Genomic DNA, 57,110 nt, shown 5'->3' on the forward strand with positions numbered 1-57,110 from the left:
CCCCCCCTCACCGCCATATTCAAGATGAGAGCTCGTACGAAAGTACGGGCTTTTTTCTTTTATATTCCCCGGACAGGGGGGGATGAGAATCCCCGACCGGGGTTCGACAACGGGCGACAGCCAGTTGGACAGACTGAGCGCGCAGCGAACAGGCTGCCCGCAGGGCGAGCGAAGCGAGTCAATCCCCCCCCCCCTCACCGCCATATTCAAGATGAGAGCTCGTACGAAAGTACGGGCTTTTTTTCTTTTATATCCTCCGGACAGGGGGGGATGAGAATCCCCGACCGGGGGTCGACAACGGGCGACAGCCAGTTGGACAGACTCCGCGCGCAGCGAACAGGCTGCCCGCAGGGCGAGCGAAGCGAGTCAATCCCCCCCTCACCGCCATATTCAAGATGAGAGCGCGTACGAAAGTACGGGCTTTTTTCTTTTATATTCTCCGCCAGTGCAGCATGAGACCTTGTGTGGTGTAAGATCCTCACCCTCGCTCCAGGGGAGAGGGAAAGATTAATCTTCCACCATCCGGGCATACTCTTCGGTAAGAAAATCCACCAATGCCCTCACTGACGGGAGTAACCCGCGTCTTGAAGGATACACAGCATGAATCACCTCACGTCGTGGCTCCCAGGCATCAAGTACGCGAATGAGGTCCCCTGACGCAAGCTGATCTTTCACCATCAATATCGGCAACTGCACCACGCCGATACCCGCTATAGCCGCTTCACGCAGCGCCAGCATATCGGTAGTGATCAGGCGAGGATGATAATGGATTTCCGCCTTCGCCCCTTCGGGACCGCTCAGTTCCCATTTATGGATGTGTTTACCCTCGTTCGTGCTTAATCCAGGCCAGGCACTGAGTTCAGAGGGCACCAACGGTTTACCCATCCGCTGAATCAACGCAGGTCCAGCGACCAGGCAATGTCCCCGGTCCGCCAGTACCCTTAACACCAGATCGCTGTCATCGAACGGACGCGGGCGCACACGGATCGCGACATCAATCCCCTCCCCCACCAGGTCTACCCGCCGGTTGGTTGCCTCAAGCTGCAGCGCGATCCCTGGATAGCGCGCCATAAATCTCGCCAGCATCGGGCCAACATGGACATGCAACAATGTTATCGGGCAGGTGATCCTGACAATACCGCGCGGCTCAGCCTGTAACGCGGCCACCGCCTCCTCAGCAGCTTCTGCTTCCACCATCATTGCTTTACAGTGCTGATAGAAGGTCTGGCCAACTTCTGTCACCGTAAACTGCCGCGTTGTGCGATGTATTAACCGCACGCCAAGCCGCTCTTCCAGCTGAGCTATCCGGCGGCTTAGCCGGGACTTCGGCAAATCGAGCGCACGCCCCGCTGCAGCAAAACCACCGTAGTCGACCACCTTCACAAACCAGACGAAGTCATTGAGATCCTGCATAAATCCTCATCGTTCTATTTTCAGAACAGTGAATGCCATTTTTACTATCTACCGGGATATTAACGCTGAATATAAGCTAATTACATCAACAACGCTTCAGGAGTTCATCATGAAAAACGTAACAGGCGTGTATACCGCTCCCCGTCAACACTGGGTTGGTGATGGTTTCCCGGTACGTTCAATGTTTTCTTACCAGACGCACGGCGAGCCACTCAGTCCGTTCTTGCTGCTGGACTACGCCGGGCCATACACCTTCCCGGCTGATGGGGCAAAGCGCGGCGTCGGCGAGCATCCGCACCGGGGTTTCGAAACGGTCACCCTCGTCTATTCCGGCGAAGTTGAACATCGCGATTCCACCGGCAGAGGCGGCGTAATAGGCCCCGGGGACGTGCAATGGATGACGGCGGGCGCTGGCATTTTGCACGAGGAGTTCCACTCCAGCGCGTTCGCGCAGAAAGGCGGTGAACTGAAAATGATGCAGCTGTGGGTCAACCTGCCTGCCAAAGACAAAATGGCGACGCCGGGCTACCAGAGCATCACTAAGACGGATATCCCTGTGGTCACGCTGCCGGATAACAGCGGCTCGCTGCGGGTTATCGCAGGTCGCTACGAGGATGTTGCTGGCCCCGCGCACACCTTTTCGCCGCTAAACGTCTGGGACATCGCGCTCAATCAGGGTAGCCATCTCACGCTCAGTCAGCCGGAGGGCTGGAGCACGGCGCTGGTTGTGATGGAAGGCACCATTACGGTGAACGGAACAGCCCAGGCAGGCGAGGCACAGCTGGTTGTATTAAGCCAGCAAGGCGACACACTCCATCTGAAAGCGAGCCTCGATGCCAAAGTCCTGCTGATGGCCGGCGAGCCGCTGAATGAACCCATCGTGGGCTATGGGCCGTTTGTGATGAACAGTAAAACCGAAATCGCGGAAGCCATTCGTGATTTCAACTCCGGCCGCTTCGGCCAGATCTGATGGTAATAAAGGAGAAGAAGATGTCTGCACCTGCAAATTTTAACGGCTCACGCCCGGTTATTGATGTAAACGATGCGGTGATGTTGCTTATCGATCACCAGAGCGGACTTTTCCAGACCGTGGGGGATATGCCAATGCCAGAGTTGCGCGCACGTGCTGCGGCGCTGGCAAAAATCGCTACCCTGGCGAAGATCCCGGTGATCACCACCGCTTCTGTTCCACAGGGACCGAATGGCCCCCTTATCCCGGAGATCCACGCGAATGCGCCACATGCGCAATACGTTCCACGTAAAGGTGAGATCAACGCCTGGGATAACCCGGAGTTTGTGGCTGCGGTGAAAGCCACCGGGCGCAAAACGTTGATCATCGCCGGCACCATCACCAGCGTCTGCATGGCGTTTCCCTCTATTAGCGCAGTCGCGGAGGGTTATAAAGTGTTTGCGGTTATTGATGCCTCCGGCACCTACAGCAAAATGGCTCAGGAGATCACCCTGGCGCGCGTGGTCCAGGCCGGAGTGGTACCAATGGATACCGCGGCGGTTGCCTCTGAGATCCAGCGGACATGGAACCGGGAAGATGCAGCCGAGTGGGCTGAAGTGTATACCCATATCTTCCCTGCCTATCAGCTGCTGATCGAAAGCTATACCAGAGCACAAGAGGTGGTCAAAAACAGCGAAGTGCTCGATTCACAGCGTTAATCACCGGCTCCACGGTCAAAAAGACGTGGAGCTGATTATTGCTTAACCGAACAAGCACTAAAGCAGAAAATCTGCTTGACCGTTTTAGCGCAACTCCCTATAGTAGCGCCCCGTTGCCCCCCAAGCGGTCAGGCAGCAAAACAATATGGTGAGGTGTCCGAGTGGCTGAAGGAGCACGCCTGGAAAGTGTGTATACGGCAACGTATCGGGGGTTCGAATCCCCCCCTCACCGCCATATTCAAGATGAGAGCTCGTACGAAAGTACGGGCTTTTTTCTTTTATATTCCCCGGACAGGGGGGGATGAGAATCCCCGACCGGGGTTCGACAACGGGCGACAGCCAGTTGGACAGACTGAGCGCGCAGCGAACAGGCTGCCCGCAGGGCGAGCGAAGCGAGTCAATCCCCCCCTCACCGCCATATTCAAGATGAGAGCGCGTACGAAAGTACGGGCTTTTTTCTTTTATATTCCCCGGACAGGACGCCCGCACAAAAAACAAAGCCCGGTTTCCCGGGCCTTGAACACAACGGCTAACTCAATAGTACGCTTGCAGCGTGCGCTGGCAGAGCGCTGAACGCACGCAGTCTTCTTTCGTGAAGCGTACCACCCCAATCATCTCATCTTCCTCAAAACGTGACATGGCGTCGCTCAGTCCGGACTTCACGCCCGATGGCAGATCGCACTGGGTAATATCACCATTGACGATGACCGTCACGTTTTCCCCGAGGCGCGTTAAAAACATCTTCATTTGCGCTGCGGTCACGTTCTGAGCCTCGTCAAGAATGACGACCGCATTTTCAAATGTACGTCCGCGCATATAAGCGAACGGCGCGATTTCCACCTTGCCAATCTCTGGTCGCAGACAGTACTGCATAAAGGATGCTCCCAGACGTTTCACCAGCACGTCATAGACGGGCCTGAAGTAAGGGGCAAACTTCTCTGAAATATCTCCGGGCAAGAAGCCAAGATCTTCATCAGCCTGCAGTACCGGACGGGTGACAATAATTCTCTCCACGTCTTTATGGATCAGCGCCTCTGCCGCTTTGGCTGCACTGATCCACGTTTTCCCGCATCCGGCTTCGCCGGTTGCAAAGATGAGCTGTTTACTCTCGATAGCATTCAGGTAGTGCGCCTGAGCCTCATTGCGCGCCACAATTGGAGAATTATCACGGCTGTCTCGGGCCATGCCAATTGCTTCTACGCCACTCATCTGCACAAGCGAGGTGACCGATTCTTCTTCACGCTGTTTATGACTACGTGAATCCCGTCTCAGCACACGTTTTGCTTCGCGACGAGCTTTGATCACTGCTTTTTGTCTTCCCATGGATAGCACCTTGAGTTGTTGGTATTCATCACACGTGCCAGTTTCAGCACGATTATGCGCACGAACATCAGAGGGTTGGCTTCCTTGTAAGCCATTGCTTGCTTTACCGGATGACGCAACAGAACGGCTACGCGCACCATTCTGCACGTCGGTCGAAAGAGATTCTTGAGTCGAGGGGGATAATTTTGTGGTGAGGAAATCGCTGCCGGAGTCTGAGCCTCCGCGCCGGGTGCTGCGGGTGTTGTGTTTACCATGTCCAGTACAGGACGCAACCATTCGCGATCTCCATAGTGATTCAGCATCACTGCCGGGAATTACCGCTGTCTTATCTTAAGTACATCAGGAGTTATCATAAATGCAACATTTATTTTACCTGAACGTAACTTTAAGACTGTCCCTACAGTGGAAATCAGTCTCATACAGGAATATTACAGAAATATAACAGCAGGACAGGCATATGAAAAAATAATGTCCCCGCGAATTATCGCAGGGACAATTATCAGGCTTCAATCAACCCTTGAGCGAGATAGGCGTTGCGATCGCGTGCGCCAGGCAGGGCAAAGAAATAACCGCCGCCGATGGGTTTAATGTACTCTTCCAGCGCTTCCCCGTTTAAGCGTTTCTGTACGGTCAGGAAGCCCTTCTCCAGGTCGTGCTGATAGCAGACAAACAGCAGCCCCATATCGAGTTGGCCGGCGTTGGTTACGCCAAGTGAATAGCTATATCCCCGACGCATCATCAGGCTGGATTGTGTCTCTTTGGTACGCGGATTGGCCAGGCGGATATGGCTGTCCAGCGCGATGACATCGCCATTCGGATCGCTGGCGTAGTCAGGCACATCATGCTCGTTCTTCATCCCGAGCGGAGCGCCACTCTGTTTATCGCGGCCAAAAATCGTCTGCTGCTCTTTGAGCGGCGTACGGTCCCAGAACTCCACGTGGAACTGAATAATCCGCACCGCCTGATAACTTCCCCCCACAGCCCATGCCGGCTCGCCCTGATCGGCCGTCACCCAGACCACCTCTTTCATGAGCGGGTCATTACGGCTGTCCGGGTTGGCCGTGCCGTCTTTAAAGCCCAGCAGGTTTACGGGCGTCTCTTTCCCTTTGCTGCGGGCGGCATGGTCAGAGATAAACCCTTCCCGCTTCCAGCGAACGCTCAGCAGGTCCGGCGTGTGCTTGATGATGTCGCGCAGCGCGTGGATCACCGTATCCTGGGTATTGGCGCAAATTTGCAGGAGCAGATCGCCGTGGCAGAGAGCAGCATCCAGAGAATCATTCGGGAAACGCGTCATTTTCTGCAGCGCTTTTGGCTTCTGTTTTGCCAGCCCGTAACGCGCATCAAACAGCGACTCACCGAGCGAAACGGTTATCGTCAGGTTATCCGGAGCGATAAATGCCCCGAGGATACCGGAGTCCATCGGCGGCAGACGCGGGTTAGGCGTGTCCGGCGCCGGACCACCGGCGGTGAGAAACGCGATGCGCGTCGTCAGCAGGCGGAACAAACGCTCAAGATCGGCTTTATCGCTTGCCAGCGAATCAAAAGCCACCAGCATCATGGAGGCCTGCTGTGGCGTCAGAATGCCCGACTGATGCTCACCATAAAAAGGCTGAGTCTCCATGCGTGCATTGGGTGACAGCGTGCCGGGAGCACTTTGCGGTTTCGCCGCATGCGCCACCGGGCACCCTCCGGCCAGAGCAAGGGCGCCCCCCAGCGCCCCTACCCCTTTTAACAATCGACGACGTGAAGGTTCCACCACGTCGTGTTCATTCTGCTTGTTCATCGTGCTTAATCCAGACCCAGTACGCCACGCAGCAGGGAGAGATCTTCCGCCAGTGTAGTAATCGGGCCTTTCAGCGCGTTACGGTCGGCATCGGTCAGTTTATCGTAGGTTTCAAACCCGTCTTTGGTACGGTACTTCGCCAGAATGGTGTCGACTTTTTTGAAGTTGGCATCCACTTTCGCCAGCAGTTCGCTGTTATCTTTCTGCAGCTGAGGACGCAGCAGATCGACAATTTTCTGCGCGCCATCGACGTTGGCCTGGAAGTCCCACAGGTCGGTGTGGCTGTAACGGTCTTCTTCACCGCTGATTTTACTTGCCGCCACTTCTTCAATCAGACCCGCGGCACCGCCCACCACTTTTGATGGCGGGAAGGCCAGCTCACTGATGCGTTTTTGCAGCTCAAGCACGTCACTGTTCAGCTGATTGGCATATTTATCCATCCCTTTGAGAGTGTTATCGCCAAACAGGGCTTTCTCCAGACGGTGGAAGCCGGTAAATTTCGGGTCGGCTGCTTTTTGCTCAAAATCATCTTCACGGGCATCAATGCTGCCATCCAGGTCAGAGAACAATTCGGCAATCGGCTCAATCCGCTCGTAATGCTGGCGGGTTGGCGCATACAGGGATTTCGCTTTCGTGATATCGCCCGCTTTCACCGCATCGGTGAAGGCTTTGGTACCGGTAGCCAGGTCCGCCGTCTCTTTGATGACATACGCTTTATAAGCAGTAATCGCATCACCCAGGCTCAACAGGGCCGTGCCTTTTCCGGCGTCGGCCGTGGCGTCACCCTTCACGATAAGCTTGCCTTTAGGGTTCGTCAGCAGCCCGCAGGTCATCTCATATTCACCCGGCTGCAGGTTGGCGGTCATCTTCTGACTAAAGCCCGGCGCGATATTTTCACGCTCTTCCACCACCATGACGCCTTTCAGGATTTCCCACTCCAGCGCCTTCTGGCTGTGGTTCTGAATAATAAACTGGGTTTTGCCGCTGTTGACCGTGATGGTCATTGGCTCGCACTGCTTATCATTGACCGAAACCTTGACCTGCGGAACATCCGCGCCCCAGGCGGAAAATGCTGAAGCGAACAGCGCGGCAATGCCTGCGCATAACGCACTACGACGGAACTGAATTGCCATGACTCTTCCCTTTAAAAGTATGTTGTAACTAATGCAGACAGATTACGGCGCAACGCGCGACGTCTGAGTGCCGGTGCGCGGCGGCATGGCAAACAACACCAGCGCCGGAACCAAATAGATAAAGTACATTGCCACTTCGCTGACGCTCGGCGTTTCCTGGTAACCAAAAATACCTTCGAGCAAGGTACCGGTCAGGGAGTGCGTTGAGAGCACATTACTGAGGTCGAACGCCACTTCCTGGAAGTGATTCCACAGGCCCGCTTCGTGGAAAGCGCGGATCGCCCCCGCCGCCAGCCCAGCGGCCACCAGCAGAATAAACAGGCTGGTCCATTTAAAGAACGCACCCAGGTTAAGACGAATGCCGCCCCAGTAGAGCAGGAAGCCCAGCACCACCGCAGTGGCCAGACCCAGCATCGCACCCAGCGGTGGCCAGATCCCCACATCCTGCTGAAATGCCGCCAGCAGGAAGAAAACCGACTCCAGCCCTTCCCGCGCCACGGCGAAAAAGACCATCATGATCAGCGCCCAGCCGTGGTTATTGCCCTTTTGCAGGGCGTTATCCACCGCCTGCTCCAGCTGCATCTTCACGTTGCGGGACACTTTACGCATCCAGAACACCATCCAGGTGAGGATTACCACGGCAATGACGGCCACGATCCCTTCAAACAACTCTTGCTCTTTCTGGGGAAACTCACCGGTGGTTTCATTGATAAGAATGCCAAGGCCCAGACAGAGTGCTGCGGCGAGGAATACCCCAATCCACATGACACCGATCCAGCGTCCACGCTGGGTTCGCTTCAGATAACTGGCGATGAGGCTGACGATGAGGGCCGCTTCGAGACCTTCGCGTAACATAATGAGAAATGGAACAAACATGCCGACACCTTAAATGTTTATCGCGGTCAACTGATGCAAAGAAAGGTAAATTCTTGTGATAGTGATTATCATTACGCCAGCAAGAAAAACAAGCGAAATGTGTGTTGTTTTGATGACGAGTTGTAAACACCCAGCCTGGTAATAATTGCTGGCGTTATCGTTAAGTTTATAAGTTATAGCGAAAATGCCCATTTACGGTTAATCAGGGCTGTGGCTAAATATCTGCCTCAAAAACCAACTGAAAATTAACCATGTTTAACATTATCCATTTCCTGCTGGCGCTGGTGATTATTCTTGCGCTTGCCTGGCTGGTGAGTTTCGACCGCCGAAAAATTCGCATTCGCTTTGTTTTACAGCTGATTGTCATTGAAATAGCCCTGGCGTTTTTTTTCCTGCATGCCGAAAGCGGGCTGTTCATTATTAAATATGTCTCGGGATTCTTTGCGTCACTGCTGAAATTCGCGGCCGAAGGCACCAATTTCGTCTTTGGCGGGATGGGTGAAAAAGGACTGGCGTTCATTTTCCTCGGCGTACTCTGCCCGATTATTTTTATCTCCGCACTGATTGGTATTCTTCAGCACTGGCGAATTCTGCCGATTTTTATTCGGGTGATCGGGACACTGCTGTCAAAACTGAATGGCATGGGTAAGCTGGAATCGTTCAACGCGGTGAGCTCGTTGATCCTCGGACAGTCTGAAAACTTTATTGCCTACAAGGGTGTACTGGGCGACCTCTCCTCTCGTCGTCTCTTCACCATGGCGGCCACGGCCATGTCGACGGTATCCCTGTCGATTGTCGGTGCCTATATGACCATGCTCGACGCCAAATTTGTCGTTGCCGCGCTCATCCTGAACATGTTCAGCACCTTTATTATTCTCTCCATTATCAACCCGTCGCGCCCGGAAGCAGAGCCGGACATCAAGCTTGAAAAGCTGCACGAGTCTCAGAGCTTCTTCGAAATGCTTGGCGAGTATATTCTGGCCGGCTTTAAAGTGGCGATGATTATTCTGGCGATGCTGATTGGCTTTATTGCCCTTATTAGCGCCGTTAACGCCCTCTTCTCCAGCGTATTTGGTATGAGCTTCCAGCAGATCCTGGGCTATGTATTTTATCCGCTGGCATGGCTGGTTGGTATTCCGCTGAGCGACGCGTTGAATGCCGGCAGTATTATGGCAACCAAGCTGGTCGCAAATGAATTTGTGGCAATGATTGAGCTGCAAAAAATTGCGCATCAAATGTCACCACGCGGACTGGGCATTTTGTCCGTTTTCCTGGTGTCGTTCGCTAACTTTGCCTCTATCGGCATTGTGGCCGGGGCGATCAAAGGCCTGAACGAGCAACAGGGGAACGTGGTATCGCGTTTTGGCTTACGTCTGGTGTATGGCGCGACGCTGGTCAGTTTGCTGTCCGCCAGCTTTGCAGGACTGATGCTGTAAGCGATAACGGCGGGTTCTCCCGCCGTCTTTCATTAAAACTGCACGCACACCGGCTGATCGACCCGCATCACCGACTCCTGCGCGAAGCGTGATTTATAAATACCGCGCAACGCTTCAATATTCTTCTCGCTCTGCGCATCTTTACCGTGGATCAGCATAAGCGCCTTGCTCGGTTCACGCGCCACTTTCCCGTCGTTACCCAGCCACTGCCCGCGCGCATCAAAGACCGTCAGGCCATCGCGAAAACGCGGCGTCACGTCCTGGTCAACGAACTGCTGCCACTCGCCGGTGGTAATTTGCGCCCCTGCAGGACGGTTTAGCCCGAAATAGAGCGTGGTTTGCTGCATCTGGTTATCCGCTTTGCAGGTCTCCATCGCCGCGTGTTGCGACGGCACACTGCAGCCCGCCAGCATCAATAATGCCGCTGCCATTACCCCTGTTTTGATTGTCATGCTTCGCTATCCTCATTGTTATAAGCACAGCGATATCATCGTAAATTGCGGATTTTGGCAAGAAAAAAGCCGGGTAGCGCTCGCGCTTACCCGGCCTGTCTATCAGCGAAAAAGATTACTCAGCCTGCAGCTTAGACGGCGGTGCAGTGTGATAGTGTGCGTCTGCTTCAGCAAAACGTTTCTGCATTGAGGCAGAAGGCGCTTTACCCAGCAGGCTGAACACCACAATGCCGATACTGCCGAAGATGAAGCCCGGGATAATTTCGTACAGACCGAGCCAGGCGAACTGCTTCCAGACGATCACGGTAAGCGCACCGATAATCATCCCCGCCAGCGCGCCGTTGCGGGTCATGCGCGACCACAGCACCGAGAAGAGCACCACCGGACCAAACGCCGCACCAAAGCCCGCCCACGCGTAGCTTACCAGGCCCAGCACGCGGTTCTCAGGGTTTGCCGCCAGCGCAATGGCAATTAAGGCCACCACCAGCACCATGAAACGCCCCACCCATACCAGCTCTTTCTGGCTCGCATCTTTACGCAGGAACGCCTTGTAGAGGTCTTCGGTGATTGCACTCGAGCAGACCAGCAGCTGGCAGCTCAGGGTGGACATCACGGCCGCCAGGATCGCGGAGAGCAGAATACCGGCAATCCACGGGTTGAACAGAATGCCCGCCAGTTCGATGAACACACGCTCGGCGTTCTGGTTTACTGCCCCTGCCTGCGCCGGGTTATTGTTGAAGTAAGCGATGCCGAAGAAGCCAACCGCACAGGCACCCGCCAGACAGAGGATCATCCACGTCATACTGATGCGACGGGCATGAACAATCGTGTGGTGAGAGTCAGCGGCCATGAAGCGCGCCAGAATGTGCGGCTGACCGAAGTAGCCCAGACCCCAGCCCATCAGAGAAACGATGGCGACAAAGTTCAGCCCTTTCAGCATGTCGACGTTTTCAATGCTCTTCTGCTTAATCACTTCAAGCGAATCAGCAAAGCCGCCGACGGTGAAGATGACAATGACTGGCGTCAGGATCAGAGCGAAGATCATCAGGCTCGCCTGCACGGTGTCAGTCCAGCTTACGGCCAGGAAACCGCCCACGAAAGTATAGAGAATGGTTGCCGCAGCACCGGCCCACAGCGCTGTTTCATAGCTCATGCCGAAGGTGCTTTCGAACAGGCGCGCACCGGCCACAATGCCAGAGGCACAATAGATGGTGAAGAACACGAGGATAACCAGCGCAGAGATAATGCGCAGCACGCGGCTGTTATCTTCAAAGCGTCCGGTGAAGTAATCCGGCAGGGTCAACGCATTGTTGTTGGCTTCGGTATGCACGCGCAAACGGCCTGCAACCAGCTTCCAGTTGATCCATGCCCCGACGGTCAGGCCAATGGCGATCCAGCTTTCAGAAATACCGGAGATGAAAATCGCCCCCGGCAGACCCATCAGCAGCCAGCCGCTCATGTCGGACGCGCCCGCAGAGAGTGCGGTGACCATCGGCCCTAAGCTACGCCCGCCCAGAATGTAGTCGTCAAAGTTCTTTGTTGAACGCCATGCCAAAAACCCTATCAGGATCATGCCAAATATATAAACGAGAAATGTCACCAGCATCGGTGTGCTAATTGCCATTTAAATTCTCCAAAATGTCGAGCGACAACCGTCCGGGTTGCCTTGTTATGTCATCACCGGAACGTAGTGATGTGTGTATGTGTTTCTGTTGGCCGCGCGTATCCTGCCGTAAGCAGTGCTCGCACACAAACGATTTAACACTGCATTTACATCAAATTCATCCCTGGTTTTATACGTCTTTCGTATAGGTTGCACTCGCTCACGCTTTTACGGGTTGCACCTTTTAAAAGTGTTAAGTCCCGCATAAAAACAGGCCTCTCATCCAGAAGCCAGCACTTTTTTCCAGCTAACCATCTCTTAACAATCCATTCATTTCCTGGGTTGCAAACCAGGTCACATTTAACACGGTTGCACAAAGTTGCAACATGGTGGATATTTCACGCTATCGATAGCACACGACGACAGAACAACAGGAGCTTTGGCATGGGTATGACCACCATGGGGGTTAAGCTGGATGACGCAACCCGCGAACGGATTAAGACCGCAGCAACCCGCATTGACCGCACGCCGCACTGGCTAATCAAGCAGGCGATTTTTAACTACCTCGAAAGACTCGAAAGCGATGAGGGGCTGCCAGAGCTGCCCGCGCTGCTGGCGGGTGCGGCCAATGAAAGTGATGAGGTTTCCGCCGCTGCTGACGAAAACCATCAGCCGTTCCTTGAATTCGCCGAGCAGATCCTGCCTCAGTCCGTCAGCCGCGCTGCCATTACCGGTGCTTACCGTCGTGCCGAAACCGACGCCGTACCGATGCTGCTGGAGCAGGCCCGTCTGCCAGAAGCCATTGCCTCTCAGGCGCACAGCCTGGCGTATCAGCTTGCCGACAAACTGCGTAACCAGAAAAATGCCACCGGCCGCGCCGGAATGGTACAGGGGCTGCTGCAGGAGTTTTCCCTCTCCTCTCAGGAGGGCGTAGCGCTGATGTGTCTGGCGGAAGCGCTGTTGCGTATTCCTGACAAAGCCACCCGTGACGCACTGATCCGCGATAAAATCAGCAACGGTAACTGGCAGTCACACATTGGCCGCAGCCCGTCGCTGTTCGTCAACGCGGCGACCTGGGGCCTGCTGTTTACCGGCCGACTGGTCTCGACCCATAACGAAGCCAACCTCTCCCGCTCCCTGAACCGCATCATCGGCAAGAGCGGTGAACCGCTGATCCGCAAAGGCGTGGATATGGCGATGCGCCTGATGGGCGAGCAGTTTGTTACCGGCGAAACCATCGCGGAAGCGCTGGCCAACGCCCGTAAGCTCGAAGATAAAGGTTTCCGCTACTCTTACGACATGCTGGGTGAAGCGGCGCTGACCGCCGCCGACGCGCAGGCTTATATGGTCTCTTACCAGCAGGCGATTCACGCCATTGGTAAAGCGTCAAACGGTCGCGGTATTTATGAAGGCCCGGGGATCTCCATCAAGCTCTCGGCCCTGCATCCGCGCTACAGCCGTGCGCAGTACGACCGGGTGATGGAAGAGCTCTATCCGCGCCTGAAATCCCTGACCCTGCTGGCGCGCCAGTACGACATCGGTATCAACATCGATGCCGAAGAGGCCGACCGCCTGGAGATCTCCCTCGATCTGCTGGAAAAACTGTGCTTCGAGCCGGAGCTGGCAGGCTGGAACGGGATTGGTTTCGTTATCCAGGCGTATCAGAAACGTTGTCCGTTCGTGATTGATTACCTGATTGACCTGGCAAGCCGCAGCCGCCGTCGCCTGATGATCCGCCTGGTAAAAGGCGCCTACTGGGACAGCGAAATTAAACGCGCCCAGATGGAAGGTCTGGAAGGCTATCCGGTCTATACCCGCAAGGTTTACACCGATGTCTCATACCTTGCCTGCGCGAAAAAACTGCTCGGCGTGCCGAACCTGATTTACCCGCAGTTTGCCACCCATAACGCCCACACTCTGGCGGCCATCTACAGCCTGGCCGGACAGAACTACTATCCGGGTCAGTATGAGTTCCAGTGCCTGCACGGCATGGGTGAACCGCTGTACGAGCAGGTCACCGGTAAAGTGGCGGATGGCAAACTGAACCGTCCATGCCGTATTTATGCCCCGGTGGGCACCCATGAAACCCTGCTGGCGTACCTGGTGCGTCGTCTGCTGGAGAACGGGGCGAACACCTCCTTCGTTAACCGTATCGCCGATACCACCCTGCCGCTTGACGAACTGGTTGCCGATCCGGTGCAGGCGGTTGAGAAGATGGCGGCCCAGGAAGGTCAGATTGGCCTGCCGCATCCGAAGATCCCGCTGCCGCGTGAACTGTACGGCAAAGGTCGCGTGAACTCCGCGGGCCTGGACCTGGCGAACGAACACCGTCTGGCCTCCCTCTCCTCCGCCCTGCTCAACAGCGCGCTGCAGAAATGGCAGGCCAAACCGATTCTGGAGCAGCCCGTCGCTGATGGCGAAATGCAGCCCGTGATTAACCCGGCGGAGCCAAAAGATATCGTCGGCTACGTGCGGGAAGCAACCGAAGCAGAAGTGGATCAGGCGCTGGACAGCGCGGTGAATAACGCGCCAATCTGGTTCGCGACGCCGCCGCAAGAGCGTGGCGCCATTCTGGAACGTGCTGCGGTGCTGATGGAAGACCAGATGCAGTCGCTCATCGGGATCCTGGTGCGCGAAGCAGGTAAAACCTTCAGCAACGCCATTGCCGAAGTTCGTGAAGCGGTCGACTTCCTGCACTACTACGCAGGCCAGGTTCGTGATGATTTCGATAACGAAACCCACCGTCCTCTCGGTCCGGTGGTGTGTATCAGTCCGTGGAACTTCCCGCTGGCGATCTTCACCGGCCAGATTGCCGCCGCACTTGCCGCAGGCAACAGCGTGCTGGCAAAACCGGCGGAGCAGACCCCACTGATTGCCGCTCAAGGTATTAACATTCTGCTGGAAGCGGGCGTGCCTGCGGGTGTCGTACAGCTGTTGCCGGGCCGCGGTGAAACGGTCGGGGCGAAACTGACCGCCGATAACCGTGTGCGTGGCGTGATGTTTACCGGCTCGACTGAAGTGGCCTCCCTGCTGCAGCGCAACATCGCCACCCGTCTTGATGCACAGGGGCGTCCAACGCCGCTCATCGCTGAAACCGGCGGCATGAACGCCATGATCGTCGACTCCTCCGCGCTCACCGAGCAGGTGGTGGTCGATGTTCTCGCCTCCGCCTTCGACAGCGCGGGCCAGCGCTGTTCCGCCCTGCGCGTGCTGTGTCTGCAGGATGACGTGGCAGACCACACGCTGAAGATGCTGCGCGGCGCGATGGCCGAATGCCGCATGGGTAACCCGGGCCGTCTCACGACCGATATCGGGCCGGTTATCGACGCGGAAGCCAAAGCAAATATCGAAAACCACATTCAGACCATGCGCGCCAAAGGCCGTCCGGTCTTCCAGGCCGTGCGTGAAAACAGCGAGGATGCCCGCGAGTGGCAGACCGGCACCTTTGTGCCGCCAACGCTGATTGAACTGGCCAGCTTCGACGAGCTGAAAAAAGAGGTCTTTGGCCCGGTATTGCACGTGGTGCGCTACAACCGTAACAACCTCAACGAGCTGATTGAACAGATTAACGCCTCCGGCTATGGCCTGACCCTCGGCGTGCATACCCGCATCGATGAGACCATCGCTCAGGTGACCGGCAGCGCTAAAGTAGGCAACCTGTACGTCAACCGTAACATGGTCGGCGCGGTAGTGGGCGTACAGCCGTTCGGCGGTGAAGGTCTGTCAGGTACCGGTCCAAAAGCCGGTGGTCCACTCTACCTGTACCGTCTGCTGGCAAACCGTCCGGACAATGCGCTCGGCGTGACGCTGGCACGTCAGGATGCCGAACGTCCGGTGGACGCGCAGCTGAAGGCCGTGCTGACACAGCCGCTGGAGGCGCTCATCACGTGGGCAGAAAAACGCCCGGAACTGCGCGCTGTCGCACAGCAGTATGGCGAACTGGCGCAGGCGGGTACCCAGCGCCTGCTGCCGGGGCCAACCGGTGAGCGCAACACCTGGACGCTGATGCCGCGCGAGCGTGTGCTGTGCGTGGCAGATAACGAGCAGGATGCGCTGGTTCAACTGGCCGCTGCTGCTGCAACCGGTTGTGAAGTGCTGTGGCCGGAAGATGCACTGCATCGTGACCTCGCGAAACAGCTGCCGAAAGCGGTCTCTGCCCGCATTCATTTTGCGAAGCCCGATGCCTTGCTGACTCAGCCGTTTGATGCCGTTATCTATCACGGTGATTCCGACCAGCTGCGCGAACTGTGCGAGCAGGTGGCGGCCCGCAGCGGTGCGATTGTTTCGGTGCAGGGCTTTGCCCGCGGCGAAACCAATCTGCTGCTGGAACGTCTGTACGTGGAGCGCTCGCTCAGCGTGAACACCGCGGCGGCGGGCGGTAACGCGAGCCTGATGACAATCGGTTAATCGTGTAAAATATCCCCGGTGGCACTACGCTTACCGGGGTGACAAAAAAACCCAGGGCCGGATAAGCACAGCGCATCCGGCTTTTTTACATGGAGGGGATGATGAAAAGATATCTGATCGCGGGGGCTGCATTGCTGCTGAGCGCGAACGCGCTGGCAGAAGAGTGCGCAAATGCGACCACCCAGCTTGAAATGAACACCTGTACGGCGCAGCAGTACCAGGCAGCCGATAAAAAACTGAATCAGACGTATCAGGCTGCCATCAAACGCGCAGAAGCCCCACAGCGTGAGCTTCTGAAAAAGGCGCAGCAGGCGTGGATTGCCCTGCGCGATGCCGACTGCAACTTTATCGGGTCGGGTACTGAGGGAGGCAGCGTTCAGCCGATGATCATCAGCCAGTGCCTGAACGAAAAAACCGTTGAGCGTGAAGCGTTTCTTGCCTCACTGATGCAGTGTGAAGAGGGCGATTTAAGCTGCCCTCTTCCGCCGGGAAACTAACGCACGCGGATCCCTTCAATGATCATCTGCTGAACGTTTTCCAGCGTGCTGTGGAAAAACGCCTCATCCTGGAGCGTTTTACCGGTCACCGCTTCAACCTGGGCCGCAAAGTCAGCGTAATGCTGAGTGGAGGCCCAAATCATAAAGATCAGATGATGTGGGTCAACTGGAGCCAGCTTCCCGCCCGCCACCCATCCGGCAATAATGGCCGATTTCTCGTCAACCAGCTGTTTTAAATCCCCGGTCAGCTCCGCCTGCAACAGCGGTGCGCCCTGCAGCATCTCCAGGCAGAACAGCCGTGACGCCTGCGGATAATCACGCGACACCTCCAGCTTCAGGCGAATGTACTCCCTGATCGCCACCAGCGGGGCAAGCTCTTCGCGAAACGCCTTGAGCGGCGCCAGCCAGATATCGAGGATCTGTTGCATCACCGCAATATAAAGCGCCTCTTTCGACGGATAGTAGTAGAGCAGATTCGTTTTCGACACCCCGGCCTGTTCCGCCACCTGCTCAAGACGCGTGCCATGAATACCAAACTGCGAAAAGGTCTCCAGCGCCGCACCGAGGATGGCCTGCTTCTTCGCACTGACCGCCTGCGAACGTTTACCGGGTGTTTTCACTGCACCTTGTGTCATTCCCGCTCTCCATATTTTGCGTTGCCATCAGCATAGCAAAACCCCTCACCGACCACGACACTCTGCACTCCGATCGCGCATGAATGCCTGTTTTCTGTGCAATGTTTTTGACCATTTAGTCCACATTTGCATATCTCAATTAACCAACCATTGATTAACACATTAATAACAAAGCCATTTTCAAAACTGGCATTGCCTTTGCAAAACCCTTTTTACCTGCAACGTCGTAAAGAGAGGTTCGTGATGAAAATTGGCGTATTTGTACCTATCGGCAACAACGGCTGGCTAATCTCGACCACCGCCCCGCAATACATGCCTACTTTTGAGCTGAATAAAGCTATCGTGCAGAAGGCGGAGCACTACCATTTCGATTTTGCGCTTTCGATGATCAAACTGCGGGGTTTCGGCGGCAAAACCGAATTCTGGGATCACAACCTGGAGTCCTTCACCCTGATGGCCGGGCTGGCAGCCGTCACCTCGCGCATTCAGATCTACGCGACGGCCGCCACCCTCACCCTGCCGCCAGCGATCGTTGCCAGAATGGCCTCCACCATCGACTCCATCTCCGGTGGTCGCTTTGGCGTTAACCTGGTTACGGGCTGGCAAAAACCTGAGTATGAGCAGATGGGGATCTGGCCGGGCGACGAGTATTTCTCCCGCCGCTATGACTACCTGACCGAGTATGTGCAGGTGCTGCGCGATCTCTGGGGCACCGGCAAAAGCGACTTCAAAGGTGATTACTTCACCATGAACGACTGCCGCGTCAGCCCGCAGCCTTCCGCCCCGATGAAAGTGATCTGCGCCGGGCAGAGCGACGCAGGAATGGAATTCTCCGCTAAATACGCCGACTTCAACTTCTGCTTTGGCAAAGGCGTGAATACCCCAGCCGCCTTCGCCCCGACCGCGGCACGCATGAAAGAGGCCGCGGACAAAACCGGTCGCGATGTGGGTTCCTATGTCCTGTTTATGGTCATTGCCGACGAAACCGACGACGCCGCCCGCGCGAAATGGGAACGGTATAAGGCGGGCGCGGACGATGAAGCGCTGAGCTGGCTCACCGAACAGAGCCAGAAAGATACCCGTTCCGGCTCGGACACCAACGTCCGTCAGATGGCCGACCCGACCTCAGCGGTCAACATCAACATGGGCACGCTGGTCGGTTCCTATGCCAGCGTCGCCAGAATGCTCGATGAAGTGGCCGCCGTGCCCGGAGCGGAAGGCGTGCTGCTGACCTTCGATGAGTTCCTGACCGGTGTGGAAACATTCGGCGAGCGCATTCAGCCGCTGATGCAGTGCCGCGCCCACATTCCTGCCATCACAAAGGAGGTTGCGTAATGACCACGCTTGCAGCACGTCCGGAAGCCATCACCTTTGCGCCGCACCAAAGCGCCCTGATTGTGGTGGATATGCAAAACGCCTATGCCAGCCAGGGCGGCTATCTGGATCTGGCGGGATTTGACGTCTCCGCCACCCGACCGGTGATTGAAAACATTAAAACCGCAGTCAACGCAGCCCGCGCGGCAGGCATGCTGATCGTCTGGTTCCAGAACGGCTGGGACGATCAATATGTGGAGGCCGGTGGCCCGGGCTCTCCCAATTTCCATAAATCGAACGCCCTGAAAACCATGCGCAAACGGCCCGAACTGCAGGGCACACTGCTGGCGAAAGGCAGCTGGGATTACCAGCTGGTGGATGAGCTGGTGCCAGAGGCAGGCGATATCGTGCTGCCCAAACCGCGCTACAGCGGCTTTTTCAACACCCCGCTCGACAGCCTGCTGCGCAGCCGGGGGATCCGTCATCTGGTCTTTACCGGCATCGCTACCAACGTCTGCGTGGAATCCACCCTGCGCGACGGCTTCTTCCTGGAATATTTTGGCGTGGTGCTGGAAGACGCCACCCATCAGGCCGGGCCGGCGTTTGCGCAGCAAGCGGCCCTGTTCAACATCGAAACCTTTTTTGGCTGGGTCAGCAACGTCGCGGATTTTTGCGACGCCCTGAATCCACCGTTAGCCCGTATTGCCTGAGGAACAAGACCATGCCGAAATCCGTGATTATTCCGCCAGGAACCAGTACCCCGATTGCCCCGTTCGTGCCCGGCACGCTGGCCGATGGTGTGGTGTATGTATCCGGCACGCTGCCGTTTGATCAGCACAATAACGTGGTCTACCCCAACGACCCAAAGGCGCAAACCCGCCACGTGCTGGAGACGATCAAAAAAGTGATCGAAACAGCGGGTGGCACAATGGAGGATGTGACGTTCAACAGTATCTTTATCACCGACTGGAAAAACTACGCCGCGATTAACGACATTTACGCCGAATTCTTTCCCGGTGATAAACCGGCCCGGTTCTGCATTCAGTGTGGGCTGGTGAAGCCAGATGCGCTGGTTGAAATCGCGACCGTTGCACACATCGCAAAGTGAGGCGGCCATGAAGCTCTCTGTCTCACCTCCCCCTTACGACGGCGCGCCCACGGTTGTCCTGATTGCCGGGCTTGGCGGGGGCGGCAGCTACTGGCTACCGCAGCTTGCCGTCCTGGAGCAAGAGTACCAGGTGGTGTGCTACGACCAGCGCGGGACGGGCAATAATCCCGACGTGCTGCCGGAAGCCTATAGTCTGGCGATGATGGCCGACGAGCTGGCCCGGGCGCTGAATGCCACCGGGATCGTTCGTTACTGCGTCGTGGGTCATGCGCTGGGGGCGCTGATCGGCCTGCAGCTGGCGCTCGACCACCCCGATGCCCTCAGCGCGCTGGTGTGCGTGAACGGCTGGCTCACTCTGAATGCACATACCCGACGCTGTTTCCAGATCCGCGAACGCCTGCTTCATGCAGGCGGTGCACAGGCGTGGGTAGAGGCACAGCCGCTGTTTCTTTACCCGGCCGACTGGATGGCCGCCCGCGCGCCGCGCCTGGAGGCCGAAGAGGCCCTGGCACTGGCCCACTTCCAGGGCAAACACAACCTGCTGCACAGGCTGAATGCCCTGAAGAAAGCGGACTTCAGTCGCCATGCCTCAGGCATTCACTGCCCGGTACACCTCATCTGCTCCGCCGACGATCTGCTCATCCCTGCAGTCTGTTCCACTGAGCTGCAGGCCGCCATCCCCGGCAGCCACAAGGTGGTGATGCGCCAGGGCGGGCACGCCTGCAACGTCACCGAGCCAGAAACTTTTAATACGCTGCTGCTGAACGGGCTTGCCAGCCTGCTGCACAGCCCTGAACCCGCTTTATAAGGAGCCCTGATGAGCGAAGCGATTACCCCTGGCGCGCTGGCATCACTGTTTACCGGCGCACGCACCCATAACGGCTGGCAGGCGATCCCCGTCAGCGACGAGACGCTGCGCGAGATCTACGACCTGATGAAATGGGGTCCCACGTCCGCCAACTGCTCGCCAGCGCGGATTGTGTTTGTACGAAGCGCAGAGGGAAAAGAAAAACTGCGCCCGGCGCTTTCCAGCGGCAACCTGGAGAAAACCCTCACCGCCCCGGTCACGGCGATTGTCGCCTGGGATAGTGAATTTTATGAACGCCTTCCCGCCCTGTTCCCCCACGGGGATGCGCGGAGCTGGTTTACCTCAAGCCCGGCGCTTGCCGAAGAGACCGCCTTTCGCAACAGCGCGATGCAGGCGGCTTACCTGATTTTCGCCTGTCGGGCGCTGGGGCTCGATACGGGCCCGATGTCAGGCTTTGATCGCCAAAAAGTCGACGACGCGTTTTTCACCGGCACGTCGCTGAAAAGTAATCTGCTTATCAATATTGGCTATGGCGATACCAGCAAACTCTACGGCCGTTTGCCGCGTCTGGCCTTTGAAGACGCATGCGCACTGGCATAAGGAGCCATCATGATGACACCCGATAAACAAACCTTCCGTGATGCCATGGCCTGCGTCGGTGCGGCGGTCAATATCATCACCACCGACGGTCCTGCCGGGATGGCGGGTTTCACCGCCAGCGCGGTGTGCAGCGTAACGGATTCGCCGCCCACGCTGCTGGTATGCCTGAACCGTGGCGCATCCGTCTGGCCGACCTTCAGTGAAAACCGCACCCTGTGCGTCAATACCCTGAGCGCCGGACAAGAGCCGCTATCAAACCTGTTTGGGGGGAAAACCCCGATGGACGAGCGCTTCGCCGCCGCGCGCTGGGAGACCGGCGAAACGGGTTGCCCGCGTCTGGAGGAGGCGCTGGCCTCGTTTGACTGCCGTATCAGCCAGGTGGTGAGCGTGGGCACGCACGACATCCTGTTTTGCGACATCGTTTCGATTATTCGCCACCCCGCGCCGCAAGGGCTGGTGTGGTTTGACCGCGGCTATCACGCGCTTATGCGACCCGCCTGTTAACCCTCCTTAAGGAGTCAGCTCATGGCAATGTTCGGTTTTCCCCACTGGCAGTTGAAATCGACCTCTACGGAACCTGGCGTGGTCGCGCCGGATGAAAGGCTCCCGCTCGGGCCAACCTTAGTGATGGGGGTTCAGCACGCGGTCGCGATGTTCGGCGCAACGGTGCTGATGCCCATGCTGATGGGGCTTGATCCCAACCTGTCTATTCTGATGTCGGGCATCGGTACCCTGCTGTTCTTTTTCATCACCGGCGGGCGCGTGCCCAGCTATCTTGGTTCCAGCGCTGCGTTTGTCGGCGTGGTCATCGCCACCACCGGCTTTAACGGTCAGGGCATCAACCCGAATCTGAGCGTCGCGCTCGGCGGCATTATCGCCTGCGGGCTGGTCTACACGCTGATTGGCCTGGTGGTCATGAAGGTCGGGACGCGCTGGATAGAGCGGATGATGCCTCCCGTCGTCACCGGGGCGGTGGTGATGGCAATTGGTCTGAACCTTGCGCCAATAGCCGTCAGAAGCGTCTCCGGTTCGCCCTTTGAAAGCTGGATGGCGGTGATCACGGTACTCTGCATTGGCCTGGTGGCGGTGTTTACGCGGGGGATGATCCAGCGACTGTTGATCCTGGTGGGGTTAATCGTTGCCTGTCTGGTGTACGCCCTGCTGGCAAACGTCTTCGGTCTGGGCAAGCCGGTTGATTTTACACTGTTGCATAACGCCGCCTGGTTCGGCCTGCCGCAGGTGACGTCTCCGGTCTTTAACACGCAGGCGATGATGTTAATCGCGCCGGTTGCGGTGATCCTGGTGGCAGAAAACTTAGGCCATCTGAAAGCCGTTGCGGGTATGACCGGGCGCAGCATGGACCCTTACATGGGCCGCGCCTTTGTCGGCGACGGTCTGGCTACCATGCTCTCCGGCTCGGTCGGCGGTAGCGGCGTAACGACCTACGCTGAAAATATTGGTGTGATGGCAGTGACCAAAGTTTACTCCACCCTGGTCTTCGTGGCGGCAGCGGTGATGGCGATGCTCCTCGGCTTCTCACCGAAATTCGGCGCGCTGATCCACACCATTCCCGCGCCGGTGATTGGTGGGGCATCGATTGTGGTATTTGGTCTGATTGCCGTTGCCGGGGCACGCATCTGGGTGCAGCATCGTGTCGATCTGAGCCAGAACAGCAACCTGATTATGGTGGCGGTCACGCTGGTGCTGGGGGCGGGAGATTTTGCCCTGACGCTGGGCGGCTTCACCCTTGGTGGGATTGGCACCGCAACCTTTGGCGCAATCCTGCTTAACGCCCTGCTGAGCCGCCGGGAAGCGGCCGCACCGCAGGGTGACGTGGTACATCAGGACTCTTGATTTATCGCAGCGCTGTCACGCTCTGGCAGCGCTTTTTTCTTCCGTTTCAGCTTCAGCTCACTCACCAGCACGCCGGCGACAATAAATGCCGCACCGACCAGCGCCAGCAGCGGTAAACGCTCTCCGGCGATACGCCCGAAAATGCCCGCCCATACCGGTTCGCCGGTATAGATAACCGTCGCACGCGTCGGGGAAACGCTGCGCTGCGCCCAGTTCATGGTGACCTGAATAATGGCGCTAAAGATACCCAGCCCCAGCGCCACCACAACCAGCCCGGTGGACATCGGCGGAACAGACTCCCCTGCCGGCACCATGGTGGTAAAAGCCACCAGCGACGCGGTCGCCAGCTGAACCACGGTGACGCGCTTGACGTCCACTTTGCCAGCCCAGGCGCTGATCAGAATAATTTCCGCGGCAATCGCGATAGCACCCACCAGCGTAATGATTTCGCCCGGCCCCAGCGCCAGCAGGTTATTTTCCGGCCCGGCAAGCAAGATAAGGCCAACAAACGCCAGCACGATCCCCGTGCAGGACATCAGACCCGGTATTCTCCCCAGACAGAGCCATTGCAGTAACGGCACCAGCGGCACATACATGGCGGTAATAAACGCCGATTTGCTGCTGGTGATGGTCTGCAATCCCCACGTCTGCAGGCTGTAGCCCATGGCAATCGCAACCCCAATGGCCACCCCGGCCTTCAGTTCTTTAAGCGTCAGCCCACGCAAGGTTTTAAGCGAGAGTAACCCCACGGCAATCGCCGCCGTCGCAAAGCGCAGGCCGACAAAAAAGAACGGACCGCTCAGCGTGACCGCGTACTGGACGGCGAGAAAGGTTCCGCCCCAGAACATGGTGATCAGAATGAGAAGGGCTTCCTGAGGTTTGACGGAGAATGTGAAACGGGAGAGAGACATGCGGCACCAGCAAATAAGCATCAATCCTCTAGTGTGCGATGCCTTTGGTGACAGTTCAATGTTGCAGAAATAAAAAACCGCCGGGAGATCCCGGCGGCAGGGTATCAGCCCGGCGTATTACTTATTGCTGCCATGACTGTTTTTGCCCCCTTTTTTGCCAGCTTCTGATGCGCGCTGAGGGTCATTTTTGAAATTCCCCCCGCTAGACTGGCCACCTTTACGACCTGCTTCTGATGCTCTTTCACGGTCTTCAGCGAAATTACCTGAACCACCACGATGGTTTGCCATCTCTAACCTCCAGAGTGTGAAACATTAGACATCATATTGCATTCAGTAAAAGAGGATTCTTTCACCGCGCGGCTGAAGGACAGTGCCTTTATCTGTGCCGCGTGAAATTAAGCTTAGTGGAATGCGGCTATCCGGCAAGTCAGAGGTAATATTCTGCAACATGATCTCAGCCATTCGGGTGAGATTACGCGACGGCCATTTATAAGCCTTTCTTATCATTTTAAAAATCCGCAGCGGGAAAGTTGTTTCATTTTGCTACAAAGCGCTTTTGTATCCATATTGTTATAAATCAAAGAAATGCCGTTCATTTTTGCAGTCTGGCTGTGATGACATATCTTTAAATGAACGCAGCGATCCGCTGTCAGAAAACACAAACGAGGAGTGATGCAAAATGGCAAAAGTTCTGGTGCTCTATTATTCCATGTATGGACACATTGAAACCATGGCTCACGCGGTAGCAGAAGGTGCAAACAGAGTGGACGGCGTAGAAGTTGTGGTGAAACGCGTACCGGAAACGATGCAGGCTGAGGCGTTCGCCAAAGCCGGGGGGAAAACACAAAATGCCCCGGTTGCCACCCCGCAGGAACTGGCTGATTACGATGCCATTATTTTCGGCACCCCTACCCGATTTGGCAATATGTCAGGCCAGATGCGGACCTTCCTCGATCAAACCGGAGGACTTTGGGCATCCGGAGCGTTATACGGCAAACTCGCCAGCGTCTTCAGCTCCACCGGGACCGGCGGCGGTCAGGAGCAGACGATTACGTCAACCTGGACTACCCTTGCTCATCATGGGATGGTGATTGTGCCGATTGGCTACGGCGCGCAGGAACTGTTTGATATTTCCCAGGTTCGTGGCGGGACACCGTACGGCGCCACCACCATTGCCGGTGGCGATGGCTCCCGACAGCCGAGCAACGAAGAGCTCACTATCGCCCGCTATCAGGGTGAGTATGTCGCAGGCCTCGCCAAAAAACTGAACGGCTAACTCAACAGGAGGACAAGCATGCCAACTCAAGAATCCAAAGCCCATCGCGTGGGTGAATGGGCAAGTTTACGCAACACCTCTCCGGAGATCGCCGAAGCCATTTTTGAAGTCGCGAACTATGACGAAAAGCTGGCAGAGCAGATTTGGGAAGAAGGCAGCGATGAAGTGCTGGAACGTGCCTTCGGGAAAACGGACAAAGACGCGCTCTTCTGGGGTGAGCAAACCATCGAACGTAAAAACGTCTGAACGTTTCCCCCCGCCTGAGCGGGGGGTTTTACCTATTTCGCCGCGTTATTCATCACCGCATTAAATTTATCGATTGGGCAAAAACCGTTCGCATCAACCGGACACCCCTTCAGCTCCAGCGTCACACGCTGTGCCGGCGCATCCAGTGACAGTACGCTGGCGTTACGCAGCTGGTCGGCGCTCTGATAGACATACTCAATCTTCATGAGTTCCTGGTTGGCGTTTTTATCATGCCAGCGCTGGAAAACAATTTTCCCGCCAATTGGCGTCCGCTCGTGCTGGTCATGCAGCTGGTACGGTTTGAAATCCAGCGCCGTAAGCAGCGACGCGATATTGGAATCATGCCCCACCAGCAGGGTGATTTTCGGCGCTTTCGCCTGCCCGGTGACGAGGGCCTGGTCGATATACTTCACCAGCGGTTTGGCCACGTTTTGCGCCACCTCGGTGGAGGTAAACAGCGAGTCCTGATAGCCATTTTTCAGCTGCGACAACACGCGCCACTGCTGATCGGTTTTAATTTCACCCCAGGCAACCTGGTCTGCCGGGAAGCCTTCGTAATACTGCAGCGTGAAGGCATCCACCAGCGAGTTACCGACTTTTAACGGCCCCGATACGCCAGGTTCTTTTTCATAGTCAGCGCTGAAGGTATCTTTCGCCTCCGCCAGCGAGCACACGTTCTTCTCTTTACAGGACGGTGAATCGGCGTAATTCGTCATCTGCTCCAGCAGCTTGTAGCTCTCGCCAAGCTGCATTTTCTGCCGCTCAGTCTCCATCGCCTTCAGCGCTTTTTCACGGAATGCAGGTGAGTTATCCGTAATCACCGGGTTAAAGGTCGGATCCATGGTGCCCATTTTTTCCTGATGATGCACAGGCACATCGCACCCCGGGAAGGCGCCGGTGATAAAGAACTGCGCGGTGGCGACAGTGCGCTGCAGGCTGTTGGCATAGGCATATACGCTATCCGCGGCCGGGCACTCGCCGGTTTTCACCATCCCCTGCTGTGCCAGCCACTCGCGCATATAGTGGCCCATGTAGACTTCAAGCACGCCACCTTTGGTGGTGAGCTGACCGCCTGGCACCTCCCATTCTGGCCACTGCTTCGGTGTGGATTGCTCGAGCACGCTGCCATTATTGGCGAGCGGCGCGCGCAAATTATGGCGACTCATGATTAAAACTTGTTCCAGCTGATACCCTTCCGGCGTCTCTTGCGCCTGCACGCCAGATGTCACTGCAATGGAACCGGCGATTGCCAGCGCGAGTAGTGCTTTTCTCATCCCTAATTCCTCACTCGTTTTAAAATGTCGCAGTGAGTGTGACAGATTCGTGACAATTTTCCGGGAAGCGTTTCGCAAACTGAGGATTACTTTTCAAGGCGATCGCCGTATTCGCTCATCCAGTCGGCCAGCGGGGAGAGCGCGCTCTGGAGGGTTAACCCCAGCGCGGTTATCTGATACTCCACCCGCGGTGGGATCTCCGGGTAGATAGTGCGCGACACCAGCCCGCGCTGCTCAAACAGGCGCAACTGCTTCGTGAGCTCTTTTTGCGTGATGGGGGCAGCGGCGCGCAGCAGATCGCCAAACCGGACCGGTGCATTGAGCATAATCAGGCGATAGAGCACCGGGATGGCCCACTTACCGGAAATCAGGTTTACAAACTGCGTCATCGGGCAGAGATAAACCTCAGATTTTTTTTCACAGGGTATAGTGAGTGATTCCGCCATAGCACACCTCTTGCCTCATTAGTATCCAAATGGTACCTGGTTTCCTTTCGATACTAACGTTTCTATAGTGCTTTCTCCAGAGTCATTTCAGGAGAAGCACATGGGTCGTTTAGCAGGTAAATATACGCTGATTACCGGCGGCACTTCCGGTATTGGACTCGCTACCGCGCAGGAATTTATTGCCGAAGGAGCGCACGTTGCTGTCACCGGACGTAACCCGGATACCCTTGCCGAAGCACAACGCATTCTGGGCGATAATGCCTGGGTTATTCCGACCGATGCGGGTGACATCGCCGCGCAAAAAGCGCTGGCGGACACGCTCTCCTCTCGCTGGCCACGTCTTGATGCCGTGTTTATTAACGCCGGCGATGTGACGCACGGGCTGCTTGAAGAGTGGCAGGAAGACGCCTGGGATCGCCTGATGGGCATCAACCTTAAAGGACCGTTCTTTTTGATTCAGGCCCTGCTGCCGCTGCTCAATAATCCCTCCTCTGTGATCCTGTGCGGGTCCGTGAGCGCCCGCATCGGGCTGCCTGCCAGCAGCGTTTATGCCGCCAGCAAGGCGGGATTACTGTCGCTGGCACGCACGCTGTCAGGGGAGCTGTTGCCGCGCGGTATTCGCGTCAACGGCCTGAGCCCGGGTCCGGTAGAAACACCGGCATTTAATAAAACGGGGTTAAGCGAGGAAGCGCTCAAGGCGATGCTGGGGGATATCACCAAACTTGTGCCGCTGGGCAGAATGGGCACGCCGACGGAGCTGGCGAAAGCCGCGCTCTATCTTGCCTCTGACGAATCGCGCTATATGGTGGGAACGGAACTGCTGGTCGACGGCGGAATGGGAAACCTGTAGGTCAAAAGGCGCTGATGCCGGTGACGATGCCGACATACAGCGCCGCCCATACGACGGCTGAAATCAGGCTTACCGCGTACACCTTCGCCGCGTTCAGTCTGAGCATGCCCGCTGCCAGCGGGACGATATAACGCAGCACCGCCAGGAAACGCGCGGTAAAGAGCACCAGCACGCCGTTTTTCTGCAGCTGATGTTGTACCCGCAAAAATTTCTCGGCGTGCCGGGAGGTGAAGCGCGTGACCAGCCGCGTGTGGCCCATCAACTGGCCGATATGATAATTCAATACCGACCCTGTTGTGGCACCGGCCGCGACAGCCAGCCACGTCAGTGCCGGATGCAGGCTGGTCTGGCTGACGGTGATCCCTGCCAGCAGCATCACCGAGGCCGGCGGAAGCACGGAGGAAACCAGTACCGTAGACTTGCTCAGCGCGATGACGAAAAGCAGCGCGAACAGATGCGTCGGATAGAGCGCAAAATGATTCAGCAGATTGTCAAACCACGTCATATTCCACCCCGCAGCGTTCGTGATGCTGACCATTAGAAACGAACAACCTTAAATGGGATATCAACCGCTCAGACCTCCAGCAGGAAGGCATTAACGACACGCGAAAATGTCAGCGCCATTTAGAAACACAGAGGTGTGGAATTATACTCTCTTGAGCAATAACCACCGTCATTGATGAATAATCGATGTCATTAATACGCGGGATTAAATTATTGTTCTAAACGTTTCTTAAACGTCTTTTAAATTCCACAGCGCGATGTTTAAAGTGGCGTATTATCCCTCTCGTTTTACAACGATCTCGTTATGGCGAGGCTCCTGTACAAATACACGTTATCGCTCTGGTGGGTTCGAGAGAACCGGCACAGGGTAAAACAGGCACTGTCGAATCAAGGCTTTGTCAGTATAACTTCCCTTACGGGATACGGTGTACAGTGCTGAACCCAGGACGTGGGGATCTCCTCTTCGACATGCCCTGTCTTGCTCGCCCCTGAGAGATTTTATTATTCAAAGGGAATTCACTATGTCTTACGCTATTCACAATCAAAACCTGGCATTCAATGACAGCGCAATCGCGCAATATATGAATACCGATTTTATCGTCCTCGATATTTCATTATGCGTGGCGCTGGCACGCGAGCAATTTTTCGAAAAATTAAAAGACGATGATATTCCATCGCATATTTTCCTCGAAGATAACGGTCGGCTGGCAGGCATGGTTGCGGTGCGCAAACTGCTGCAGACCGCCGATACGGTACAGCCGGTGAAAACGCTGATGATTTCTCAGTTTCTGCAGGTCAAACCGGAAGACGAGCGTGCCGATGTCGCCGGGCTGCTGGCCCACGGCGAGGCGGATGTCGTGCCGGTGGTCACGCACGGTAAAGTGGTCGGCTGCCTGACCGAACGCGAAATCGCCCATCTGCTGGAAGATGATGTCACCGAAGATGCCCAGCTCCAGGGAGCAACGCTGCCGCTGGAAAAGCCGTATCTGGAAACCAGCCCCTTCAGCCTGTGGAAAAAACGCTCCGTCTGGCTGCTGCTGCTGTTTGTCGCTGAAGCCTATACCAGCTCGGTTATTCAGCACTTCGAAGAGGCGCTGGAATCCGCCATTGCCCTGGCCTTTTTTATTCCGCTGCTGATAGGGACCGGTGGGAACAGCGGGACGCAGATCACCTCCACGCTGGTGCGTGCAATGGCGCTGGGTGAAGTGCGTCTGCGCGACGTTGGCCGCGTGTTACGAAAGGAGATGACCACCTCGCTGATGATTGCCGCCACGCTTGGTCTTGCCGGGTGTGTCCGCGCCTGGATGATGGGTATCGGGCTGGAAATTACCCTTATCGTCAGCCTGACGCTGGTCTGTATTACGCTGTGGAGTGCGATTGTCTCGTCAGTTATTCCGATGGTACTGAAGCGCTGCGGCATTGACCCGGCCGTCGTTTCCGCGCCCTTTATCGCGACGCTTATCGACGGAACCGGTCTGATTATTTACTTCAAGATTGCGCAGTACACGCTGGGGCTGGAATAAGAGTGCAGCACCTCACCCACCGGGTTGAGGTGCTCACCGTTTTACATATCGCCAAGCTGATGTGCGATATCACGAAGCTGTTGCGCCAGTACCTGCAGGTTTTTGCCCTTCTCACCTTTCGGCCCGGTCGACTGCCGCACCACCAGCCGGGCAGGCAAAATGGATGACATGCGCACGGCATTGTCTTCGCCACTGTCGAGAATGCGGCGCACCGCCTCTTTCCCCTGCAGATCCAGGTCCAGCGATACCGTGGTCAATGCCGGATAGAAGAATGAGCTTTCGTAGGTGTCATCGTAGCCAATCACCGATTTTTCACCCGGAATGGAAATCTGATGCTGATGGAAAGCACTTAGTACCCCCAGCGCCATCTGGTCGTTGGCCACCAGCACGGCAGAAAATTGCGGCGTCTCGCGCAGCATCTGCAGCGCACCCGCGTAACCGCTCTGCGCGTCCCAGTTCCCGCGGATCACCGAGGCCGGCTCCAGACCGTAACCTTTCAGGGTTTCAATCCAGCTTTTCAGCCTGAGCTGCGCCGAGACAGAAGACGCAGGCCCCGCCAGCAACGCGATTTCCCGGTGCCCCAGTTCGTAGAGATATTTGACGCTGGCACGGGTGCCATCTGCCGGGTTAAACGAAACGTTAAACACGGAACTGTAAGGGTCAACGTCGAGGAACAGACAGACGATATCGTCGTTGTCCGTCGCGATTTTCTGCGCCTGCTCTGCTTCCAGCGGGACATTGATGATCACCTTACTGACGAGCTGAGATTTCAGTTCATTGATCGAATCCTGGATGCTGTGGTTGACGTTCTCATCAATCATGGAGATCAACACCTGATACCCTTCCACATTTGCATAGCGTTTTACCGCCGCGGCGACCTGTGACGGCGCATGCAAAGCCAGCGAAATCGTCACCAGTCCGACGGTCTGGGTCTGCTTTCCGACCAGCTGCTGCGCCAGGCGGTTCGGGACATACCGCAATAACTCTATGGATTTCTCCACCTTGTGACGCGTGGCTTCGGATACATTGGCAGATTTATTCAGTACCCTGGACACGGTCTGATAGGAGACGCCCGCATGGCGTGCGACGTCCTCTAACGTTGCGCTTTTCGACTTCATGGTCCGGTTCCTTATGTTGTTATGCGCTGATTGTATCAGGGGCGATATAAAAAAACGCCCACTGGGCACTTTCGGCTGCCATAACACCATCAAAAAGTATTACGTTCACAATACTACATTTCTGGTCACACCTCATCAATCGTAACAAAATTGGCTATTTTATTTGCACTTAATCACAGATTAACGATCGCGTAATTGCCAGAAAAAAGGTTTAGGCATTTTATGACAGCGGATTTGTGAACGTATTACAAAACAATAAGAGGGTAACAATGAACACGACGATCCGCTCTGTATCTGTTGCGTTGGCTGCCGCGTTAGCGTCTCCTTCGCTGTTTGCAGCGTCTTCAGTACCAATTGATTTTCATGGGTATCTTCGCTCCGGTGTGGGCGTCTCACGGGATGGTGGGATGGAGGAGTGGCAAAAAAATAAAATTGGCCGTCTGGGTAACGAGGCCGATACCTACGGCGAGCTGGAGCTGGGCTCAGAGGTGTACAAAAAGAACGAAGTCAGCTTCTACCTCGACAGCATGGTGAGCATGGTCTCTGACGGCTCTAACGACAATGAAACCACCTTCGGCGACGATGCGCAGTTCGGGTTGCGTCAGCTGAATCTGCAGATCAAGGGGCTGATCCCCGGCGATCCGAACGCGGTGATCTGGGGCGGTAAGCGCTACTACCAGCGCCATGACCTGCACATCATTGACACCAAATACTGGAACATCTCAGGCGCGGGTGCCGGTATCGAAAACTACACGCTCGGACCGGGTGCAGTGTCCGTGGCCTGGATCCGTGGCGATGCCAACGACGTGGACTACCGCGTGGACGGCGATAGCGACGTTAATATCAACTACATCGACCTTCGCTATGCGGGCTGGAAGCCGTGGGCGGGTGCATGGACTGAAGTGGGCATTGATTACGCCATGCCAAACCCCACCAATAAGCAGAAAGAGTACGGTGGGCTGTATGAGGCCGACAACGGCGTCATGGTCACCGGTGAGATCAGCCAGGACATGTTAGGCGGCTACAACAAGCTGGTGCTGCAGTATGCGAACAAAGGCCTGGCGCAGAACATGGTGTCCCAGGGCGGCGGCTGGTATGACATGTGGAACTACGTGAACGACGCCAGCGGCTACCGTGTGATTAACACCGGCTTAATTCCGATTACGGACAAGCTCTCCTTCAACCACGTGCTGACCTGGGGCTCGGCGGATGACACCACGCAATTCACCGATAAATCGCGCCTTGTCTCGCTGGTGGGTCGCGCGCAGTACCAGTTCACCGAATACGTGCGTCTGATTGGTGAAGTGGGCGGTTTCTACCAGAAAGATACTTACACCGACGGCTCCAGCTACAAGCAGAGCGGAGAGAAGTACACCCTCGCACTCGGACTGGCGGATGGGCCTGATTTTATGTCGCGTCCTGAACTGCGCGTCTTCGCCTCTTACCTGAATGACTCCGAGAAAGGACAATCCTTCGAAGACGGCACCGCAAATAATACCTGGAATTTTGGCGTGCAGGTGGAAGCCTGGTGGTAATGTTTATTTCCTGATATGCGTTAATCGTTATTGTATCTCCAACAACTGGCAGTCTATTCTCCTCGTTTGGGATAGCCATTATTTTGGCTATCCCTTTTTTATTATTAATGACTAAAATGCGCATCTAATAATTGCCGCAAGGTATCAGACTGCCGGCCAAATATCGCATGCACCTGCTGGCCGATAATAATCACGCCCAGCGCCCCCGCCTGTTGTAACGCCTGCGTATCCACCTTATTTAAATCTTTTACCGTGACGCGCAAACGGGTAATGCAGGCTTCAACATGTTCGATATTATCGTCGCCGCCGAATGCAGGAATTAAACGCTGAGTTATTTCACTGTCCATAATACGCCTCTCTGTTATGTAGATAAAAAAATGCCTGCTCATAGAGCAGGCGCCTTCAGATTGATTAGCCAGGGTTGTACGACGCGACGCCCTCAGCGACTACGCTTTACGCCTGAGTACCCGACAATCCCACGGCAGCAGAGCGGTATCACCCGCGGCGACGGCATCGGTCATGCAGTCGGTATACCCCTGCGGCAGCGTAATGAGCTGCTGCTGGGCGGTGTAGTTCTGCACAAACACCCACGTGGTTTCGCCGTCCGTGCGGGCCGTTGCCACCACACCCGGTGGGAAATCGCATTCCATGGCCCGCGGCAGCGCCAGTTCGTCAATAATCCCGGCGAAGAAATCACGCTGGAACGGCAGATCGTTGCGCGACGCCACATGCCACGCTTTCCCCTTACCGAAACGGTTCACCGTCACGGCAGGCCGACCGGCGTAGAAATCATCCCGGTAGGTCGCCAGCGGCTGAGCGTTTTCGACATGGATCAGTTCGCACAGATGACGAACCTGATACGGGCCCTGCAGGCCAGCCGCATTACCCGCCAGCCCCTGTATTAGATTACGTTCTCCCTCACCGAGACAGTCGATCTCTTCTGCCCAGATGCCGAGCAGTTTACGCAGCGGCCCCGGGAACCCGCCGAGATGACAAAGATCGCTTTCATCCACGATGCCGCTCCAGTAGGTGGTCACCAGATGGCCGCCCCCGGCGACAAACGCTTCTGCGCGTTCGGCGAAGCCTTCCCGAACCATATAAAGCATCGGCGCAATCACCAGCGCGTACTGGCTGAGATCGCCGTCGGCATCAATCACATCCACCGCGATGCCTTTTTCCCAGAACGGACGGTAGTGTTCGTTAACGGTTTTTTCGTACTCCATCCCCATGTTGCGCGGCCCTTCGGCATCGTCCAGCGCCCAGCGATTTTGCTGGTCGAAGATAATCGCCACCCGTGCCTGCGTGCGACACCCGACCACCCCCGGCAGGCGCTCAAGCATTTCGCCCAGACGCGTCACTTCGCGCCCGACACGCGTATCAAGATGCCCCACGTGGTCGATAACCGCCCCGTGGAATTTCTCCACCGAACCGCGGCTTTTACGCCACTGGAAGTACTGTACGGCATCGGCCCCGTGTGCCACCGCCTGCATTGACGAGAGAATATGCATCCCCGGCTTTTTCAGCTTGCTGGTCGGCTGCCAGTTGGTGGTGCTCGGCGTGGACTCCATCAGCACAAAAGGTTTGCCGCCTTTCAGGCTGCGCATCATGTCGTGGTACATGGCGGTATAGCAGGCGAGCTGGGTTTCGTCTTTCTCCTTGTGCCACATCGGGTAGCTGTCCCAGGAGATAAAGTCGATCGCTTTCGCAAGCTGCCAGTAGTCGTAATCGTAGAAGTACTCCATGAAGTTGGTCGTCACCGGCAACGCTGCGTTGACGGCTTTTAGCGGCGCAACCTCATGGCGACAGAAATCTGTTACCTGCGCCGTATTAAAGCGGCGCCAGTCGAGGTTCAGACCGTGAATGGACACCTCGCCCTGCGGCGCAGGGGACTCAATCTGCGACCAGTCGCTATAGGTGTGGCTCCAGAAGGTGCTCCACCATGCGTGGTTCAGCGCATCCAGGGTTTTGTAGCGCGCTTTCAGCCAGTCGCGAAAGCGCTCCTGGCACAGATCGCAGTGGCACTCACCGCCGTACTCATTGGAGATATGCCAGCCCAGCACCGCCGGGTGCTGTGAATAACGTTCAGCCAGTAAGGTATTCATTTTCAATGTCTTCTCACGGTACACCGGGGAAGACATACAGTGGTTATGACGCCCACCGTGCAGCGCAGGCACGCGGTTACGCCCTACGCGCAGCACCTGCGGGTATTTTTGCGACATCCATGCCGGGCGCGCACCGCTCGGCGTGGCGAGGAAAATATGGATCCCCGCTGAATATAATTTATCAATGACGTTATCCAGCCAGACAAAATCATATTCCCCTTCACGCGGTTCGAGCTTCGCCCAGCTAAATATGCCCACTGACATGACATTACATTTCGCCTGCTGCATCATGGCAATATCTTTTTCAATAATACCGGGGTAATTCTCCCATTGCTCCGGGTTATAGTCGGCGCCATGCAATAACGCAGCGACCTTCGAACTTAAAGGCGCAAATTTATTCATATTAAAAACGTCCTGAAGTGAAACAGAATACTATTTAAATACCGTTATCGACGGCAGCACTTTGCCATGACAATCAAATAACGCCTGGTTTTCGCGGGCATTTCCCTCTTTCCAGTCATCATGGATATATTTCATGCCGGTTTTGGTGGCCCATGTGGTGCCCGGTACGGCAATCCAGGTCGGCTCCCAGTAGAACAGACCCTTACCGCGACGATCGGGAACGTCAATCACGGCCTGCATTAAATCGTGGATATAATCGTACTGACCCTGCACGGTGCCGGGATAGCCACCGTCCTTCTCTTCTTTGGCCTGGAAACTGTTTTCTGCGTTATCGCAGTTCTCCAGCGTATAGCCATAGGCCGCTTCCACCACAATGACGTCTTTGTTATAGCGTTTGCTGATGTCATCCATATTGGCTTTCAGCGCGCCGATCGGGCCATTCCAGTAGGTGTACATCGACAGGCCGATAATATCGAACGGCACATCGCGCTTCGTGATCTCATCAAACCACCAGCGGAAGGTGTCATTTTTAGTGCCTTCGGCCAGGTGCAGCATAATTTTCACCTGCTCGCCGTCGGTCAGGTTCTCTTTCATCCCGCTGATTGCGGCGTTGAGTAGCCCGGCTACGCGGTCAAACTCGCCGCCACCCTGCCCCCAGCTTTTGCCTTCCGGCCAGAGTATTCCGCCATTGATTTCATTACCAATCTGGACCATGTCCGGCAGCACGCCCTCTTTTTTAAAGCGGGCAATGGTGTCGCGCGTATAGTCATGGATTGCCGTTTTAAGCTGCGGGTAATCCATCTTCTCCCAGGCTTTAGGTTTGAACTGTTTGCCCGGGTCGGTCCAGAAATCGCTGTAGTGGAAATCGAGCAGGAGTTTTATGCCCTGGGCCTTTACGCGCTTCGCCAGCGCCAGCGTGTTTTCCAGATTGTTACTGCCGCCCCCGTAGGTATTTCCGTTGGCATCCTGCGGATCCACCCACAAACGCAGGCGCACATAGTTCACGCCGTTGGCTTTCAGAATGGCAATCGCGTCCTGCTGCTGGCCGTTCTGGTTATAAAATGTTGCGCCATGCTGTTCCGCCTCGAGCAGCGTCGAGATGTCCGCCCCCTTAATAAAGTCTGCCGGCATGGCGTTAAAAGGACGCGTTTTTACCCCGTCCGCGGCGAACGCACTCGCGGCAAGACCGCAAGAAAGACAAACAGCAAGCAAAGCGGGTTTGAGTCTTTTCATGGTTATCCCTTAGTACTCCCGGAGGTCAGACCGGAGACGAAGTATTTTTGTAAGGCCAGATAGAGGATCGCGACCGGCACCGCAATCAGCACCGCGCCTGCCGCGTAGGTGGTGTAACTGGCACCCATTTTTTGCGCCACCAGGTTATAAAGCCCGATGGGTAAGGTGTATTTGTCCGGGGTGCGCAAAATGGTGCTGGAGAGAATGAAATCCCCCAGCGGCCCGGTGAAGGAGAACAGCGCCACCACCGCCACAATGGGTTTGGAAAGCGGCATGATGATCTCGATGAAGATGCGGAAGTTACTGGCTCCGTCCATGCGCGCGGACTCGTCCAGATCCTTAGGAATGGCGTCCAGGTAGCCCTTCATCAGATAGGTATTCATTGGGATCATGCCGCCAACGTAAATCAGCACCAGCGCCAGATGGCTGTTGATTAAGCCCAACAGCTGCGAGAGCACGAAGATGGCAATCAGCGCCGAGAACTGCGGGATCATCTGCAGCAGCAGGAAGAGCATCAGTCCGTTCTGCCGCCCCTTAAAGCGAAAACGCGAGAAGGCATAGGCGGTAAAGCTAACGCTGATTAAGGTCAACACCATGGTCAGGAAGCTGATTTTCATCGAGTTCCAGTACCACGTCATGTAGTTCACCTGACCATTAAACAGGTCGGCGTAATGCTGGAACGACAGGTTCTGCGGAATAACAGAGGAGCTTAACAGGCTGTTGCCCGCGTTGAGTGAGGCGCCCACCGTCCACACCAGCGGGTAAATGATGATGACAGACACCAGCACAATAACCAGCCAGGAGAGTGAAAGGCGGACCCATTTCTCACGTTTAATACTTTGTGATTTAGCCATTGTTACGTCCCTTACGCCATGTCGTCATTTTTGAAAGATTTGGTGGCGCGGAACTGCCATAACGCCAGGCCGACGACAAACACAGACAGCAGGATGGTGATGGTCGCCGCAATGGCATATTGCGAAGATGACATCGTCAGTTTGTAGATCCACGACACCAGAATGTCGGTGCCGCCCGCATTCGACCCCACCACCGCCGGCCCGCCGTTATTGAACAGATAGATGATGTTGAAATTATTGAAGTTAAAGGTGTATTGCGTAATCAGGATCGGCGCAATGGCGTAGAGCACCAGCGGCAGCGTAATGGTCCGCAACCGGGTCCAGCTGCTGGCGCCGTCCATGGTGGCCGCTTCATACAGGTCATCAGGAATGGCCTGCAGCACGCCGGTGGTCATGGCGAAAACAAACGGGAAACCAAGCCAGGTTTGCATCATGATCAGCGCCGTTTTGGTCCAGAACGGATCGGTCATCCAGGCTTTAGGCGCAATCCCAAAGAAGGCCAGAATGGCGTTGTTAATCACCCCGAACGAGTCATTAAACATCCCGGCGAAAACCAGGATGGTGACAAAGCCCGGCACCGCCCACGGCAAAATAAAGATGGTGCGGATCAGCGGCTTAAAGCGTAAATCTTTCTGGTTCACCAGAATCGCCAGCAGTACGCCCACCGTACACTGCAGCGTAGTGGCGAGCAGCGTCCAGACCACCGTCCACTGCAGCACGTCGAAGAAGGTGGAACGCCAGATAGAGAGCGTAAAGATATTGATGAAGTTCTTAAACCCGACCCAGTCAACCAGCTTAGCCGGCGGCGTGTGGTAGAGATTGTAGTTGGTAAAGGCGATGGCAAACCCGAACAAAATGGGAAACACCACCACAAACACCAGCAGGATAAAGCCCGGGGTGATCATCAGATACGGGAAGCCGTCGCTCAATAGCATCTGATACTGTTTACGCACGCTGTTAAGCTGCAACCCTTCGTCACGTTTCAGGCCATTGACCCACGCATCACGCATCGACAGGTAATACACCATCACGCCGAACGCAGCGATTAACACGCTGATGATCCCCTCCGCCAGCAGGAAGATGGAGTTGTCGCGCGGCACCTCCTCACCCAGCGTCACCAGTCCCCACAGCCCTTCGCGGAGAAAATCAGCAAATACGCCGATAAAACTGGCAAGCAGCACCAGGAAGATGACCCCTTTCAGCCACTGACGGTGGTAAAACTGACCGAAGCCGGGAATGACCGCCAGCAGCAGGCTGGTCCAGGCGTGACGCCCGGCCACGCGCGGTTTGGCAAAATGTTCCGGGATGATACTCACAAACAACTCCTTTCAAAAAACGGGAGAGACGCCCTCCCGTTCTGCGACGTCAGAAAACTACTGGTTGCTGGCCTGCATGGCTTCGATTTGCATCTGAACCTGTTTTTCTGCGCTGTCGAGCGCGGCTTTCGGATCCTGTTTACCGGTCAGGCTCAGTTCGAGGGCCGCGTTCGCCGGAGCCCAGACTTCACCCATTTCCGGAATGCCCGGCATCGCTGTCGCCCGTGCGGCCTGCACGGCAACCGCGCTGGCTTTCTCGTCGTTCTTAATGAGCGGATCGTCAATCATCGCGGTCAGCGGCGGAATTTCACGCGTCGCTAAATAGCGCGTTTTGACGTACTGCGGCTGGTTGATAAATTCGATAAATTTCTGCGCCATGGCTTTGTCTTTGCTCCAGGTAGAGACGACATAGCCCTTCACGCCCAGGAATGAACTCATTGGCTTACCGTCCGGCAGCGTCGGCAGCGGCGCAACGCCGTAGTTAATGCCCGCCGCTTCATACGGCTGGAACGCCCACGGACCGTTGATGACGGCTGCCGCTTTTTTCTCGGTAAACAGAGAATCGATCGCGTTCAGACCGTTATCGCCGATGATCCCCGCCGGGAACACGTCATCGGTATAGAATTTTTTCAGGTAGGTGACCGCGTCTACCGCGCCCGGCTTGTTCAGGCCCACGTCGCTGGCGTTATAACCGCCTTTATCGTTTTTACCGAAGATGTACCCGCCCATCGGGGAGATAGCCCCCCAGCTGTAGTAAATCTGGTCGAACTTGGCGAGCAGGCCGTACTGGTTTTTGGCGCGCTGCTGTTTAGAAAAGTCATACCAGTCCTGAAGTGAGTTGAGCGGCTTCGCGATCAGGTCTTTGTTGTAAATCAGCACCAGCGTCTCAACCGCTTTCGGCACACCGTAAAGGGTGTTATCCATTTTGAAGGCATTTATCGACGCCGGCGTGTACTGTTCGGTCTGCTTCGCCTCCAGATTCAGGGGGGTCAGCAGCCCTTGCACAACCGCGCCGCCGAGTTGATCATTGGGAATGACCAGCACGTCCGGGCCAATTCCTGCCGGGCCGTCGAGGCGCAGTTTTTCCAGCTGCTGCGCGTAAGGCATCTCCTGCAGGTTAACCTTAACGTCGTACTGCTTTTCGAAATCGGCGACCGCGTCTTTAATGCCGGACGACTTTTTGATGTCTTCCCAGACGTTAAGCTGCGTGGTGGCGTGAGCCTGCACCGCGAGCGTAGAGAGGATCAGAGCAGCGAGTATGTTCTTTTTCATTATCAACCTCATGTGAAGGTATAACAATTTTATGGTTGTTATTGCATTTCACCGCCATACACCTTCGCCAGAAAACCGACTAACACTGGCGTACAACGTATAACATCAAATGCCTTTGGTTTGGTATACGCTACCCTTCACATCATGATAACTCTACAAAAAACTGTAAGTTGTGTGATCGTCATAACATTAATGGAATATCAGTATAGGGTGCGTGAATACTGGAAGTTATAGTCAGAGCAGACAAATTGCACCGTCCAGCCATGTAGCAAATAATTGTTATACGTAATACATACGCGGCGGTTTACTCGGGGAATACAGATGTCGAACATACAATTGAGGAATGTCACCAAACGCTTTGGCGACACCGTAACCTTGCACAACGTGAATCTTGAGATTGAAGACGGTGAGTTTGCCGTCTTTGTCGGTCCTTCCGGCTGCGGTAAATCGACAATGCTGCGCATGATTGCCGGACTGGAGGACATTAGCGAAGGGGAAGTGTTAATTGGTGACGAGGTGATGAACGACGTTGCCCCCTCCCACCGCGGCGTGGCGATGGTGTTTCAGTCCTATGCGCTCTACCCACATATGACGGTGGCCGAAAACATGGGCTACGGCCTGAAGGTCAATAAGGTGCCGAAAGATCAGATCCGCCATCAGGTCGAGATGGTGGCCAAAACGCTGCAGCTTTCCCACCTTCTGGATCGCAAACCTAAGCAGCTTTCCGGCGGCCAGCGCCAGCGTGTGGCCATTGGCCGCGCCATCGTACGTAATCCGCGGGTCTTTATGTTCGACGAACCGCTCTCCAACCTGGATGCCGAGCTGCGCGTGGAGATGCGTCTGCACCTTGCCCGTCTGCACCAGGAACTGAAAACCACCATGGTGTATGTCACCCACGACCAGATAGAAGCGATGACCCTGGCTGATAAAATTGTGGTGATGAACTACGGAAAGGTTGAGCAGATGGGCGCGCCGATGGAACTCTACTACAAACCGGCGAACAAGTTCGTGGCCGGGTTTATCGGCTCGCCGAAGATGAATTTCCTGCCGGCAACGGTAGAGTCCTGGCAACCGGGTGAGCTGACGGTGAGATTATCCCAGCAGAAGACGCTCACACTGGCCCTGACCACCACACCGTTGAACGCAGGCAGCCCGGTGACGCTGGGCATTCGTCCGGAACATTTAACCACCGATCTCCGCCACGGCACGCGGCTGACGTTTAACTGTGAAGTGGTTGAGCGTCTGGGCAACAACACCTACCTCTTTGGTCAGTGCTACGGCCACGACAATGTGAAGATTTTGCTGCCGGGCGATGTGAAATTCGCGCCGTGGCAGCAAATTGATGTGGCTTTTGACGATCGCCACTGCATGGTGTTTGACGAGCAGGATGTGCGGGTGAGTGCCGACATCGATGAAGCGGTACGCTCGGTCGCTTAACCCGCCAGACGCGTTACCGCACGCGTAAAGACATCAATCGCCAGCGCGACATCCTCAGCCATCACCGATTCCGCCGGATGGTGGCTGACGCCTTCCCTACACCGCACAAACAACATCCCTACCGGCCAACGCTCCGCCAGGGCGATGGTGTCATGACCGGCACCGCTCGGCAGCGATAATGTCTTCCCCTGCACCGATTCTACAGCCTCCGCCAGCAGCGCCTGCAGACGTGTATCGCATGGTGTGGCGGCGATTCGGTAAAATTCGTCGGCTGCAAAATGTATTCCGCGACGGGCCGCTATCGCCTGCGCCTGCGTCAGCAGTGCAGTAAGCAGAAGGTCAAGCGGCGCATCCTGCGGGCCGCGAATATCTAACGAGAGCGCGACCTCGCCGGGGATGACGTTTACCGCACCAGGCAGACAGCGCAACTCACCCACCGTGGCCACCAGGTTGCCGCCGTGCTGACGGGTGGTGTTTTCAATCAGCACCATCCATTCGGCGGCGGCGGCCAGCGCGTCCTTACGATGCGCCATCGGCACGGTCCCGGCGTGGCCGGCCTCACCGGTGAAGCGGCAGTTCAGACGACGCGCGCCGTTAATGGCTTCAACCACGCCCAGCGCCAGACCGGCCTGTTCCAGACACGGTCCTTGTTCAATATGCAGCTCCAGACAGGCGCTGAAATCATCCGGGCGTCTTGCGGCCATCGCGACACGGCTGGGATCTAACCCTGCCTGTACCATCGCCTGCGCCACGCTGATACCTCTGGCATCGCACGTGTCGAGCCAGCCCACAGGCCAGGTGCCCGTCAGGGCGCGGCTGCCCAACAGCGTGATACCAAAGCGGGTTCCCTCTTCATCGCAAAAGCCGACAATCTCAACGGCCTGCGCCAGCCGTTTTCCCTGCTGATGCAGGCTGTCAACGACTTCAATGGCCGTCAGCACCCCCAGCATCCCGTCGTAGCGCCCGGCATTGCGCACGGTATCCAGATGCGAGCCAAGCAACACCGCCGGTGCGCCCTCCTGCTCGCCTTCATAACGTCCGCAGATATTCCCCACGCTGTCCTGCCAGACGGTCATGCCCGCCTGGTTCATCCACTGCCCGACCAGCTGGTTAGCCTGCAGATGCTGGGCAGAGAGATACACGCGGGTAAGGGAATCCTGGGTTTCGCTGATGGCGGCCAGCGCATCGGCGCGGGCCATCACACGTTCTGCCGCCTTCTGGCGTGTCGCGTGATTCATAGCGCCGTCTCAGTGCGGTAATGATCCCACGCGGCCTGCATCGCGGCACCCTGCGTAGTGGAAAACTTCAGGTAGTTCAGTACCGACTCCAGCGCACTCAGGGTGGTCATCACGCAGTCTTTACGCGCGTTATAGCCCATGGTGCCAATACGCCACACTTTGCCGTGCAGCGGACCAAACGAAGTACCGATTTCAATGCCGAAATCCTCCAGCATCAGTTTACGCACCTGGTCACCGTTTACGCCCTGAGGGATAAGCACGCCTAGCACGTTGTTCATCTTGTGCCTGAGGTCGCCGAAGGTCTCGAGTCCCATCGCCTGAATACCTTTCAGCAGCGCATCCCCGTGCAGCTTGTGGCGGGCGATACCGTTATCCAGCCCTTCCTGCAGAATGAGGCGGGCACATTCGCGGGCGCCAAACAGCGCGGTGGTCGCTTCGGTGTGGTGGTTCAGACGCTCGGGTCCCCAGTAATCCATCACCATGCCGAGGTCGAAATAGTTGGAGTAAATCATCTCTTCGTCGCCGTCGCGATGGGCATCGGTACGGATCCCCTCTTCGATGCATTTGCGGCGACGGATTGCCTCTTCCATCCGCGGGCTCAGGGTAACAGGCGAGGTGCCGGACGGACCGCCAAGACATTTCTGCATCCCCGCCGAGACCGCATCCAGCCCCCAGGCATCGGTCTCCAGGGCGTTGCCGCCGAGCGACGCGGTAGCATCGGTATAAAACAGGACATCGTAACGACGGCAGATTGCCCCGAGTTCCGCAAGCGGCTGCAGCATGGTGGTGGACGTATCCCCCTGCACGGTTAACAGCAGGCGCGGACGCACGCGTTTAATGGCATCTTCCACCCGATCCGGTGTGAACACCTCGCCCCACGGTACCTCGATGGTGTGGACCTCTGCGCGGCAGCGGCGGGCAATTTCGCACAGCAGATGGCCGAAGCGACCAAAAACGGGCACCAGCACTTTGTCCCCGGGACGAATGGCCGATACCAGAATCGCTTCAATCCCCGCGCGGGAGGTGCCGTCCACCAGCATCGTCCAGCGGTTTTCCGTGCGGAACACGCCGCGGTAGAGTGCCATGACGTCGTTCATGTAGTGGGTCATCGCTGGATCGTACTGGCCGATAAGCTGGCTCGACATGGCACGCAGCACGCGCGGATCGGCGTTGATCGGCCCCGGCCCCATCAGCAGACGTTGTGGCGGATTGATTTGCGGAAATTGAGCGATATCCATTTTTAAGTCCTTAGTTAATTGAGGCCGCGCACGGAGGAGATAAACTGTTTAAGCTCAGTGGTCTGTGGGTTAGCGAACAGCGTTTTGCTGTCGCCCTCTTCCCAGACGCGCCCCTGATGCATAAACACCACGCGGTCGCCCACTTCGCGGGCAAAATTCATTTCATGGGTCACCAGGATCAGCGTCATCCCCTCAGCGGCCAGTTGTTCCAGCACCTTGAGCACTTCGCCTACCAGTTCCGGATCGAGCGCGGAAGTTATCTCGTCACAGAGTAAAACTTTAGGCGACATCGCCAGAGCACGAGCAATCGCCACGCGCTGCTGCTGGCCGCCGGAGAGGCTTGACGGGTAGTAATCCAGACGGTCACCCAGCCCGACTTTCTCCAGCATGCGCTGCGCCAGCACCTGACATTCTGCTGCGCTTTTCTTCAGCACCCGACGTGGCGCGAGCATCACGTTTTCCATCGCCGTCATGTGCGGGAAAAGGTTGAAGTTCTGAAATACCATGCCGACCGAGCGGCTGATTTCACGCGCCTGGGAATCCCGGTCGGTAATGGTCATGCCGCCGAGCTTGATGCTGCCGTCCTGATACCCTTCGAGGCCGTTAATGCAGCGCAACAGCGTGCTTTTACCCGAACCGCTGCGCCCGATAATTGAAATGACCTGGCCCATGTCGATGTCCAGATCCACGCCCTTGAGCACGTGGTTATCGCCGTAGTACTTCTGCACCTGATTAATGGTGATGAGAGGCATTGAATTTAGTCTCCAGATAACGGCTGTAGCGCGACAGCGGATAACACAGAATGAAGTAGCCGAGCGCCACCAGCGCAAAGACTTTAAACGGCTGATAGGTCACGTTGGTCAGCATCGTCCCGGCCTTGGTCAGCTCGATAAAACCGATAATGGATGCCAGCGCGGTCCCCTTAATCACCTGCACGGCGAACCCCACCGTTGGGGCGATGGCGATGCGTAACGCCTGGGGAGCCACCACGCGAAACAGCGTCTGGCCGAAGGTCAGCCCCAGACAGCGCGACGCCTCCCACTGCCCTTTCGGCAGCGCACGAATACTGCCAAACCAGATATCAAGCAAAAAGGCGCTGGTGTAGAACGTCAGGGCCAGCGACGCGGCGGTCCACGGCGAAACATCGATACCCAACAGCGCCACGCCGAAGAAGGCCAGGAACAGTTGCATCAGCAGCGGCGTGCCCTGAAACAGTTCGATATAGCCGCGGATAAGACGTTTTACCGTACGCCCACCCGTGAGGCGCAACAGCAACAGCGGCAGCGTTACCGCCGCCCCGCCGACAAACGCCACCAGCGACAGCAGCACCGTCCAGCGTCCGGCGAGCAGCAGATTGCGAATAATGTCCCAGTCGGTAAAGGTGGTCATCATGCCTGTACCCCCAGCCACTTCCGTCCTGCCGCCATCATTAGCTGGCGCAGGGTAATTGACAGCACCAGGTAAATTCCGGTGGTCACCAGATAGACCTCAAAGCTCAGGAACGTTCTTGACTGAATCAGGTTGGCGGAAAAAGTCAGCTCTTCATAGGAGACCTGCGACACCACCGACGAACCGAGCATAACGATAATGCACTGGCTGACCAGCGCCGGATAAATACGCTGCAGTGCCGGTGGCAGCACCACGCGTATAAACGTTTGCAGGCGGGTAAGCCCCAGCACGCGGCCGGCCTCCCACTGTCCTTTGGGCGTAACCTGAATACCGGCACGGACAATCTCCGTGCTGTACGCGCCCAGGTTGACGACCATTGCCAGCAGCGCCGCTTCGCCCGCCGTCATCTTCAGCCCCAGATTCGGCAGACCGAACACAATGAAAAACAGCTGCACGACAAAGGGCGTGTTGCGGATAATCTCCACGTAGCCGCCCCAGATCCTGCTGAACCACGTCGTCCGGCCGCTGCGAATCGCCGCCCCGAAAATACCGATCGCCAGCCCGCCGAGGGTTGCCATCACCGTCAGTTGAATGGTGACCCACAGCCCTGCCAGCAGCGCCGGCCAGTACGGCCAGAGCGCAGAGAAATGGAGTTGCTCTGTCATCGCCTTACACGCCCAGGCTTGCCGGCAATGGCGCTTTCAGCCACTGCTCAGAGAGGCTATTCAGGGTGCCGTCTTTAATTCCCTGCTCAATCACCGCATCAACTTTCGCTTTCAGCGCCGGTTCGTTTTTCTTCAGCCCGATAAAGCACGGCGAGTCCTTCAGCATAAAGCTCGGAACCGGGGCTTTGGCGGCGTTCTGGCGGGAAATCGCCGCCACGACCAGATTGCCTGTCGCCACGTACTGGACCTGACCGGACAGGTAAGCCGACAGGGTGGTGTTATTGTCTTCGTAGCGTTTGACGTCTGCATCTTTCGGCGCAAGGCTGGTCAGCACCATGTCCTCCACCGCACCGCGCGTCACGCCAATGGTTTTTCCACTCAGCTGAGCAGCATCTTTCAGTTCAGCCCCTTTCGGGCCGAACACGCCGAGGAAGAACGGCGCATAGGCACGGCTAAAATCGATCACCTTTTCACGCTCGGCGTTTTTGCCGAGGCTTGAGATCACCAGATCCACCTTATCGGTTTGCAGATACGGCACGCGGTTGGCACTGGTCACCGGCACCAGCTGCAGCTTGAGCTTCATCTGTTTTGCCAGATAGCGCGCCATGTCGATGTCGTAGCCCTGCGGCTGGAGATCGGTCCCGACTGAACCAAACGGAGGAAAATCCTGCGGGACGGCGATACGAAGAGTGCCGCGTTTCTCAATATCCTGAAGCTGGTCAGCTTTTGCTGGCAGGTTTGCAAACAGACAGACGGCCCCGGTCAGTGCAATCAATAACTTTTTCATGGTGCTTCCCCGTAACGTTAACATGAAACAAAAGATTCTTTGAATTGGATTTTGCAACTAATGTGCCAGATGAGGCAAAACGGGAAATTTTCTCTGAAGGCCTGATAAAACGAGAGCGGGGCGGAAAAGGCCTCCCTTTTCCGCCCCGCTTTTCTGCACTATTTTAATGCAAAGCACCAGCCTGATGCCCCATTATCGCTGTTCCAGTTCGTCCAGCTGCTGATACAGGGAGGCGATATCGTGGATCCGGGGACGGCCTTTATCGAGGATTTCATGCAGGAAGGCGTTAGCCAGCAGGTTGATCAGACTGTTGACCGACGAGTAGCTGTCGTACGCCGAGACGCTGTCCAGCGGGGCGCAGAGCTGCCAGCTGGTCAGCGGAAACAGGCTGTGTGCCTGCGGCTCACACATCAGCAGAACCGGAATACCGCTGTGCTGAAGCTGCTGCAACAGCGGCCGTACGATCCGCGGGCGACGGCGAAATGCCATCATAATCACCAGATCGTCGGGCGTTAAATCGACCAGTTCCTCGCTCAGGCTCTGCCCCGGCTGCGGCAGCAGCAGCACCTGTCCGCGTGCCTGCAACAGCTGCTGGCGCAGGTGCAGCGCCGCCGGATAGGCGTTGCGCATCCCGATAATCACAATCCGCCGTGCCTTCACCATTGAGGCCATGGCCTCGGCAAACTGCTGAGCATCCAGAGCGTTGACCCACTGGGTGAGGTTTGCCATCTCCTGCTTATAATGCCGCGCCAGCAGAGTGTTGCCCTGCACCGCATCGCGGTTATCGGTCAGCGGCATGCCGCTCTGGCGCAGCGTGCGCAGTTCGTCGCGCATCTCTTTATACTTCTCATAGCCCAGACGCTTAAACAGACGGCTCACCGTGGCTTTCGACACCCCGCTCAGTTGCGCCAGCTCGGCGCTGTTATAACTAATGAGGTCGTCGAAATGATCAAAAATAAAATCAGCCACCCGTTGCTCCTGCGGTGACAACGACGCGTATTGCGCTTTCAGACGTTCATCAAGCTGTTCCATAAAGCCTCTGTAACTTTTGTTTCACCTCACTATACCTTTCATTAAGCATGCCAGCTTCTTAAAACGTTATGTTACGACTGACGTGAAACTTTTCATTCATAACTGGAACAGCTTTTGCAGCACCTTGTGACTTTTGGGTTATAAGGACTCTCCATGCAAAGTAATGTCTCCGTACACGGAATGGCCGTGGCGCCCCACCATCTTGCCAGCCAGAGCGCTCTGGCCATTCTGCGCGAAGGCGGTAGCGCGATTGAGGCAATGGTCGCCGCCGCCGCAACCATTGCCGTGGTTTACCCGCACATGAACGGTCTCGGTGGGGACGGTTTCTGGCTTATCGTGCCGCCCGATGGCGAACCGGTCGCCATTGACGCCAGCGGCGCAGCAGGCTCACTGGCGACGCTTGCCGCCTATGACGATGTCTCTCAGATCCCCCATCGCGGGCCTCGCGCGGCGCTGACCGTGGCGGGAACGGTGAGCGGCTGGGACGAAGCGCTGAAGGTTTCGCGCACGCTGACGGGCACCGCTCTTCCCCTGAATCGCCTGCTGGCAGACGCCATTGACTATGCCCGAAACGGCACGCCGGTGACCGCGTCTCAGGCCGCCGCCACGGCCAGTAAGCTGGATGAACTGAAGGACCTGCCCGGCTTCGCAGAGACCTGGCTGGCTGACGGCAAACCGCCGCAGGTCGGCAGCCGGTTTTATCAACCGGCGCTGGCCTCCACGCTCTCGCACCTCGCAGAAGACGGTCTGGACAGTTTTTATCGCGGCCCGCTGGCGGAGCGTCTGGCCCGGGGCATGACAACGCTCGGGCTGCCCATCACCCTGGCTGACCTAAACGCGCATGTCGCCCGGCGCACCACACCGCTGAAATTACAGCATCAGCAGGGCGAAGTGTGGAACCTTGCGCCGCCAACGCAGGGGCTGGTGTCGCTGGCGATCCTCGGGATAACCGACCGCCTGTCCATGGCCGATGCTGACGAAGCGACCACCGTTCACCGCATTGTAGAGGCCACCAAACTGGCGTTTGGTCTGCGCGATGCCCATATCACCGACCCGCGCGAGCTGAAAACCGATATCCAGGGTCTGCTGGAACCTGCCGCACTGGCCGCCCTCGCCGACCAGGTCGATGATAACCAGGCCGCACCGTGGGGCTGCGGCAAAGGCCCTGGTGATACGGTCTGGATGGGGGTGATGGATAACAGCGGACTTGCCGTGTCGTTTATTCAGAGCATTTATCACGAGTTCGGCAGCGGCGTGGTCCTGCCTGATACCGGCATCGTCTGGCAAAACCGGGGAGCCTCATTCAGCCTCAATCCCCGTCACCTGCTGGCGCTTGCGCCAGGAAAACAACCGTTCCACACCCTGAACCCGGCAGCCGCGCGTCTGCATGACGGACGCGTCATGGTCTACGGCTCGATGGGCGGTGACGGCCAGCCGCAAACTCAGGCCACCCTGTTTACCCGCTATGTGGTGCAGGGGGTACCACTGCAAGAGAGCATCGCCCGCCCGCGCTGGTTACTGGGGCGCACCTGGGGACAGACATCCGACACCCTGAAGGTGGAAGGCCGCTTTACGCCGCAGACCGTCGCGCGCCTGCGGGCGCTGGGCCACGACGTGGAGTGCCTCCCGGAATTCAGCGAAGCCATGGGCCACGCGGGTGCGATTGTTCGTCATCCCAACGGGCTGTTTGAAGGGGCATTTGACCCGCGCAGCAACGGCGCCGCCGCCGGATTTTAAGGAGAGACTGATGAATACCACACAACCTGACTGGCATGCCTATCTGGCGCAAATGGAGTCCGTGCTGGGCGTTGAGCTGGATGACGCCCGCCGGGCAGAACTCCATGTGCAGTTCTGCCGTATCGCGGCGATGGCCGCCCCGCTGATGGCGCTGCCGCTTGATGACCGTCTGGAGATCGCAGGAGTATACAAAGCATGACGCTACACGAAATGAGTATCAGTGAGATCCAGCAGGCGTTGAGTGCAGGCGACCTGAGCGCCCATGACATCGCCCGCCAGACCCTGGAAGCCATTACGCGCATCAATCCCCATATCAACGCCTGGACCACCGTCACGGAAGAACGCATGCTGGCCGAAGCCGAGAATATCGACACCCTGCGTCGGGAGAAACGCCCTCTGCCGCCGCTGGCAGGTATTCCCTACGCGGTGAAAAACCTGTTCGACGTCGCCGGGCATACGACCCTTGCCGGTGCAGAGCTGTTCAGCCAGCGCCCCCCCGCCACCGCTGACAGCTTTGCGGTACGCCAGCTGCGCAGTGCCGGTGGCTTATTGTCGGGGATGGTCAACATGGATGCCTACGCCTACGGCTTTACGACGGAAAACAGTTACTACGGCGCAACGCGTAACCCGCACGATGTGACGCGCATTGCCGGAGGATCGTCCGGCGGCTCTGCCGCCGCGGTCGCTGCCGGACTGGTTCATTTTTCGCTCGGTACCGACACCAACGGGTCTATTCGCGTACCGGCCTCCCTGTGCGGAATATACGGTCTTAAGCCCACTTTTGGTCGTCTGTCACGCGCCGGCAGCCATCCGTTTGTCGCCAGTCTGGATCACATCGGGCCGTTTGCCCGTCGTGTGAGCGATCTGGCGTCGGTGTACGATGCACTGCAGGGTCGGGATACCAGCGACGGATTTCAGGCAGAGAGTTCCCGGGAGCAGACCCGGCCCCTGCTCGACCGCGGTCTGGATGGTTTGCGCTGCGCGGTGCTCGGCGGCTATTTCAGTACCTGGTGCGACAGCGACATGCGAGACGCCGTGGCGCGGGTGGCAAAAGCTCTCGACGTGCAGGAAACGCTGCAATTCCCCGATGCCGAGCTGGCCCGCTCCGCAGCGTTTATCATCAGCGCCTCGGAAGGCGGAAATCAGTACCTGCCCGCGCTTCGCCGCGAGCCCGGGCGTTTTGAACCCCATTCGCGCGAGCGACTGCTGGCCGGCGCGATGATCCCTTCTGCCTGGTATATTCAGGCCCAGCGTTTTCGCACGCAGGCCCGACAGGCGTTTAAAGCGCTGTTTGCGCAGGCCGACGTGCTGATCGCCCCGGCCACGCCGCGCAGTGCAACGCGGATTGGCGAAGAGATTATGGAGATCAACGGCCAGCCGTTACCGGTTCGCGCCAGCATGGGCATGCTGACGCAGCCGATTTCGTTTTTAGGTTTACCCGTTACCACCGTCCCGCTGCGCACCGCTCAGGGCGCACCTGTTGGCCTGCAGTTGATCGCCGCACCGTTTAACGAGCAAGCCTGCCTGCGCGTGGCGCGGGTGCTGGAAGCAAGCGGAATAACCGATGCCCGGCCGGCGGAGATGGCACCATGATAAATCACGATGACATTAACCTTCCGTGGGTCGTTGCAGAAGTGACCGCAGCCTTTTACCGCTATGAAGACGCGCTGGTAAGCAACAACATTCCGGTGCTGGATGAGCTGTTCTGGCACGACAAAAACACGGTGCGTCTCGGTGCGGGCGAAAACCTGTACGGCATTGAGGAAATCCGCGCCTTTCGGGCGGCGCGCCCGTCCGCGGGTCTGCAAAGGACGTTGCGCCATACGGTAATCACCACCTTCGGAGAAGATTACGCCGTGTGTAGCACCGAATTCACCCGCGAAGGAACGGAGCGGATTGGTCGCCAGCAGCAGACATGGGTACGCTTCCCTTACGGCTGGCGGATTGTGGCGGCGCAGGTGAGCGTGATGGCGTAATGTTAATAACCCTGCCCGGTGGCGCTTTTCCCATCAGATAAGCAGCAGGCCGGGACAGGCGTCACCGCCCCCCGGTGCATTGCTGGACCGTTATTGTTGAAACGGGTGCACCTCACGCCAGTGATCGGCTATCTGCTGGCGGGTACAGACCCATACCCGATCGTGCTGCGCAAGGTAATCGAGGAACCGCTGCAAAGCACGAAAACGCCCCGGACGCCCCAGCAGGCGGCAATGCATGCCGATGGACATCATCTTCGGCGCACGTTCCCCTTCTTCGTACAACACGTCAAAGCTGTCTTTCAGGTAGGTATAAAACTGCTCGGCGGTGTTGAACCCCTGCGCGGTCGCGAAGCGCATGTCGTTGGCATCCAGCGTATACGGCACAATCAGGTGGGGTTTGCGCGTGCCGTCGCTGCACGTCACTTGCGTCCAGAACGGTAAATCATCGCCATAGTAGTCGCTGTCATAGTCAAAGCCCCCATGCTCCACTACCAGCTGGCGGGTGTTTGGGCTGTCACGCCCGGTGTACCAGCCGGCAGGCGGTTTGCCAAACAGGTCAGTCAGGACATGCACCGCCTTGTGCAGGTGCTCGCGCTCCTGGTTTATATCCATACTTTGATAGTGGATCCAGCGCCAGCCGTGGCTAACCACGTCGTAATCAGCCGCTTTAATGGCGTCGACGATATCGGGATGTCGCGCCAGCGCCATTGCCACGCCAAAGACCGTCAGCGGCAGGCCACGCTTGCAGAATTCGTTATGGATCCGCCAGAACCCGGCGCGGCTGCCGTATTCATAGAGGGAGTCCATCGACATGTGTCGGTCCGGATAACTGGCCGCACCGATGATGTCCGAGAGGAATTGTTCTGAGCCGGCATCACCGTGCAGAACGTGGTTTTCCGCCCCTTCTTCGTAATTGAGTACAAACTGCACGGCGATGCGCGCCTGGTTCGGCCACTGCGCGTGCGGCGGCTTGCCTGCATAGCCGCGTAAGTCCCGCGGATAATCTTCGTTAAAAAGCGCCATTATCACCCCCTCAATTAAAATGGATTCAGTGCCTGAAAGTGTCCGCTCAACGCTTTTTTCTCCGGGAAAGCCAGGTCCCCGTGCTTGCTGGTTGACAGCCCCAGCGCCACCAGCGACTCGACCATTTTCACCGCCGCGCTGACACCGTCGATCACCGGCACGTGCAGCTCGCGCGTCAGCTCTTGCGCCAGCGTCGCCATTCCACCGCAGCCGAGCACAATCGCGCCGCAGCCATCTTCTTTCAGCGCCTGGATGCAGCGCGCGCGCACCTTCTCCTGAGCCAGGCCGCTACCGTCTTCCAGTGCCAGCACCGGCAGATCGATGGCATGCAGGGCTGCACAGTGGTCCTGGAAACCATACTGGTGCAAAAGATGACGGGCGATAATCCGCGTGCGCGGCAGCGTGGTCACAACAGAAAAGCGTGTTGCCACCAGCGTGGCCATATGCATCGCAGCTTCTGCGATACCGATGACCGGCCCCTGCGCCAGCTCGCGCGCCGCCAGCAGGCCGGGGTCACCAAAGCAGGCAATCACGTGTCCATCCACGCCCTGTTGCCGTCCGCGTTTTATCTGTTCGAGAACGCCCACGGCGGCGATGGCCTCATCAAAATGACCTTCTATCGAGGGCACACCTGCGCTCGGGCAGACGGCGAGGATCTCCGTTCCCGGTGCTGCTACCGCGCGGGCTGCGGCGCCGATGGTTTCCGTCATCGCGAGGCTGGTGTTGGGGTTAATCACTTGTATACAAACAGACGACATTACGACTCCTTGTGGCTGGCGAACAGCCGGGCAAAATCAGGCAGGCACTCACCGGCCCGTTCGAAACAGAGGCTGGCGACAATATGTTCAAAATGGTGCATTAAGGCCTCACTCAGGGGCTGGAGCGCCTTCTGACGCAAGAGTTCCACCAGTTGCTCGTGGTCATTGCAGCGGCAGCCCTGACGCCACGGCGCGCCCCAGGCTGCGATCACCAGCGACGACCGCTGGCTCAGTCCGGTCACCATCTCTGTCAGCACCTGATTGCCTGAAATGGCCTGAAGCTGAATATGGAAATTGGCGGAGTGGCGGATTGCGGCGGGGCCGTCATACGCTTCGTGCGCCTGCTGCTCCTGGCGAATAATCCCTTCCAGTGCAGCCAGATGCGGCGGCTGACAGTGGGCCAGCACGTCCGGCAGGTTAGCCACCTCAAGCAGCGCGCGCGTGCGGAAGATCTGCTGCGCTTCTTCTACCGTCGGGCTGGCCACGTGTGCACCACGTTTGGGCGTTAAGGTGACCATTTGCACAGCGGCGAGTCGTTGCAGCACCTTGCGAATACCGGTGCGGCTCACGCCGAAGACCTCAGCCAGCGCCTCTTCAGGCAATTTACTTCCCGGGAGCAACTGATGTTCGACTATCGCGGTCATCAGCGCCTGAAAGATAGATTCATCTTTGTCATGCAGGTCTGGCGCGGTCTGCAGGCTGTTTATGTTGTTCATTCACCACTCCGATTTTTACTTTTCGCTATCGAATCGTATACATAAAAATAAAATATTGCATACAAGATTTATTATTTTGGCCTGGATCCTGCAACACCGTCTGCACTCCCACTTAACGGGTTTTCATTCACAGGAGCAGGTTTCATGCCAAACAGACAAAACGCGCAGCACGGTACGGCCGCTGATTCCGGTGCGGTTTACAGCCCACGGCTTTGCAATGAGGATCTGGCACCGACGCGTGACCAGAACTGGAGCTGGTACAACATCTTTTCTTTCTGGATGTCGGACGTCCACAGCATGGGGGGTTATGTTGTTGCCGCGAGCTTCTTTACGCTCGGGCTGGCAAGCTGGCAGGTCTTGCTCTGCCTGCTGATAGGGATTTGCATTGTGCAGTTGTGCGCCAACCTGGTGGCGAAACCGAGTCAGATGGCAGGCGTACCCTACGCGGTGATTTGCCGTCAGGCATTTGGCGTTTTCGGGGCCAATATTCCGGCGGTGATCCGCGGGCTGATTGCTTTCGCATGGTACGGCATTCAGACCTACCTGGCCGCCAACGCGCTGATGCTGGTGGCGCTTAAGTTCTGGCCTTCACTCGCGACGCTCACCACCGGTTCGTTCCTGGGCCTGTCGCATCTTGGCTGGATCTGTTTCGCTATCATGTGGGTGCTGCAGGCGATGGTCTTCTGGCACGGCATGAGCGCCATTAAGCGCTTTATTGATATCGCCGGTCCGGCGGTCTACGTAGTGATGCTGGCGCTGGCGGGATGGATTGTATACAAGACCGGTTTTGACGGCATCTCCTTTACCCTCGCCAGCAAATCCCTGAGCGCCGGTGAGCAGACCTGGCAGATGATCACCGCCACGGCGCTGGTGGTCTCTTACTTCTCCGGCCCGCTGCTCAATTTTGGGGACTTCTCCCGCTACGGTAAAAGCATGGGGGAGATCCGCCGCGGTAACCGCTGGGGCCTGCCGTTTAACTTCCTGCTGTTCTCCATCGTTACCGTGGTGATTGTGTCGGGTACGCAATCGCTGTTTGGCCGCATGATCACTGACCCGATTGAAACCGTCAGCCGTGTGGGCAACGATCTGGCGGTGGCCATTGGCTTGCTGACCATGATCACCGCCACCATCGGGATCAACATCGTGGCGAACTTCGTCTCCCCGGCGTTTGATTTCTCTAACTGTTCACCGCAAAAAATCAGCTTCCGCACCGGGGGGATGATCGCCGCCGTCGGCTCTATCCTGTTAACCCCGTGGAACCTGTTTAACTCGCCGGAGCTTATCCACTACACTCTGGACGTGCTCGGGGCGTTTATTGGCCCGCTGTTCGGGATTCTGATTGCCGATTTTTACCTGATTAAGCGCGGCAAGGTCTCCGTAGACGATCTGTTTGATGACACGCCAAAAGGCAAATACTGGTATCGCAACGGTTTCAACCCGAAAGCCATCGGCGCGCTGGTGCCATCCGTTGCCGTTGGACTGGTGATAAGCTTTATTCCCTCCCTGCATGAAGTGGCAAACTTTAGCTGGTTTATCGGCGTCTTCCTGGGCGGGGTCACCTACCGCTGGCTGGCGCGGGAAGAGCGTGAAGCGGCAGGCGCCTCGTCGTTCAGCCCCCGCGTGGCAACGCAAAAAGAGTAACCCTTCCTCCTGGCCGCAGTTCCTCTGCGGCCTTTTTCATTCTGGCACCGTTTTTGCTCAGTCTCATCACCCCGCTACGCAAACACTAAGGCAGGAATCATGATGGACTACCAGACTGCGATCCGCGGTGCATTTTTTGATATTGCCCGGGTCTGCGACAGTGCAGACGTTATCGCCCAACAGGCACGCTACCTTGAAGACGGGCTGTTGTTCATCCATAACGGCAAAATTCTGGCGCAGATGGCCTGGCAGGAGGGCGAGCAGTATCTTGATCCCTACAAAGGGTACACCGACCTGCGCGGCAAACTGCTGCTCCCGGGTTTTGTCGATACCCACGTCCATTACCCGCAGACGGAGATGATTGGCGCTTTTGGTGAGCAGCTGCTGGAGTGGCTGACCACATACACGTTCCCGGTAGAAAGCCAGTTTGCCGATGAGGCCTATCCCAGGAGCGCCAGGCGGGAACTGAGCGTAAGACGGTAATGGGACTGATCCTTTGAAGTGGAAAGCCATTCCAGGCGGGTGATAATGCCGTGGACATTTTTACCGCTCCGCATCCGGAAAGAGGCATATTTCATCAGGACCTGTTCAGGGGGGATATTCGCCTGTTGGGTCGTGAACTCAATATCCCATTTGAACGGTTCGCTCAGTGCTTCCCTGCCCCGAAATCGCAGAACATCCGGTTTTACCTGGCTGTCGTTGATATCCAGAAAGTAACGGGTCTGTCCGTCAAAAAGCGCTAACATTTTGTTGACTTCTTGCCTTGCAGATATCGACTATTTGGAAAAGCGTTGGAGCCATTCCCCATATATTGAGACACTCATAAATGTTAACTGTACTCTGGGATCTTCCTCATTTGTAAGCTCAAGAAGAAGATTACCTGTAAAATTGCCGGTGAGAATTTATATATTGCTCATGCCTTTATTGTAAATTTCTATTCAACCAAGATATAGAAAAGGCCAGAAATATAACGCAGGCAATGAATAATGAAACATTCCTGAACATTTCCACTTCAAAGAAGAGGTATGCTGGATAAACAATTAACAGAATATATTTAAGTCGCCTTGCTGTTTTGGATGTGTGCGACTCAGAAGGTACTTTTCTCAATTGACCATTTAATGAGAAAACAAATAGATAAGACAAAGAAGAAGAGAGAATAAACAATAAGGCCCTATATGGAAAATCAGCTTCAAAGATTTCAATTCCCAATAGCAGAGTTGAACTTATTGCTACGATGATACCTATTGCTTGCCTGGGAACAAATGCTGATATAAATATGCAAAACACAAGAATTAAATATACATAAAAACCATATAGGTTTGTTGATATGTGGATTTTATGTGGAATAAAAAACTGGGCGTAAAGTAAAGAAATCGAAATGGTGATGATTCTATAGATCATACATGCTAACAAGCCGATCAGTAGTTTACTATTAAATGAATTAATGTTTTTATTTATTCCATGCCGCATAGTTATCATACTCTTCTGAGGTTATAGAGTTACCTAATGCATCAGTTGACGCTCCATTATCTTGCTCGACAACATTCACAGCAGGGTAAGTGCTACCACCAGATTTAATGCTATATGTAAATCTTTGGCTTGCATATAACGCCCCTCGGAGCACAAAGAAATTATCATACGTATTAGTTCTATCGGCAACATCAGTACGTTTACCAGTTCCCCATATCATACCGGTTTCAA

General features: G+C 56.5%; 52 protein-coding genes, 1 tRNA gene, 2 other RNA genes, 4 pseudogenes and 1 riboswitch (1 of these 60 running past the window's edge). Of the genes and pseudogenes, 27 read left to right on the forward strand and 32 right to left on the reverse strand.

The genetic code is table 11. The features are described from left to right. The first annotated feature begins 61 nt into the window (after positions 1–61). Positions 62–198, forward strand: a non-coding RNA gene (locus F8561_RS09285) — RtT sRNA. A gap of 309 nt (positions 199–507) precedes the next feature. Here F8561_RS09285 and F8561_RS09290 read toward each other — a convergent pair. Then, complete coding sequence (locus F8561_RS09290; protein WP_014169514.1) at positions 508–1,413, reverse strand: LysR family transcriptional regulator; 906 nt, start codon at positions 1,411–1,413, stop codon at positions 508–510. Positions 1,414–1,522: 109 nt separating this feature from the next. Between F8561_RS09290 and F8561_RS09295 the strand changes: the two genes are divergently transcribed. The 4 genes from F8561_RS09295 (at position 1,523) to F8561_RS09310 (ending at position 3,499) form a co-directional block, all read left to right on the forward strand. Beyond that, positions 1,523–2,383, forward strand: a complete 861-nt coding sequence (locus F8561_RS09295; protein WP_151887364.1) for a pirin family protein — start codon at positions 1,523–1,525, stop codon at positions 2,381–2,383. A gap of 20 nt (positions 2,384–2,403) precedes the next feature. Further along, positions 2,404–3,081 (forward strand): isochorismatase family protein, encoded by a 678-nt coding sequence (locus tag F8561_RS09300; protein ID WP_040017121.1) that lies wholly within the window; start codon positions 2,404–2,406, stop codon positions 3,079–3,081. A gap of 147 nt (positions 3,082–3,228) precedes the next feature. Beyond that, positions 3,229–3,316, forward strand: a tRNA-Ser gene (locus F8561_RS09305). Positions 3,317–3,361: 45 nt separating this feature from the next. After that, a non-coding RNA gene (locus tag F8561_RS09310) (RtT sRNA) lies at positions 3,362–3,499 on the forward strand. Between the two features lie 116 nt (positions 3,500–3,615). Here F8561_RS09310 and phoH read toward each other — a convergent pair. The 4 genes from phoH to efeU all read right to left on the reverse strand — a co-directional run bounded on the left by phoH (position 3,616) and on the right by efeU (position 8,196). Next, complete coding sequence (phoH, locus tag F8561_RS09315) at positions 3,616–4,404, reverse strand: phosphate starvation-inducible protein PhoH (RefSeq protein WP_024908976.1); 789 nt, start codon at positions 4,402–4,404, stop codon at positions 3,616–3,618. A gap of 499 nt (positions 4,405–4,903) precedes the next feature. Beyond that, positions 4,904–6,187 (reverse strand): iron uptake transporter deferrochelatase/peroxidase subunit, encoded by a 1,284-nt coding sequence (efeB, locus tag F8561_RS09320; protein WP_020884708.1) that lies wholly within the window; start codon positions 6,185–6,187, stop codon positions 4,904–4,906. Positions 6,188–6,192: 5 nt separating this feature from the next. Continuing rightward, entirely contained in the window at positions 6,193–7,320 is a 1,128-nt protein-coding gene (gene efeO / locus F8561_RS09325) for an iron uptake system protein EfeO (RefSeq protein ID WP_151887365.1), read from the reverse strand. Between the two features lie 42 nt (positions 7,321–7,362). After that, positions 7,363–8,196, reverse strand: coding sequence for an iron uptake transporter permease EfeU (gene efeU, locus F8561_RS09330; protein ID WP_148575907.1), 834 nt, complete (start codon positions 8,194–8,196; stop codon positions 7,363–7,365). 251 nt (positions 8,197–8,447) lie between these two features. Here efeU and F8561_RS09340 point away from each other — a divergent pair, with 251 nt between their 5' ends. Next, on the forward strand, positions 8,448–9,632 hold the full coding sequence (locus F8561_RS09340) for a NupC/NupG family nucleoside CNT transporter (protein WP_151887366.1): 1,185 nt from the start codon (positions 8,448–8,450) through the stop codon (positions 9,630–9,632). A 32-nt stretch (positions 9,633–9,664) separates the two neighbouring features. Here the strand turns inward: F8561_RS09340 and F8561_RS09345 are convergent, their stop codons facing one another. Together F8561_RS09345 and putP are read right to left on the reverse strand one after the other, a co-directional pair. Further along, positions 9,665–10,084, reverse strand: a complete 420-nt coding sequence (locus F8561_RS09345; protein WP_014169506.1) for a DUF3574 domain-containing protein — start codon at positions 10,082–10,084, stop codon at positions 9,665–9,667. A 115-nt stretch (positions 10,085–10,199) separates the two neighbouring features. Beyond that, positions 10,200–11,708, reverse strand: coding sequence for a sodium/proline symporter PutP (gene putP, locus F8561_RS09350; RefSeq protein ID WP_020884712.1), 1,509 nt, complete (start codon positions 11,706–11,708; stop codon positions 10,200–10,202). Positions 11,709–12,131: 423 nt separating this feature from the next. On the opposite strand from putP, the gene putA reads away from it, so the two are divergent. Next, positions 12,132–16,094: a trifunctional transcriptional regulator/proline dehydrogenase/L-glutamate gamma-semialdehyde dehydrogenase gene (gene putA, locus F8561_RS09355; protein WP_063934352.1), complete on the forward strand. Its 3,963-nt coding sequence runs from the start codon at positions 12,132–12,134 to the stop codon at positions 16,092–16,094. A gap of 101 nt (positions 16,095–16,195) precedes the next feature. Beyond that, positions 16,196–16,591, forward strand: a complete 396-nt coding sequence (locus F8561_RS09360) for a lysozyme inhibitor LprI family protein (protein WP_020884714.1) — start codon at positions 16,196–16,198, stop codon at positions 16,589–16,591. On the opposite strand, the gene rutR is transcribed toward F8561_RS09360, so the two are convergent. Then, entirely contained in the window at positions 16,588–17,226 is a 639-nt protein-coding gene (gene rutR, locus F8561_RS09365) for an HTH-type transcriptional regulator RutR (protein WP_020884715.1), read from the reverse strand. The genes F8561_RS09360 and rutR overlap by 4 nt on opposite strands. Positions 17,227–17,469: 243 nt before the next feature. Between rutR and rutA the strand changes: the two genes are divergently transcribed. From rutA to rutG, 7 genes are read left to right on the forward strand one after another with little or no spacing between them, the layout of a single operon-like run. After that, a complete protein-coding gene (gene rutA, locus F8561_RS09370) occupies positions 17,470–18,561 on the forward strand; it encodes a pyrimidine utilization protein A (RefSeq protein WP_025204484.1) in 1,092 nt (363 codons plus the stop codon). Next, positions 18,561–19,250 (forward strand): pyrimidine utilization protein B, encoded by a 690-nt coding sequence (gene rutB / locus F8561_RS09375; protein WP_020884717.1) that lies wholly within the window; start codon positions 18,561–18,563, stop codon positions 19,248–19,250. Before rutA ends, rutB begins: the two co-directional genes overlap by 1 nt. An 11-nt stretch (positions 19,251–19,261) precedes the next feature. After that, positions 19,262–19,648 carry a pyrimidine utilization protein C gene (gene rutC, locus F8561_RS09380; protein WP_020884718.1) on the forward strand — a complete coding sequence of 129 codons (387 nt, stop codon included), beginning with the start codon at positions 19,262–19,264 and terminating at the stop codon, positions 19,646–19,648. Between the two features lie 7 nt (positions 19,649–19,655). After that, a complete protein-coding gene (rutD, locus tag F8561_RS09385) occupies positions 19,656–20,456 on the forward strand; it encodes a pyrimidine utilization protein D (protein WP_151887367.1) in 801 nt (266 codons plus the stop codon). A gap of 9 nt (positions 20,457–20,465) precedes the next feature. After that, positions 20,466–21,056: a malonic semialdehyde reductase gene (locus tag F8561_RS09390; protein WP_025204485.1), complete on the forward strand. Its 591-nt coding sequence runs from the start codon at positions 20,466–20,468 to the stop codon at positions 21,054–21,056. Between the two features lie 9 nt (positions 21,057–21,065). Further along, positions 21,066–21,560, forward strand: coding sequence for an NADH-dependent FMN reductase RutF (gene rutF, locus F8561_RS09395; RefSeq protein WP_014169496.1), 495 nt, complete (start codon positions 21,066–21,068; stop codon positions 21,558–21,560). A 21-nt stretch (positions 21,561–21,581) separates the two neighbouring features. Continuing rightward, on the forward strand, positions 21,582–22,910 hold the full coding sequence (gene rutG, locus F8561_RS09400) for a pyrimidine utilization transport protein G (RefSeq protein ID WP_014169495.1): 1,329 nt from the start codon (positions 21,582–21,584) through the stop codon (positions 22,908–22,910). Here the strand turns inward: rutG and F8561_RS09405 are convergent. Further along, complete coding sequence (locus F8561_RS09405; RefSeq protein WP_151887368.1) at positions 22,898–23,821, reverse strand: DMT family transporter; 924 nt, start codon at positions 23,819–23,821, stop codon at positions 22,898–22,900. The genes rutG and F8561_RS09405 overlap by 13 nt on opposite strands. Positions 23,822–23,938: 117 nt before the next feature. Further along, complete coding sequence (locus F8561_RS09410; RefSeq protein ID WP_001273664.1) at positions 23,939–24,109, reverse strand: general stress protein; 171 nt, start codon at positions 24,107–24,109, stop codon at positions 23,939–23,941. 391 nt (positions 24,110–24,500) lie between these two features. Between F8561_RS09410 and wrbA the strand changes: the two genes are divergently transcribed. After that, positions 24,501–25,097 (forward strand): NAD(P)H:quinone oxidoreductase, encoded by a 597-nt coding sequence (gene wrbA / locus F8561_RS09415; RefSeq protein WP_014169491.1) that lies wholly within the window; start codon positions 24,501–24,503, stop codon positions 25,095–25,097. A gap of 18 nt (positions 25,098–25,115) precedes the next feature. Further along, positions 25,116–25,343: a YccJ family protein gene (locus F8561_RS09420; protein ID WP_014169490.1), complete on the forward strand. Its 228-nt coding sequence runs from the start codon at positions 25,116–25,118 to the stop codon at positions 25,341–25,343. 32 nt (positions 25,344–25,375) lie between these two features. Here the strand turns inward: F8561_RS09420 and agp are convergent, their stop codons facing one another. Beyond that, complete coding sequence (gene agp / locus F8561_RS09425; protein ID WP_025204488.1) at positions 25,376–26,617, reverse strand: bifunctional glucose-1-phosphatase/inositol phosphatase; 1,242 nt, start codon at positions 26,615–26,617, stop codon at positions 25,376–25,378. Positions 26,618–26,703: 86 nt separating this feature from the next. Next, the gene (locus F8561_RS09430; RefSeq protein ID WP_020884724.1) at positions 26,704–27,063 is read right to left on the reverse strand and encodes a winged helix-turn-helix transcriptional regulator; all 360 of its coding nucleotides are present in this window, start codon (positions 27,061–27,063) and stop codon (positions 26,704–26,706) included. 100 nt (positions 27,064–27,163) lie between these two features. Here F8561_RS09430 and F8561_RS09435 point away from each other — a divergent pair, with 100 nt between their 5' ends. After that, on the forward strand, positions 27,164–27,913 hold the full coding sequence (locus F8561_RS09435) for an SDR family oxidoreductase (protein ID WP_044857451.1): 750 nt from the start codon (positions 27,164–27,166) through the stop codon (positions 27,911–27,913). A gap of 1 nt (position 27,914) precedes the next feature. On the opposite strand, the gene F8561_RS09440 is transcribed toward F8561_RS09435, so the two are convergent. After that, positions 27,915–28,418 carry a DedA family protein gene (locus F8561_RS09440; RefSeq protein WP_032681280.1) on the reverse strand — a complete coding sequence of 168 codons (504 nt, stop codon included), beginning with the start codon at positions 28,416–28,418 and terminating at the stop codon, positions 27,915–27,917. Positions 28,419–28,708: 290 nt separating this feature from the next. After that, positions 28,709–28,878: riboswitch (M-box (ykoK) riboswitch) on the forward strand. A 60-nt stretch (positions 28,879–28,938) separates the two neighbouring features. Here F8561_RS09440 and F8561_RS09445 point away from each other — a divergent pair. Further along, a complete protein-coding gene (locus F8561_RS09445) occupies positions 28,939–29,940 on the forward strand; it encodes a magnesium transporter (protein WP_020884727.1) in 1,002 nt (333 codons plus the stop codon). Between the two features lie 41 nt (positions 29,941–29,981). Here the strand turns inward: F8561_RS09445 and F8561_RS09450 are convergent, their stop codons facing one another. Next, the gene (locus tag F8561_RS09450) at positions 29,982–31,058 is read right to left on the reverse strand and encodes a LacI family DNA-binding transcriptional regulator (protein WP_020884728.1); all 1,077 of its coding nucleotides are present in this window, start codon (positions 31,056–31,058) and stop codon (positions 29,982–29,984) included. Between the two features lie 269 nt (positions 31,059–31,327). Between F8561_RS09450 and F8561_RS09455 the strand changes: the two genes are divergently transcribed. Beyond that, positions 31,328–32,593, forward strand: a complete 1,266-nt coding sequence (locus F8561_RS09455; RefSeq protein ID WP_086532703.1) for a maltoporin — start codon at positions 31,328–31,330, stop codon at positions 32,591–32,593. Positions 32,594–32,697: 104 nt separating this feature from the next. Here F8561_RS09455 and F8561_RS09460 read toward each other — a convergent pair whose 3' ends face one another. From F8561_RS09460 to F8561_RS09485, 6 genes are all read right to left on the reverse strand, one after another. Next, positions 32,698–32,940, reverse strand: a complete 243-nt coding sequence (locus F8561_RS09460; protein WP_108648470.1) for a glucose PTS transporter subunit EIIB — start codon at positions 32,938–32,940, stop codon at positions 32,698–32,700. 99 nt (positions 32,941–33,039) lie between these two features. Beyond that, positions 33,040–35,097 carry a beta-galactosidase gene (locus F8561_RS09465; protein WP_151887369.1) on the reverse strand — a complete coding sequence of 686 codons (2,058 nt, stop codon included), beginning with the start codon at positions 35,095–35,097 and terminating at the stop codon, positions 33,040–33,042. A 30-nt stretch (positions 35,098–35,127) separates the two neighbouring features. Further along, positions 35,128–36,330 carry an arabinogalactan endo-beta-1,4-galactanase gene (locus F8561_RS09470; RefSeq protein ID WP_014169480.1) on the reverse strand — a complete coding sequence of 401 codons (1,203 nt, stop codon included), beginning with the start codon at positions 36,328–36,330 and terminating at the stop codon, positions 35,128–35,130. A 2-nt stretch (positions 36,331–36,332) separates the two neighbouring features. After that, positions 36,333–37,184 carry a sugar ABC transporter permease gene (locus tag F8561_RS09475; protein ID WP_014169479.1) on the reverse strand — a complete coding sequence of 284 codons (852 nt, stop codon included), beginning with the start codon at positions 37,182–37,184 and terminating at the stop codon, positions 36,333–36,335. Positions 37,185–37,195: 11 nt separating this feature from the next. Continuing rightward, on the reverse strand, positions 37,196–38,500 hold the full coding sequence (locus tag F8561_RS09480) for a carbohydrate ABC transporter permease (RefSeq protein WP_020884733.1): 1,305 nt from the start codon (positions 38,498–38,500) through the stop codon (positions 37,196–37,198). Between the two features lie 57 nt (positions 38,501–38,557). Beyond that, complete coding sequence (locus tag F8561_RS09485; protein WP_151887370.1) at positions 38,558–39,772, reverse strand: extracellular solute-binding protein; 1,215 nt, start codon at positions 39,770–39,772, stop codon at positions 38,558–38,560. Between the two features lie 321 nt (positions 39,773–40,093). Between F8561_RS09485 and F8561_RS09490 the strand changes: the two genes are divergently transcribed. Further along, on the forward strand, positions 40,094–41,209 hold the full coding sequence (locus F8561_RS09490) for an ABC transporter ATP-binding protein (protein WP_032681288.1): 1,116 nt from the start codon (positions 40,094–40,096) through the stop codon (positions 41,207–41,209). Here the strand turns inward: F8561_RS09490 and hpxK are convergent. The 7 genes from hpxK to hpxU form a co-directional block, all read right to left on the reverse strand. Continuing rightward, positions 41,206–42,447, reverse strand: coding sequence for an allantoate amidohydrolase (gene hpxK / locus F8561_RS09495; RefSeq protein WP_151887371.1), 1,242 nt, complete (start codon positions 42,445–42,447; stop codon positions 41,206–41,208). The two genes, F8561_RS09490 and hpxK, sit on opposite strands and share 4 nt — an antisense overlap. Next, positions 42,444–43,685, reverse strand: coding sequence for a pyridoxal-phosphate-dependent aminotransferase family protein (locus F8561_RS09500; protein WP_014169474.1), 1,242 nt, complete (start codon positions 43,683–43,685; stop codon positions 42,444–42,446). The genes hpxK and F8561_RS09500 overlap by 4 nt, the downstream gene beginning before the upstream one ends. Positions 43,686–43,699: 14 nt before the next feature. After that, positions 43,700–44,437: an amino acid ABC transporter ATP-binding protein gene (locus tag F8561_RS09505; RefSeq protein ID WP_138613718.1), complete on the reverse strand. Its 738-nt coding sequence runs from the start codon at positions 44,435–44,437 to the stop codon at positions 43,700–43,702. Continuing rightward, positions 44,418–45,074 carry an amino acid ABC transporter permease gene (locus F8561_RS09510; RefSeq protein ID WP_025204495.1) on the reverse strand — a complete coding sequence of 219 codons (657 nt, stop codon included), beginning with the start codon at positions 45,072–45,074 and terminating at the stop codon, positions 44,418–44,420. Before F8561_RS09510 ends, F8561_RS09505 begins: the two co-directional genes overlap by 20 nt. Then, positions 45,074–45,739 carry an amino acid ABC transporter permease gene (locus F8561_RS09515; RefSeq protein WP_138613716.1) on the reverse strand — a complete coding sequence of 222 codons (666 nt, stop codon included), beginning with the start codon at positions 45,737–45,739 and terminating at the stop codon, positions 45,074–45,076. The genes F8561_RS09510 and F8561_RS09515 overlap by 1 nt, the downstream gene beginning before the upstream one ends. 4 nt (positions 45,740–45,743) lie before the next feature. Further along, on the reverse strand, positions 45,744–46,526 hold the full coding sequence (locus F8561_RS09520) for a transporter substrate-binding domain-containing protein (protein ID WP_020884739.1): 783 nt from the start codon (positions 46,524–46,526) through the stop codon (positions 45,744–45,746). A 192-nt stretch (positions 46,527–46,718) separates the two neighbouring features. After that, positions 46,719–47,558, reverse strand: a complete 840-nt coding sequence (gene hpxU, locus F8561_RS09525) for a MurR/RpiR family transcriptional regulator HpxU (protein ID WP_020884740.1) — start codon at positions 47,556–47,558, stop codon at positions 46,719–46,721. 153 nt (positions 47,559–47,711) lie between these two features. On the opposite strand from hpxU, the gene hpxW reads away from it, so the two are divergent. The 4 genes from hpxW to hpxZ are packed head-to-tail and all read left to right on the forward strand — an operon-like array spanning position 47,712 to position 51,271. After that, on the forward strand, positions 47,712–49,295 hold the full coding sequence (gene hpxW, locus F8561_RS09530; protein ID WP_151887372.1) for an oxamate amidohydrolase: 1,584 nt from the start codon (positions 47,712–47,714) through the stop codon (positions 49,293–49,295). Positions 49,296–49,305: 10 nt separating this feature from the next. Then, entirely contained in the window at positions 49,306–49,494 is a 189-nt protein-coding gene (gene hpxX, locus F8561_RS09535) for an oxalurate catabolism protein HpxX (RefSeq protein WP_025204497.1), read from the forward strand. Further along, positions 49,491–50,888 carry an AtzE family amidohydrolase gene (locus F8561_RS09540; protein ID WP_059305462.1) on the forward strand — a complete coding sequence of 466 codons (1,398 nt, stop codon included), beginning with the start codon at positions 49,491–49,493 and terminating at the stop codon, positions 50,886–50,888. Before hpxX ends, F8561_RS09540 begins: the two co-directional genes overlap by 4 nt. Beyond that, entirely contained in the window at positions 50,885–51,271 is a 387-nt protein-coding gene (gene hpxZ, locus F8561_RS09545; protein ID WP_032677834.1) for an oxalurate catabolism protein HpxZ, read from the forward strand. The genes F8561_RS09540 and hpxZ overlap by 4 nt, the downstream gene beginning before the upstream one ends. Positions 51,272–51,361: 90 nt before the next feature. Here the strand turns inward: hpxZ and puuE are convergent. The 3 genes and pseudogenes from puuE to F8561_RS09560 form a co-directional block, all read right to left on the reverse strand. Further along, positions 51,362–52,279, reverse strand: a pseudogene (gene puuE / locus F8561_RS09550) (allantoinase PuuE); the annotation flags it as partial. After that, positions 52,182–53,052 (reverse strand): annotated as a pseudogene (locus F8561_RS09555) (aspartate/glutamate racemase family protein); the annotation flags it as partial. The pseudogenes puuE and F8561_RS09555, both read right to left, overlap by 98 nt. After that, positions 53,052–53,768, reverse strand: coding sequence for a GntR family transcriptional regulator (locus F8561_RS09560; RefSeq protein ID WP_020884746.1), 717 nt, complete (start codon positions 53,766–53,768; stop codon positions 53,052–53,054). The pseudogene F8561_RS09555 and the gene F8561_RS09560, both read right to left, overlap by 1 nt. Before the next feature lie 144 nt (positions 53,769–53,912). Between F8561_RS09560 and F8561_RS09565 the strand changes: the two genes are divergently transcribed. Both F8561_RS09565 and F8561_RS09570 read left to right on the forward strand, forming a co-directional pair. Further along, positions 53,913–55,409 carry an NCS1 family nucleobase:cation symporter-1 gene (locus F8561_RS09565; RefSeq protein ID WP_047357200.1) on the forward strand — a complete coding sequence of 499 codons (1,497 nt, stop codon included), beginning with the start codon at positions 53,913–53,915 and terminating at the stop codon, positions 55,407–55,409. A 99-nt stretch (positions 55,410–55,508) separates the two neighbouring features. Beyond that, positions 55,509–55,853, forward strand: a pseudogene (locus F8561_RS09570) (amidohydrolase family protein); the annotation flags it as partial. Between the two features lie 2 nt (positions 55,854–55,855). Here F8561_RS09570 and F8561_RS09575 read toward each other — a convergent pair. Beyond that, positions 55,856–56,155, reverse strand: a pseudogene (locus tag F8561_RS09575) (contractile injection system protein, VgrG/Pvc8 family); the annotation flags it as partial. A 704-nt stretch (positions 56,156–56,859) separates the two neighbouring features. Then, on the reverse strand, positions 56,860–57,110 hold the final stretch of the coding sequence (locus F8561_RS09580; RefSeq protein WP_151887373.1) for a hypothetical protein. The gene runs 544 nt beyond the window's last position; only the last 251 of its 795 coding nucleotides appear in the window; its start codon lies off the right edge, out of view; the stop codon is at positions 56,860–56,862.

It is taken from the genome of Enterobacter sp. 198 (assembly GCF_009025585.1).
Lineage (GTDB): Bacteria > Pseudomonadota > Gammaproteobacteria > Enterobacterales > Enterobacteriaceae > Enterobacter > Enterobacter ludwigii.

Coding starts and splice junctions, on each gene's coding strand:
- F8561_RS09290 (WP_014169514.1), bottom strand. CDS start 1,413: ATGCAGGATCTCAATGACTTCGTCTGGTTTGTGAAGGTGGTCGACTAC.
- F8561_RS09295 (WP_151887364.1), top strand. CDS start 1,523: ATGAAAAACGTAACAGGCGTGTATACCGCTCCCCGTCAACACTGGGTT.
- F8561_RS09300 (WP_040017121.1), top strand. CDS start 2,404: ATGTCTGCACCTGCAAATTTTAACGGCTCACGCCCGGTTATTGATGTA.
- phoH (WP_024908976.1), bottom strand. CDS start 4,404: ATGGGAAGACAAAAAGCAGTGATCAAAGCTCGTCGCGAAGCAAAACGT.
- efeB (WP_020884708.1), bottom strand. CDS start 6,187: ATGAACAAGCAGAATGAACACGACGTGGTGGAACCTTCACGTCGTCGA.
- efeO (WP_151887365.1), bottom strand. CDS start 7,320: ATGGCAATTCAGTTCCGTCGTAGTGCGTTATGCGCAGGCATTGCCGCG.
- efeU (WP_148575907.1), bottom strand. CDS start 8,196: ATGTTTGTTCCATTTCTCATTATGTTACGCGAAGGTCTCGAAGCGGCC.
- F8561_RS09340 (WP_151887366.1), top strand. CDS start 8,448: ATGTTTAACATTATCCATTTCCTGCTGGCGCTGGTGATTATTCTTGCG.
- F8561_RS09345 (WP_014169506.1), bottom strand. CDS start 10,084: ATGACAATCAAAACAGGGGTAATGGCAGCGGCATTATTGATGCTGGCG.
- putP (WP_020884712.1), bottom strand. CDS start 11,708: ATGGCAATTAGCACACCGATGCTGGTGACATTTCTCGTTTATATATTT.
- putA (WP_063934352.1), top strand. CDS start 12,132: ATGGGTATGACCACCATGGGGGTTAAGCTGGATGACGCAACCCGCGAA.
- F8561_RS09360 (WP_020884714.1), top strand. CDS start 16,196: ATGAAAAGATATCTGATCGCGGGGGCTGCATTGCTGCTGAGCGCGAAC.
- rutR (WP_020884715.1), bottom strand. CDS start 17,226: ATGACACAAGGTGCAGTGAAAACACCCGGTAAACGTTCGCAGGCGGTC.
- rutA (WP_025204484.1), top strand. CDS start 17,470: ATGAAAATTGGCGTATTTGTACCTATCGGCAACAACGGCTGGCTAATC.
- rutB (WP_020884717.1), top strand. CDS start 18,561: ATGACCACGCTTGCAGCACGTCCGGAAGCCATCACCTTTGCGCCGCAC.
- rutC (WP_020884718.1), top strand. CDS start 19,262: ATGCCGAAATCCGTGATTATTCCGCCAGGAACCAGTACCCCGATTGCC.
- rutD (WP_151887367.1), top strand. CDS start 19,656: ATGAAGCTCTCTGTCTCACCTCCCCCTTACGACGGCGCGCCCACGGTT.
- F8561_RS09390 (WP_025204485.1), top strand. CDS start 20,466: ATGAGCGAAGCGATTACCCCTGGCGCGCTGGCATCACTGTTTACCGGC.
- rutF (WP_014169496.1), top strand. CDS start 21,066: ATGATGACACCCGATAAACAAACCTTCCGTGATGCCATGGCCTGCGTC.
- rutG (WP_014169495.1), top strand. CDS start 21,582: ATGGCAATGTTCGGTTTTCCCCACTGGCAGTTGAAATCGACCTCTACG.
- F8561_RS09405 (WP_151887368.1), bottom strand. CDS start 23,821: ATGTCTCTCTCCCGTTTCACATTCTCCGTCAAACCTCAGGAAGCCCTT.
- F8561_RS09410 (WP_001273664.1), bottom strand. CDS start 24,109: ATGGCAAACCATCGTGGTGGTTCAGGTAATTTCGCTGAAGACCGTGAA.
- wrbA (WP_014169491.1), top strand. CDS start 24,501: ATGGCAAAAGTTCTGGTGCTCTATTATTCCATGTATGGACACATTGAA.
- F8561_RS09420 (WP_014169490.1), top strand. CDS start 25,116: ATGCCAACTCAAGAATCCAAAGCCCATCGCGTGGGTGAATGGGCAAGT.
- agp (WP_025204488.1), bottom strand. CDS start 26,617: ATGAGAAAAGCACTACTCGCGCTGGCAATCGCCGGTTCCATTGCAGTG.
- F8561_RS09430 (WP_020884724.1), bottom strand. CDS start 27,063: ATGGCGGAATCACTCACTATACCCTGTGAAAAAAAATCTGAGGTTTAT.
- F8561_RS09435 (WP_044857451.1), top strand. CDS start 27,164: ATGGGTCGTTTAGCAGGTAAATATACGCTGATTACCGGCGGCACTTCC.
- F8561_RS09440 (WP_032681280.1), bottom strand. CDS start 28,418: ATGACGTGGTTTGACAATCTGCTGAATCATTTTGCGCTCTATCCGACG.
- F8561_RS09445 (WP_020884727.1), top strand. CDS start 28,939: ATGTCTTACGCTATTCACAATCAAAACCTGGCATTCAATGACAGCGCA.
- F8561_RS09450 (WP_020884728.1), bottom strand. CDS start 31,058: ATGAAGTCGAAAAGCGCAACGTTAGAGGACGTCGCACGCCATGCGGGC.
- F8561_RS09455 (WP_086532703.1), top strand. CDS start 31,328: ATGAACACGACGATCCGCTCTGTATCTGTTGCGTTGGCTGCCGCGTTA.
- F8561_RS09460 (WP_108648470.1), bottom strand. CDS start 32,940: ATGGACAGTGAAATAACTCAGCGTTTAATTCCTGCATTCGGCGGCGAC.
- F8561_RS09465 (WP_151887369.1), bottom strand. CDS start 35,097: ATGAATAAATTTGCGCCTTTAAGTTCGAAGGTCGCTGCGTTATTGCAT.
- F8561_RS09470 (WP_014169480.1), bottom strand. CDS start 36,330: ATGAAAAGACTCAAACCCGCTTTGCTTGCTGTTTGTCTTTCTTGCGGT.
- F8561_RS09475 (WP_014169479.1), bottom strand. CDS start 37,184: ATGGCTAAATCACAAAGTATTAAACGTGAGAAATGGGTCCGCCTTTCA.
- F8561_RS09485 (WP_151887370.1), bottom strand. CDS start 39,772: ATGAAAAAGAACATACTCGCTGCTCTGATCCTCTCTACGCTCGCGGTG.
- F8561_RS09490 (WP_032681288.1), top strand. CDS start 40,094: ATGTCGAACATACAATTGAGGAATGTCACCAAACGCTTTGGCGACACC.
- hpxK (WP_151887371.1), bottom strand. CDS start 42,447: ATGAATCACGCGACACGCCAGAAGGCGGCAGAACGTGTGATGGCCCGC.
- F8561_RS09500 (WP_014169474.1), bottom strand. CDS start 43,685: ATGGATATCGCTCAATTTCCGCAAATCAATCCGCCACAACGTCTGCTG.
- F8561_RS09505 (WP_138613718.1), bottom strand. CDS start 44,437: ATGCCTCTCATCACCATTAATCAGGTGCAGAAGTACTACGGCGATAAC.
- F8561_RS09510 (WP_025204495.1), bottom strand. CDS start 45,074: ATGACCACCTTTACCGACTGGGACATTATTCGCAATCTGCTGCTCGCC.
- F8561_RS09515 (WP_138613716.1), bottom strand. CDS start 45,739: ATGACAGAGCAACTCCATTTCTCTGCGCTCTGGCCGTACTGGCCGGCG.
- F8561_RS09520 (WP_020884739.1), bottom strand. CDS start 46,526: ATGAAAAAGTTATTGATTGCACTGACCGGGGCCGTCTGTCTGTTTGCA.
- hpxU (WP_020884740.1), bottom strand. CDS start 47,558: ATGGAACAGCTTGATGAACGTCTGAAAGCGCAATACGCGTCGTTGTCA.
- hpxW (WP_151887372.1), top strand. CDS start 47,712: ATGCAAAGTAATGTCTCCGTACACGGAATGGCCGTGGCGCCCCACCAT.
- hpxX (WP_025204497.1), top strand. CDS start 49,306: ATGAATACCACACAACCTGACTGGCATGCCTATCTGGCGCAAATGGAG.
- F8561_RS09540 (WP_059305462.1), top strand. CDS start 49,491: ATGACGCTACACGAAATGAGTATCAGTGAGATCCAGCAGGCGTTGAGT.
- hpxZ (WP_032677834.1), top strand. CDS start 50,885: ATGATAAATCACGATGACATTAACCTTCCGTGGGTCGTTGCAGAAGTG.
- F8561_RS09560 (WP_020884746.1), bottom strand. CDS start 53,768: ATGAACAACATAAACAGCCTGCAGACCGCGCCAGACCTGCATGACAAA.
- F8561_RS09565 (WP_047357200.1), top strand. CDS start 53,913: ATGCCAAACAGACAAAACGCGCAGCACGGTACGGCCGCTGATTCCGGT.